59 protein-coding genes and 1 pseudogene are annotated in these 56,321 nt (G+C 57.8%); 11 read left to right on the forward strand and 49 right to left on the reverse strand.

The window, feature by feature from the left end; all coding sequences use genetic code 11:
* The 20 genes and pseudogenes from E4U03_RS05595 to hisS form a co-directional block, all read right to left on the reverse strand.
* Positions 1–381 (reverse strand): annotated as a pseudogene (locus E4U03_RS05595) (aspartate carbamoyltransferase); the annotation flags it as partial.
* Positions 382–383: 2 nt separating this feature from the next.
* Positions 384–1,004: a bifunctional pyr operon transcriptional regulator/uracil phosphoribosyltransferase PyrR gene (gene pyrR, locus E4U03_RS05600; protein ID WP_135012286.1), complete on the reverse strand. Its 621-nt coding sequence runs from the start codon at positions 1,002–1,004 to the stop codon at positions 384–386.
* Between the two features lie 176 nt (positions 1,005–1,180).
* The gene (gene nusB, locus E4U03_RS05605; RefSeq protein WP_135012288.1) at positions 1,181–1,591 is read right to left on the reverse strand and encodes a transcription antitermination factor NusB; all 411 of its coding nucleotides are present in this window, start codon (positions 1,589–1,591) and stop codon (positions 1,181–1,183) included.
* Between the two features lie 5 nt (positions 1,592–1,596).
* Complete coding sequence (gene efp / locus E4U03_RS05610) at positions 1,597–2,160, reverse strand: elongation factor P (RefSeq protein ID WP_135012290.1); 564 nt, start codon at positions 2,158–2,160, stop codon at positions 1,597–1,599.
* A 107-nt stretch (positions 2,161–2,267) separates the two neighbouring features.
* Complete coding sequence (gene aroB / locus E4U03_RS05615; RefSeq protein WP_135012292.1) at positions 2,268–3,362, reverse strand: 3-dehydroquinate synthase; 1,095 nt, start codon at positions 3,360–3,362, stop codon at positions 2,268–2,270.
* Positions 3,359–3,979 (reverse strand): shikimate kinase, encoded by a 621-nt coding sequence (locus tag E4U03_RS05620; protein WP_135012294.1) that lies wholly within the window; start codon positions 3,977–3,979, stop codon positions 3,359–3,361. Before E4U03_RS05620 ends, aroB begins: the two co-directional genes overlap by 4 nt.
* A gap of 2 nt (positions 3,980–3,981) precedes the next feature.
* Entirely contained in the window at positions 3,982–5,196 is a 1,215-nt protein-coding gene (gene aroC, locus E4U03_RS05625; protein WP_135012296.1) for a chorismate synthase, read from the reverse strand.
* Positions 5,197–5,297: 101 nt separating this feature from the next.
* On the reverse strand, positions 5,298–6,227 hold the full coding sequence (locus tag E4U03_RS05630) for a shikimate dehydrogenase family protein (RefSeq protein ID WP_135012298.1): 930 nt from the start codon (positions 6,225–6,227) through the stop codon (positions 5,298–5,300).
* A complete protein-coding gene (gene mltG, locus E4U03_RS05635; RefSeq protein ID WP_135012300.1) occupies positions 6,227–7,444 on the reverse strand; it encodes an endolytic transglycosylase MltG in 1,218 nt (405 codons plus the stop codon). The genes E4U03_RS05630 and mltG overlap by 1 nt, the downstream gene beginning before the upstream one ends.
* Positions 7,437–7,955, reverse strand: coding sequence for a Holliday junction resolvase RuvX (gene ruvX / locus E4U03_RS05640; RefSeq protein ID WP_135012387.1), 519 nt, complete (start codon positions 7,953–7,955; stop codon positions 7,437–7,439). The genes mltG and ruvX overlap by 8 nt, the downstream gene beginning before the upstream one ends.
* A gap of 28 nt (positions 7,956–7,983) precedes the next feature.
* Entirely contained in the window at positions 7,984–10,671 is a 2,688-nt protein-coding gene (gene alaS / locus E4U03_RS05645) for an alanine--tRNA ligase (RefSeq protein WP_135012302.1), read from the reverse strand.
* A gap of 46 nt (positions 10,672–10,717) precedes the next feature.
* A complete protein-coding gene (locus E4U03_RS05650; RefSeq protein ID WP_135012304.1) occupies positions 10,718–11,188 on the reverse strand; it encodes a peptide chain release factor 4 in 471 nt (156 codons plus the stop codon).
* Positions 11,189–11,614, reverse strand: a complete 426-nt coding sequence (locus E4U03_RS05655) for a DUF948 domain-containing protein (protein WP_135012306.1) — start codon at positions 11,612–11,614, stop codon at positions 11,189–11,191.
* A 143-nt stretch (positions 11,615–11,757) separates the two neighbouring features.
* Positions 11,758–12,390, reverse strand: a complete 633-nt coding sequence (gene rpsD / locus E4U03_RS05660; RefSeq protein WP_083091092.1) for a 30S ribosomal protein S4 — start codon at positions 12,388–12,390, stop codon at positions 11,758–11,760.
* A 379-nt stretch (positions 12,391–12,769) separates the two neighbouring features.
* Positions 12,770–13,282, reverse strand: coding sequence for a hypothetical protein (locus tag E4U03_RS05665; RefSeq protein WP_135012308.1), 513 nt, complete (start codon positions 13,280–13,282; stop codon positions 12,770–12,772).
* A gap of 423 nt (positions 13,283–13,705) precedes the next feature.
* Positions 13,706–14,830 carry a hypothetical protein gene (locus E4U03_RS13345; protein WP_228065899.1) on the reverse strand — a complete coding sequence of 375 codons (1,125 nt, stop codon included), beginning with the start codon at positions 14,828–14,830 and terminating at the stop codon, positions 13,706–13,708.
* 210 nt (positions 14,831–15,040) lie between these two features.
* The gene (locus tag E4U03_RS05675) at positions 15,041–16,438 is read right to left on the reverse strand and encodes a replication-associated recombination protein A (RefSeq protein ID WP_245207672.1); all 1,398 of its coding nucleotides are present in this window, start codon (positions 16,436–16,438) and stop codon (positions 15,041–15,043) included.
* Between the two features lie 12 nt (positions 16,439–16,450).
* Positions 16,451–16,885: a D-aminoacyl-tRNA deacylase gene (gene dtd / locus E4U03_RS05680; RefSeq protein ID WP_135012309.1), complete on the reverse strand. Its 435-nt coding sequence runs from the start codon at positions 16,883–16,885 to the stop codon at positions 16,451–16,453.
* A gap of 134 nt (positions 16,886–17,019) precedes the next feature.
* A complete protein-coding gene (aspS, locus tag E4U03_RS05685; protein ID WP_135012310.1) occupies positions 17,020–18,792 on the reverse strand; it encodes an aspartate--tRNA ligase in 1,773 nt (590 codons plus the stop codon).
* A 108-nt stretch (positions 18,793–18,900) separates the two neighbouring features.
* Positions 18,901–20,253, reverse strand: a complete 1,353-nt coding sequence (gene hisS / locus E4U03_RS05690) for a histidine--tRNA ligase (protein ID WP_135012312.1) — start codon at positions 20,251–20,253, stop codon at positions 18,901–18,903.
* A gap of 300 nt (positions 20,254–20,553) precedes the next feature.
* Between hisS and E4U03_RS05695 the strand changes: the two genes are divergently transcribed.
* Together E4U03_RS05695 and E4U03_RS05700 are read left to right on the forward strand one after the other, a co-directional pair.
* Positions 20,554–21,843: a DUF349 domain-containing protein gene (locus tag E4U03_RS05695; protein WP_135012314.1), complete on the forward strand. Its 1,290-nt coding sequence runs from the start codon at positions 20,554–20,556 to the stop codon at positions 21,841–21,843.
* A 159-nt stretch (positions 21,844–22,002) separates the two neighbouring features.
* Entirely contained in the window at positions 22,003–22,758 is a 756-nt protein-coding gene (locus E4U03_RS05700) for a type IV toxin-antitoxin system AbiEi family antitoxin (RefSeq protein ID WP_135012316.1), read from the forward strand.
* Here the strand turns inward: E4U03_RS05700 and E4U03_RS05705 are convergent.
* The 10 genes from E4U03_RS05705 to E4U03_RS05750 all read right to left on the reverse strand — a co-directional run bounded on the left by E4U03_RS05705 (position 22,755) and on the right by E4U03_RS05750 (position 34,074).
* On the reverse strand, positions 22,755–25,133 hold the full coding sequence (locus E4U03_RS05705; RefSeq protein WP_135012318.1) for a RelA/SpoT family protein: 2,379 nt from the start codon (positions 25,131–25,133) through the stop codon (positions 22,755–22,757). The two genes, E4U03_RS05700 and E4U03_RS05705, sit on opposite strands and share 4 nt — an antisense overlap.
* A 130-nt stretch (positions 25,134–25,263) precedes the next feature.
* Positions 25,264–26,340 carry a protein translocase subunit SecF gene (gene secF / locus E4U03_RS05710; protein WP_245207673.1) on the reverse strand — a complete coding sequence of 359 codons (1,077 nt, stop codon included), beginning with the start codon at positions 26,338–26,340 and terminating at the stop codon, positions 25,264–25,266.
* A complete protein-coding gene (gene secD, locus E4U03_RS05715) occupies positions 26,333–28,078 on the reverse strand; it encodes a protein translocase subunit SecD (RefSeq protein ID WP_135012322.1) in 1,746 nt (581 codons plus the stop codon). The genes secF and secD overlap by 8 nt, the downstream gene beginning before the upstream one ends.
* 86 nt (positions 28,079–28,164) lie before the next feature.
* The gene (gene yajC / locus E4U03_RS05720; RefSeq protein WP_167752319.1) at positions 28,165–28,512 is read right to left on the reverse strand and encodes a preprotein translocase subunit YajC; all 348 of its coding nucleotides are present in this window, start codon (positions 28,510–28,512) and stop codon (positions 28,165–28,167) included.
* Positions 28,513–28,624: 112 nt separating this feature from the next.
* Entirely contained in the window at positions 28,625–29,662 is a 1,038-nt protein-coding gene (ruvB, locus tag E4U03_RS05725) for a Holliday junction branch migration DNA helicase RuvB (RefSeq protein ID WP_135012326.1), read from the reverse strand.
* A 7-nt stretch (positions 29,663–29,669) separates the two neighbouring features.
* Positions 29,670–30,287, reverse strand: coding sequence for a Holliday junction branch migration protein RuvA (gene ruvA, locus E4U03_RS05730; protein WP_135012328.1), 618 nt, complete (start codon positions 30,285–30,287; stop codon positions 29,670–29,672).
* 186 nt (positions 30,288–30,473) lie between these two features.
* Positions 30,474–31,145, reverse strand: a complete 672-nt coding sequence (gene ruvC / locus E4U03_RS05735; protein WP_245207674.1) for a crossover junction endodeoxyribonuclease RuvC — start codon at positions 31,143–31,145, stop codon at positions 30,474–30,476.
* Positions 31,146–31,167: 22 nt separating this feature from the next.
* Positions 31,168–31,926 carry a YebC/PmpR family DNA-binding transcriptional regulator gene (locus tag E4U03_RS05740; RefSeq protein WP_135012332.1) on the reverse strand — a complete coding sequence of 253 codons (759 nt, stop codon included), beginning with the start codon at positions 31,924–31,926 and terminating at the stop codon, positions 31,168–31,170.
* A 61-nt stretch (positions 31,927–31,987) separates the two neighbouring features.
* Positions 31,988–32,767 carry a type 1 glutamine amidotransferase gene (locus E4U03_RS05745; protein WP_135012334.1) on the reverse strand — a complete coding sequence of 260 codons (780 nt, stop codon included), beginning with the start codon at positions 32,765–32,767 and terminating at the stop codon, positions 31,988–31,990.
* Positions 32,767–34,074, reverse strand: coding sequence for a Mur ligase family protein (locus tag E4U03_RS05750; RefSeq protein WP_135012336.1), 1,308 nt, complete (start codon positions 34,072–34,074; stop codon positions 32,767–32,769). Before E4U03_RS05750 ends, E4U03_RS05745 begins: the two co-directional genes overlap by 1 nt.
* Positions 34,075–34,118: 44 nt before the next feature.
* Between E4U03_RS05750 and E4U03_RS05755 the strand changes: the two genes are divergently transcribed.
* The gene (locus E4U03_RS05755; RefSeq protein ID WP_209304128.1) at positions 34,119–35,096 is read left to right on the forward strand and encodes a hypothetical protein; all 978 of its coding nucleotides are present in this window, start codon (positions 34,119–34,121) and stop codon (positions 35,094–35,096) included.
* Between the two features lie 136 nt (positions 35,097–35,232).
* Here the strand turns inward: E4U03_RS05755 and E4U03_RS05760 are convergent, their stop codons facing one another.
* The 4 genes from E4U03_RS05760 to E4U03_RS05775 all read right to left on the reverse strand — a co-directional run bounded on the left by E4U03_RS05760 (position 35,233) and on the right by E4U03_RS05775 (position 37,525).
* Positions 35,233–35,775, reverse strand: coding sequence for an HIT family protein (locus tag E4U03_RS05760; RefSeq protein WP_135012340.1), 543 nt, complete (start codon positions 35,773–35,775; stop codon positions 35,233–35,235).
* A gap of 2 nt (positions 35,776–35,777) precedes the next feature.
* The gene (locus E4U03_RS05765; RefSeq protein ID WP_167752321.1) at positions 35,778–36,374 is read right to left on the reverse strand and encodes an RES family NAD+ phosphorylase; all 597 of its coding nucleotides are present in this window, start codon (positions 36,372–36,374) and stop codon (positions 35,778–35,780) included.
* A 29-nt stretch (positions 36,375–36,403) separates the two neighbouring features.
* Positions 36,404–36,928, reverse strand: coding sequence for a hypothetical protein (locus E4U03_RS05770; RefSeq protein ID WP_135012344.1), 525 nt, complete (start codon positions 36,926–36,928; stop codon positions 36,404–36,406).
* A gap of 153 nt (positions 36,929–37,081) precedes the next feature.
* Positions 37,082–37,525, reverse strand: a complete 444-nt coding sequence (locus E4U03_RS05775) for a hypothetical protein (protein ID WP_135012346.1) — start codon at positions 37,523–37,525, stop codon at positions 37,082–37,084.
* 101 nt (positions 37,526–37,626) lie between these two features.
* Between E4U03_RS05775 and E4U03_RS05780 the strand changes: the two genes are divergently transcribed.
* The gene (locus E4U03_RS05780; RefSeq protein ID WP_135012348.1) at positions 37,627–38,121 is read left to right on the forward strand and encodes an FBP domain-containing protein; all 495 of its coding nucleotides are present in this window, start codon (positions 37,627–37,629) and stop codon (positions 38,119–38,121) included.
* The gene (locus E4U03_RS05785) at positions 38,118–38,621 is read left to right on the forward strand and encodes a GNAT family N-acetyltransferase (protein WP_135012350.1); all 504 of its coding nucleotides are present in this window, start codon (positions 38,118–38,120) and stop codon (positions 38,619–38,621) included. The genes E4U03_RS05780 and E4U03_RS05785 overlap by 4 nt, the downstream gene beginning before the upstream one ends.
* 69 nt (positions 38,622–38,690) lie before the next feature.
* Here E4U03_RS05785 and E4U03_RS05790 read toward each other — a convergent pair whose 3' ends face one another.
* The 3 genes from E4U03_RS05790 to E4U03_RS05800 all read right to left on the reverse strand — a co-directional run bounded on the left by E4U03_RS05790 (position 38,691) and on the right by E4U03_RS05800 (position 39,911).
* Positions 38,691–39,008: a nucleotidyltransferase family protein gene (locus E4U03_RS05790; protein ID WP_209304129.1), complete on the reverse strand. Its 318-nt coding sequence runs from the start codon at positions 39,006–39,008 to the stop codon at positions 38,691–38,693.
* A gap of 10 nt (positions 39,009–39,018) precedes the next feature.
* Positions 39,019–39,435, reverse strand: coding sequence for a hypothetical protein (locus tag E4U03_RS05795; RefSeq protein ID WP_167752323.1), 417 nt, complete (start codon positions 39,433–39,435; stop codon positions 39,019–39,021).
* A 155-nt stretch (positions 39,436–39,590) separates the two neighbouring features.
* On the reverse strand, positions 39,591–39,911 hold the full coding sequence (locus tag E4U03_RS05800; protein WP_135012356.1) for a type II toxin-antitoxin system HicB family antitoxin: 321 nt from the start codon (positions 39,909–39,911) through the stop codon (positions 39,591–39,593).
* A 387-nt stretch (positions 39,912–40,298) separates the two neighbouring features.
* Here E4U03_RS05800 and E4U03_RS05810 point away from each other — a divergent pair, with 387 nt between their 5' ends.
* Both E4U03_RS05810 and E4U03_RS05815 read left to right on the forward strand, forming a co-directional pair.
* Positions 40,299–42,911 carry an AAA domain-containing protein gene (locus E4U03_RS05810; protein ID WP_135012360.1) on the forward strand — a complete coding sequence of 871 codons (2,613 nt, stop codon included), beginning with the start codon at positions 40,299–40,301 and terminating at the stop codon, positions 42,909–42,911.
* Positions 42,908–43,672 (forward strand): AAA domain-containing protein, encoded by a 765-nt coding sequence (locus tag E4U03_RS05815; RefSeq protein WP_135012362.1) that lies wholly within the window; start codon positions 42,908–42,910, stop codon positions 43,670–43,672. The genes E4U03_RS05810 and E4U03_RS05815 overlap by 4 nt, the downstream gene beginning before the upstream one ends.
* Before the next feature lie 519 nt (positions 43,673–44,191).
* On the opposite strand, the gene E4U03_RS05820 is transcribed toward E4U03_RS05815, so the two are convergent.
* The 7 genes from E4U03_RS05820 to E4U03_RS05845 all read right to left on the reverse strand — a co-directional run bounded on the left by E4U03_RS05820 (position 44,192) and on the right by E4U03_RS05845 (position 50,203).
* The gene (locus E4U03_RS05820; RefSeq protein WP_135012364.1) at positions 44,192–44,704 is read right to left on the reverse strand and encodes a hypothetical protein; all 513 of its coding nucleotides are present in this window, start codon (positions 44,702–44,704) and stop codon (positions 44,192–44,194) included.
* 83 nt (positions 44,705–44,787) lie between these two features.
* Entirely contained in the window at positions 44,788–45,846 is a 1,059-nt protein-coding gene (locus E4U03_RS05825) for an AAA family ATPase (protein WP_135012366.1), read from the reverse strand.
* Between the two features lie 9 nt (positions 45,847–45,855).
* Entirely contained in the window at positions 45,856–46,179 is a 324-nt protein-coding gene (locus tag E4U03_RS05830; protein ID WP_135012368.1) for a hypothetical protein, read from the reverse strand.
* A gap of 100 nt (positions 46,180–46,279) precedes the next feature.
* Positions 46,280–48,280 carry a threonine--tRNA ligase gene (thrS, locus tag E4U03_RS05835; RefSeq protein ID WP_135012370.1) on the reverse strand — a complete coding sequence of 667 codons (2,001 nt, stop codon included), beginning with the start codon at positions 48,278–48,280 and terminating at the stop codon, positions 46,280–46,282.
* A 186-nt stretch (positions 48,281–48,466) separates the two neighbouring features.
* Positions 48,467–48,643 (reverse strand): hypothetical protein, encoded by a 177-nt coding sequence (locus tag E4U03_RS12795; protein WP_167752327.1) that lies wholly within the window; start codon positions 48,641–48,643, stop codon positions 48,467–48,469.
* Between the two features lie 70 nt (positions 48,644–48,713).
* Positions 48,714–49,619 (reverse strand): DNA-methyltransferase, encoded by a 906-nt coding sequence (locus E4U03_RS05840; RefSeq protein ID WP_135012391.1) that lies wholly within the window; start codon positions 49,617–49,619, stop codon positions 48,714–48,716.
* Positions 49,620–49,711: 92 nt separating this feature from the next.
* Complete coding sequence (locus E4U03_RS05845) at positions 49,712–50,203, reverse strand: fumarylacetoacetate hydrolase family protein (RefSeq protein ID WP_245207675.1); 492 nt, start codon at positions 50,201–50,203, stop codon at positions 49,712–49,714.
* Positions 50,204–50,387: 184 nt separating this feature from the next.
* Between E4U03_RS05845 and E4U03_RS05850 the strand changes: the two genes are divergently transcribed.
* Positions 50,388–50,894: a GNAT family N-acetyltransferase gene (locus E4U03_RS05850; protein WP_135012374.1), complete on the forward strand. Its 507-nt coding sequence runs from the start codon at positions 50,388–50,390 to the stop codon at positions 50,892–50,894.
* 128 nt (positions 50,895–51,022) lie between these two features.
* Here the strand turns inward: E4U03_RS05850 and E4U03_RS05855 are convergent, their stop codons facing one another.
* The 3 genes from E4U03_RS05855 to E4U03_RS05865 are packed head-to-tail and all read right to left on the reverse strand — an operon-like array spanning position 51,023 to position 53,525.
* Complete coding sequence (locus tag E4U03_RS05855) at positions 51,023–52,006, reverse strand: SOS response-associated peptidase (protein ID WP_245207676.1); 984 nt, start codon at positions 52,004–52,006, stop codon at positions 51,023–51,025.
* Positions 52,006–52,695: a lipoate--protein ligase family protein gene (locus tag E4U03_RS05860; RefSeq protein ID WP_135012376.1), complete on the reverse strand. Its 690-nt coding sequence runs from the start codon at positions 52,693–52,695 to the stop codon at positions 52,006–52,008. The genes E4U03_RS05855 and E4U03_RS05860 overlap by 1 nt, the downstream gene beginning before the upstream one ends.
* On the reverse strand, positions 52,695–53,525 hold the full coding sequence (locus E4U03_RS05865; RefSeq protein ID WP_228065904.1) for a GNAT family N-acetyltransferase: 831 nt from the start codon (positions 53,523–53,525) through the stop codon (positions 52,695–52,697). The genes E4U03_RS05860 and E4U03_RS05865 overlap by 1 nt, the downstream gene beginning before the upstream one ends.
* 195 nt (positions 53,526–53,720) lie before the next feature.
* Here E4U03_RS05865 and E4U03_RS05870 point away from each other — a divergent pair, with 195 nt between their 5' ends.
* The 3 genes from E4U03_RS05870 (at position 53,721) to E4U03_RS05880 (ending at position 55,285) form a co-directional block, all read left to right on the forward strand.
* Entirely contained in the window at positions 53,721–54,101 is a 381-nt protein-coding gene (locus E4U03_RS05870; protein ID WP_135012378.1) for a Topology modulation protein, read from the forward strand.
* Positions 54,102–54,482: 381 nt separating this feature from the next.
* On the forward strand, positions 54,483–54,797 hold the full coding sequence (locus E4U03_RS05875; RefSeq protein ID WP_135012379.1) for a hypothetical protein: 315 nt from the start codon (positions 54,483–54,485) through the stop codon (positions 54,795–54,797).
* Positions 54,798–54,811: 14 nt separating this feature from the next.
* A complete protein-coding gene (locus E4U03_RS05880; RefSeq protein ID WP_135012381.1) occupies positions 54,812–55,285 on the forward strand; it encodes a hypothetical protein in 474 nt (157 codons plus the stop codon).
* Between the two features lie 60 nt (positions 55,286–55,345).
* Here E4U03_RS05880 and E4U03_RS05885 read toward each other — a convergent pair whose 3' ends face one another.
* A complete protein-coding gene (locus tag E4U03_RS05885; RefSeq protein ID WP_228065906.1) occupies positions 55,346–55,672 on the reverse strand; it encodes a tyrosine-type recombinase/integrase in 327 nt (108 codons plus the stop codon).
* 28 nt (positions 55,673–55,700) lie between these two features.
* The gene (locus tag E4U03_RS05890) at positions 55,701–56,222 is read right to left on the reverse strand and encodes a tyrosine-type recombinase/integrase (RefSeq protein ID WP_135012385.1); all 522 of its coding nucleotides are present in this window, start codon (positions 56,220–56,222) and stop codon (positions 55,701–55,703) included.
* Between the last annotated feature and the right edge of the window lie 99 nt (positions 56,223–56,321).

A 56,321-nucleotide genomic window follows, 5' to 3' on the forward strand; every position in this document is an offset into this window, starting at 1 on the left:
GGCGTTAAGCACGGGCACGTCAATCCAGCCAGCTTCAGCCAGACGCTGGGGGGCACCCGATGCGCTGTGACGAATCACCACGGCGTCGGCGTTGATAGCTGCCAGGGTCTGGGCGGTATCTTTGAGGGACTCCCCCTTAGAGACAGATGAGCCCTTGGCCGAGAAGTTGATGATGTCGGCAGACAGGCGCTTTTCGGCAGCTTCGAAGGACAGACGGGTGCGGGTCGAGTCTTCAAAGAAGAGGTTGACCACGGTGCGCCCCTGGAGCACGGGGAGTTTCTTGACTTCGCGCTGGCCGACCTCGCCCATGTAGTCGGCGGTATCGAGAATGTTGAGGGCGTCGTCAAGGGAGAGATTCTTGGTATCGAGCAGGTGACGCACGGCTACTCCCCTCCTTCCTGGGCTGAGGTGGTGGAGTGGGCGGGCTGGGAAATTATCACCTTGTCGTCCTCACCGTCGATGGATGAGAGCAGCACTTTCACCGATTCATGGGTGCTGGTGGGCAGGTTCTTTCCCACGTGATCTGCGCGGATGGGGAGCTGGCGGTGGCCGCGGTCAACCAGCACAGCGAGGCGGACGGCTTCGGGGCGGCCGTAGCCCTTGAGGGCATCGAGGGCGGCGCGGATGGTGCGCCCTGAAAAAAGTACATCGTCAACGAGGACGACGGTGCGGCCGTCTATCCCTGCTGCGGGCAGGCGGGTGGGCTCAGGCGTCCGCCCCGGTTTTGAAAGCAGGTCATCACGGTACATGGTGATGTCGAGCTGCCCCAGAGAAAAAGCAGGATTAAAGCCGGAATCGGTCTGGGCAATTTTATCGGCCAGACGCTGGGCTAGGGGGAAGCCTCGCCGCGGAATACCCAGGAGAACCAGGTTCTCGCTGCCCTTGTTGGCTTCAAGAATTTCGTGGGCGATGCGAGTAAGAGCTCGCTCGATGTCGGCAGACTCCAGGATGACCCGGTGGGCTCCTGCAGATACGTCGGTGGGTACACCTGTGGTATCGGTCATGTACCGGTCTCCTTCCCCGCCTCACAGGACGGACTTAAAGGTTGCTGTCACACCTCAATGTATCACGTCCACCCCTCACCGCGGCTGAATTTGAGACAGTTTTCAGTAGGTACCATTTAAATCAGAAAAACCCACCTCGTTGGTGGGTTTTTCTGATTTAAATGGTACCTATGGGCCTAGGCCAGCAGGGTGGGCTTCACCTGGCGCAGGCGGTCGAGCAGGCCATTCACAAACTTGGGTGAATCGTCGGTCGACAGCAGGCGAACCAGGCCGGTAGCCTCTGAGATAGCTACGGCATCGGGAATCTCGTCATTGAAGAGGAGCTCCCAAGCACCGAGTCGCAGGGCCACGCGGTCCACGCTGGGCATGCGGTCCATGGTCCAGTCCTGGGCGTAGGTTTCGATGTACTCGCGAATCTCTTCGTCGTGGTCGCGTACGCCACGAACAATCTGCTCGGAGTAGAGCGAAATCTGCGCTGAGGTGTAGGTGCGGCGGCGAATCAGGACGTCAATGACATCATCGCCGCGCTGATCGGCCTCAAACAGGACTTCGAGGGCGCGAAGTCTAGCTTTGGTTCTTGAATTCACGGTACTTAGTCGTTGACGCGGCCGAGGTAGTCGCCGGTGCGGGTGTCGACCTTGACCTTGGTGCCGGTTTCGAGGAAGAGGGGCACCTGAATCTCGGCGCCGGTCTCAACGGTTGCGGGCTTAGTGCCGCCGGTGGAGCGGTCGCCCTGCAGACCGGGCTCGGTGTAGGTGATTTCAAGGACGACGGAGGCGGGGAGCTCGATGTAGAGGGGTGAACCTTCGTGCATGGCGATGGTTGCGGTCTGGTTTTCGAGCATGTACTTGGCGGCGTCGCCAACGGTGACCTCAGAGACGTTGATCTGGTCGTAGGTCTTCAGGTCCATGAAGACGTAGTCGGTGCCGTCCTGGTAGAGGTACTGGTAGTCGGAGCGGTCGACGGTTGCGGTCTCAATCTTGGCGCCGGCGTTGAAGGTCTTATCAACTACCTTGCCTGAGGTGACGTTGCGCAGCTTGGTGCGGACGAAAGCGCCGCCCTTGCCGGGCTTGACGTGCTGGAATTCGATGACGGACCAGAGGTTGCCGTCAATCTTGAGAACGACACCGTTCTTGATATCTGCGGTAGTAGCCAACAGACTCTCCTCTAAACTGAAATTTTCAATAAGCGTTGCGGGGTAAACCGTAGACCAGTCTACCGGCTCACCCGCCGCTTTGCGTTATTAGTTAGCGAGTTTCACACCTAGCTGGCAATTTCCTGGTAGGTCATAAACAGAATCGAGTCGTCGGGTACCTCGTAAATACGGGGCTTGCCCAGGCTCTCCAGCACGACGAATCGCAGCATGTTGCCGCGAGCCTTTTTGTCGCGGCGCATGGTTTCAAGCAGCTTGGGCCAGCGATCTGCCGGGTAGGTGGTGGGCAGGTCGAGGGCGGTACAGATAGCGCGAGTTCGCTCGACGGTTGCCTCATCAAGGTAGCCAGCGGCGAGGGACAGTTCTGCGGCGAAGACCATGCCTACCGCTACAGCAGCCCCGTGGCGCCACTGGTAGCGTTCTGCGTGTTCGATGGCGTGGCCCAGGGTGTGCCCGTAGTTTAGGAATTCGCGGCGGCCCGACTCCTTCAGGTCTTCAGACACCACCTCAGCCTTAACCCGAATAGAGCGCTCGATGAGTTCCCTCACTACCTCAGACTGGGAGTCCCGAATCTTGCTGGGGTTCGCTTCAATCAGGTCGAGAATCACCGGGTCTGCGATGAAGCCGCACTTAATCACTTCGGCCATACCGGTGAGCAGCTCGTGCTGCGGCAGGGTGCGCAGCACCCCCAGTTCGCAGAGAACGGCTGCGGGCGGGTGGAAGACCCCTACCAGGTTCTTGCCCTCTGCGGTGTTGATGCCGGTCTTGCCGCCGACTGCGGCGTCCACCATGCCCAGCAGGGTGGTGGGGATGTGGATGACGCGGACGCCGCGCAGCCAGGTGGCTGCCACAAAGCCGGCAAGGTCGGTGACGGCGCCGCCACCTACGGAAATAATCGCGTCGGTGCGGGTGAAGTCGTTTTGGCCCAGTACCTGCCAGCAGAAAGTAGCAACCTGAATGTGCTTGCCCTCTTCGGCGTCCGGAATTTCTGCCGAGTAGGCCTCAAAACCCGCTGTGCGCATCTGCTCCATCACCAGTTCACCGGTAGAGCGCAGGGCGCGGGGATGGATGACGAGAATGCGCTGGGTTCGGTTGCCCAGGATCTCGGGGATGGTACCGAGCAGGTTGTGGCCTACGTAAACGTCGTAGTTTTCTGAAGGCTGGGTGCCGGTGACGGGTATGACGGTGGTGGCCTGGTCGCTCACGCTTGACCCTTTCGGTTCTTGATGATGAAGTTCTGAATTTCGGCTGCCATGTCGGCTATTCCCCTGCCGCCGCGGGCGTCAAGGGTGTAGCTGGCGAGCTCTTCATAGCGGTCCTGCCGTGCCTCGAATATCTCGATCCATTTTTGCACCGGGTTGGGCTGGAGCAGGGGCCGAGTTTTGCTGTTCTGGATGCGCGGGGCTACGGTTTCGGCGTCAACCTTGATATAGATAACGGTCTCGTCTTTGAGTACGTCGGCTACCTCCGGCGTCATGGGCGCTCCCCCGCCCAGGGAGAAGATGGTGTTGCGCCGGGCAGGTGAGGTGAGTACCTCGCGGATAAGATCGGCCTCGATACGGCGGAACTCAGCTTCGCCGTAGTCGGCAAAGATTTGTGACACCTCACCGTATTTTTCGACGATGAGGTGGTCAGAGTCGAGGAACTTGTAGCCATAGAAGCGCGCGAGGTGCGTTCCTATGTACGATTTGCCCGCCGCCATGGGGCCGATGATCACGACCGGGCGGGATTTTTCGATATAGGTTTCTTGCACCTCGCGCACCTGGTTGGGTGCGAGCACCTCGGTCATGTCGATCGCGTGGTCACGTGATCGGGGGGTCATGGTTAGGCGTCCCACCCTGCTACGTTGGACTCCCAAGCCAGGGATTCGGGGATGGCTGCCAGGTAGGAGTCCATGTTGCGACGGGTTTCGCTGATGGAGTCGCCGCCAAACTTTTCGAGGGCTGCTTCTGCCAGCACCAGGGCGACCATGGCTTCTGCGACAACGCCGGCTGCGGGCACAGCACAGACGTCTGAGCGCTGGTGGTGGGCGCGGGCAACTTCACCGGTGGAGGTGTCGATGGTAGCTAGGGCCTTGGGTACGGTGGCGATGGGCTTCATGGCGGCGCGTACACGCAGCAAGTCACCGATGGTCATGCCACCTTCGATACCACCTGCGCGGTTTGAGACGCGCTGGACGCCGTGCTCACCGGGTACGATTTCGTCGTGGGCACGGGTGCCGGGGCGCTTGGCGGTTTCAAAGCCGTCGCCTACTTCTACACCCTTGATGGCCTGAATACCCATGAGGGCTGCGGCCAGGCGGGCATCGAGACGGCGGTCCCAGTGCACGTAGGATCCGAGTCCCGGGGGAAGGCCGTAGGCCAGAACTTCTACCACGCCGCCCAGAGTCTCGCCGTCCTTGTGAGCCCTATCGACAGTAGCGACCATGGCTTCTGAGGCTGCGGCGTCGAAGCAGCGCAGGGGATCGGCGTCGAGGGCAGCAACATCGCGAGGGGTAGGACGCGGGGCGTCAGCGGGGGCTGCCACCTCGGCGATAGCGGTGGTGTGGCTGACCAGCTCTACGCCGAGAGCCTTGAGAATCTGAGCTGCAACAACGCCCAGGGCTACGCGGGTTGCGGTTTCGCGGGCGCTGGCACGTTCAAGGACGGGGCGGGACTCGTCGAAGCCGTATTTCTGCATACCGGCGAAGTCTGCGTGGCCGGGGCGGGGGCGGGTCAGGGCTACGTTGCGGGCGCGCCCCTCAATTAGGGCAGGGTCAACGGGGTCTGATGACATCACATCAACCCACTTGGGCCATTCGGTGTTGGCGATTTCGATAGCTACGGGGCCGCCCTGGGTTTTACCGTGGCGGACACCGCCGAGGATACGTACGCGGTCCTCTTCGAACTTCATGCGGGCACCACGCCCGTAGCCGAGGCGGCGGCGGGCTAGAGCATCGCGCACCATCTCGCTGGTGAGTTCGACACCTGCCGGTACGCCTTCAATAATTCCTACCAGGGCTTCGCCGTGGGATTCACCGGCTGTGAGCCAACGTAGCATCTCTAACCTTCTTTACGTTTGCCTGTGGGTCTTGTGTTCTAAGATTTCCAAAAATAGCGGTCGATAGCAAACCGCTACTTCACGATTCGGTACGAGTAGTCTCAGCGTGTGAGCCAGACTGATTCGTTCACCGATTCGGGTTCAAAGCCTGTAACAGGTAGCCCTACCGCCTGACGCATGGCAGTGAGCACTTCTTCCTGCCGGGGTAAGGGGTGGCTCCTATCGTGGCCGGTAAAAAGCTTGACCTGGTCTACCGCCTGGTACATCAGCATCTCAAGGCCGCTGGTCACGGTACCGCCGCGAGCTTCCCACTCCCCCGCTAGAACCGAGGGCCAGGGGTCATAGGAGACATCGAGCAGGTAGCCCGCAGATTCACCCTGTTCTGCGGTAGCCAGTAGCCCGTCGGCTGCTCCCGCGGGCAGGGTACAAACGGTTACATCAAACTCCGCATAGCTTTTTGCGAAGCTGCCAATCGGCAGAAAGTCAAGGTGCAGACCCAGGCGGGTGGAGGCGTCCGCAACCCCCTGAGCCCGGCTAGCGTCGCGCACAAAGACACGGACGCCGTCCGCCCCCATGGCGCGCAAGGCAGCAAGGGCTGCGGTGGCGGTGGCACCGCCACCAATAATCGCAGCACGTGCGGGCTTGCAGACGAAGCCGGCCTGGCGCAGGGCATTGACGATACCCGACACGTCGGTGTTGTCGCCCCAGGAGGCCAGCTGACCATCAGCATCGTGCCGCCAGTAGACGGTGTTGACAACGCCCACTGCTTGGGCAAAGAGGGTCAGGTAATCCAGGTGCTCTTTGACCGCTGATTTGAGGGGCATGGTGACTGAGAAGCCGCGGGTGCCCTGCTCGGGGGTGTAGCGGGCAAAGACGTCGGCTAGCTGGTCCTCGCGGGTGCCTAGCCGCTCATAGGCCATCTCGATGCCAAGAGCCCGGTAGGCGGCCCGGTGGAGCAGGGGCGACTTGCTGTGCTTAATGGGGTGCCCCAAGACAAAAGCCTTGGGGCACCCGGTAACCTGCTGACTCATTAGGAGCAAACACCCTCGTGAGTTTCACAGAAGTCGTTGTAGACTTCCACATTCTTTAGGTGCTCTTCGTAGGTCTTAGCGAAGAGGGTTTCACCGGTGAAGAGGTTAACGGTGACCCAGAAGTAGTAGTCGTTCTTCTCGGGGTTCGCCGCAGCCTTAATGGCAGCCAGGCCTGGTGAACCGATGGGGCCTACGGGCAGGCCCTGGTAGTAGAAGGTGTTGTACTTGTTGCTGGCGTCCTGCTTCTGCTCGGTAGAGATGTGGTAGCTCTGAATACCCAGGCCGTAGGCAACGGTTGCATCGGACTGCAAGAAGCCGCTGGTTTCACCATCGGGGTTGTTCAGACGGTTCTCAATAGCACCGGCAATCGGGTAGTAGTCAGCCTCGCGGCCCTCAAACTCAAGAATTGAGCCGACGGTGATGACGTGGAAGATCTGGTCATCGCCAGATACTCCGGCCTCTTCCAGGGCCTTGAAGGTGTTATCTACCATCATCTGCAGAATCTCTTCAGCACCGGCGTCCTTGGGGAAGCGGTATTCGCCGGGGAAGAGGAAGCCCTCGATGGTGGGGAACTTAGACGGAATTCCAAAGCGGGTGGGGTCGGTGGACAGGGCCTTGAATTCCTGGGCGCTGATACCGGTACCGGTGGCCAGAGCTTCAAAGGTCTTGTCCATACGCCAGGTGCGGGCAACAGCCACATAGTTGGTGTTGGCCTCGTCAAAACGCAGGAGCTCGCTGAGGGCAGACGAGCTGCTCATTTCTTCCTGCATCTTGTACTCACCGGGCTGGAAGAACTGGCCCTGGCCGTTATTGGAGTATTCCTCCAAGAAACGGTCGGCTTTTGCAATGATGCCCTGCTCTTCCAAAGAGTTAGCGATGCTAATAGCTGATGCGCCCTCGGGAATAGTGAAGGTGACTTCGGTGCCGTTGCCCTCGCCCGCGTAATCCTTACGTTCGAACCAGCCGTACTGGGGGGCCAGAATCGATACGACCAGCACCAGGGCTACCGCAAATACAAGGCCTGCGGAAATCACAAAGTTGCGGGAGCGACGGCGGGTGCGGTCACGGTCTGCTGCGGTGTATTCCTCTTCGTCGACGGCGGTGAAGAACCCACCGTTAGCTCCGTCTTCGGTTGAGCCCAGCAGGCCGTCAAGATCGGTCTGCTGGTTCTTGGTGCGGCGGCGCGGCGGGCGGCTAGAACTCGAGTTCTCAGACATTCGGGTTCTCCGTTTCGTCGTTGGAGGTGCTGGAATCAAGCTCATCGTGAGGGATCGTGAGCTCAACGCGGTAACCGGCCAGATGCTGGCCAGCTTTAAGGGTGTCGACGGCATGCTGCAAGATATTGACGGCAGCAACCTGGTCGACCATAGTTTTGAATTCTCTGCTCGATACTCCGGCCTCGTGGAGCGAGCGGTGGGCGCTCACCGTGGTGAGTCGCTCATCGACCAGCCACACGGGCACGGAGGCATCGTCAGCAGCAAGTTCCTGCACCAGGGCCTCGGCATACTCGCGGGCCATGAGGGTCGAGGGGCTCTCTCCCCCGCGCATGGTCTTGGGCAGCCCCACGAAGACTTCGGTGACTTCGTTAACCTCAATGAGCTTGCGAAGTACCCGCCGGTCTGAGTTCTTTTTCAAATCGCGGCGGAGGGTCTTGAGGGGCGTAGCGAGTATGCCGTCGGGGTCGCACAGGGCCAGGCCGACGCGAGCATTGCCCACGTCGACTCCCATGCGGCGGCCTCTGGTGAAGGTCACTGGGTTAGGCTCTCAGCTCTGAAATGGTGGATCGGATAGCGGTGAAGGCTTCGTCAATCTTGGTGGCGTCCTTACCGCCGCCCCGGGCGACGTCGTCCTTACCGCCACCGCCGCCGCCGAGCACGCCAGCTGCAATGCGGACGAGGGCGCCCGCCTTAACACCGGCATTACGGGCGGCCTGGTTGGTGGCAACCAGAATAACCGGACGTCCGTTGTTCACACCGGCAACAGCTACGGTAGCAGCGTCCTCACCCAGGCGTGAGCGCAGGTCAAGGGCGAGCTCGCGTACGGCATTGGCGTCCAGTTCCCCTGCGTTGTGGAGCAGGGTGCGGACGGAACCCACCATCTGGGCGGTTTCGGTCAGCTTACCGGCCTCAGCCTGCAGCTTTTCCTTGCGCAGCTTAGCCAGTTCCTTCTCGGCTTCCTTGAGCTTGGCCAGGGTCTGGTTGATCTTTTCGGGCAGTTCAGTGGAGGACTGCACCTTCATCAAACCGGTCAGCTGGTTGACCAGGGTACGCTCGGCAGCCAGGTGGTTGAAGGAATCCAGGCCGACCAGGGCTTCAACGCGGCGGTTGCCCGAGCCGACGGACTGCTCAGTGAGCAGGGTCAGAGAACCAATCTGAGCGGTTGAACCGACGTGGGTACCACCGCAAAGTTCGCGGGAGAAGTTGCCGCCCATTTCGACCACGCGCACGGTGTCGCCGTACTTTTCGCCGAAGAGGCTCATGGCACCAAGCTTCTTGGCCTCGTCCAGCGGCATTTCGCGGGTAATGGTCTGGAAGTTGTCGCGGATAGCGGTGTTAGCTACCTCTTCGACTTCCTGCTTGGCAGCATCGGAGAGACCCTCGCCCCAAGCGAAGTCGAAGCGCAGGTAGCCTTCCTTGTTGAAGGAGCCTCGCTGGGTTGCTTCGTTACCGAGTACCTGGTGTAGGGCTGCGTGGATGATATGGGTGCCGGAGTGGGCCTTTTCGCCGTCCTGGCGGCGCTGTACGTCCACCTGGGCAATAACGGGAGTGCCGGCTACAACCTCGCCCTCGCGCACAACTGCGCGGTGCACTGAGAGACCCTTGACCGGCTGCTGGACGTCTGACACGTCAATGGTGAAGCCGTTACCGGTGATAACGCCGGTGTCAGCGGCCTGGCCGCCAGCCTCAGCGTAGAAGGGGGTTTCGTCGAGTACGATTTCAACCTTCTGACCTGCGGACGCGGCGGGTACAGAAACACCGTCGACCAGGATGGCGTGCAGGGTGGTTTCAGTCCGCAGTTCGTCGTAGCCGGTGAAGATGGAGCCGCGTTCGTCGGCCAGTTCGCGGAAGACGGAGAGATCGGCCATGCTGCCCTTCTTAGCCTTAGCGTCGGCCTGGGCGCGGTGGCGCTGTTCTTCCATGAGGGCACGGAACTGGGCTTCGTCGACCTTCACGCCAGCTTCTTCAGCCATTTCGAGAGTCAGGTCGATGGGGAAACCGTAGGTATCGTGCAGGGCGAAGGCGTCTGCACCTGAGACTTCACCCTTACCGGCTGCCTTTGCTGAAGCAACAGCTTCTTCCAGGCGGGTGGTGCCTGACTCGATGGTCTTGAGGAAGGCCTTCTCTTCGGCGTAGGCGATGCGGGAGATACGCTCGAAGTCTTCGACAACGTAGGGGTAGGCGCCGGCCATGGCGTCCTTGGAGGCGGGGAAGAGGACGGGCAGGCAGTGCTCGGTGACGCCCAGCAGGCGCATGGCGCGGATAGCGCGGCGCATGAGACGGCGCAGGATGTAGCCGCGGCCCTCGTTGGAGGGGGTTACACCGTCTGCAATAAGCATGAGGGAGGAGCGGATGTGGTCAGCCACCACGCGCATGCGCACGTCGTCTTCGTAGCCTTCGTCGTTTGCGTTTTCAGAGCCGTGGTACTTCTTACCGGAGAGCTTGGCTGCGGCATCGAGGACGGGGCGTACCTGGTCGGTTTCGTAGAAATTCTCTACGTCCTGTAGCAGCATGGCCAGGCGCTCTACGCCCAGGCCGGTGTCGATGTTCTTCTTGGGCAGGTTACCCAGAATCTCGAAGCTGTCCTTGCCGGTACCTTCGCCACGCTGGTACTGCATGAAGACCAGGTTCCAGATTTCGATGTAGCGGTCGTCGTCGGCTGCGGGGCCGCCTTCCTTACCGTATTCGGGGCCGCGGTCATAGAAGATTTCTGAGTCGGGGCCTGCGGGCCCGGGCTGGCCGGTGGACCAGTAGTTCTCGGCCATGCCCATCTTCTGGATGCGTTCGGCGGGGAACTTCACGTCGTTGACCCAGATATTGTAGGCTTCGTCGTCGCCCTCGTAGACGGTAACCCAGAGACGTTCGGGGTCGAGGCCGTAGCCGCCGTCTTCGATTGAAGAGGTCAGCAGCTCGTAGGCCCAGGGAATGACTTCCTTCTTGAAGTAGTCGCCGAAGGAGAAGTTACCGGCCATCTGGAAGAAGGTGCCGTGGCGGGCGCTCTTGCCAACCTCGTCGATGTCAAGGGTGCGGATGCACTTCTGCACGCTCACCGCGCGGGAGAACTTGGGGGTTTCGCGGCCCAGGAAGTAGGGGATGAAGGGGACCATGCCCGCGATGGTGAACATGGCGCCGGGTTCGTGTGAAACCAGTGACGCTGAGGGTACTACGGTGTGCCCGCGCTTTTCGAAGAATTCGATCCAGCGCTTTGAGATTTCCTGTGAGAGCATTGAGGCTTTCTTCCTTCGGTTGGTGGTAAATCTTGGAGTGGTTCGCTTATGCGAAGAAGTCTTTGCCGAGTTCGGCATCGCGCTCTAGGCGGCGTCTGATGTCGGCTTCTCGTTCTGCCAGGCTTCCGGCCGGGGGCAGGGCAACAGATTCGATGAGCTGGTTGCCCGCTAGGTGCTGAGGCTCGCTCCCCTGCTGCCAGGTGTTGAGGGAGCCGGGGCGAGCGTCCTTGATCTGGGCGTCGAAGCGGTCTTTGAGTTCTGCTTCTTTTTCGTCCATGCCCGCTTTGACGGTTGCGGCGAAGCTGATGGCCTTGAGGGCTGCACCCTTGAAGGGGGCGCCGTATTTTGAGTCAAAGAATTGAGCCATGGTGCTACCTTCTGCTGTGAACCGCTGCAGGGGGTGGTTCGCTGAGACTTCAAGGTCGGTGGATGCCGGTGCTGAGGTACGGGTGCGCGTGGCTAGGTAGCCTGCGGCGGCTCCGCCCGCTATGAGGAGTACGTTTTTGAGCAGTCCCATTTAGTGACCTTCGGGTGAGGTTCCGGGGCGCTCCTGCCCTGCGGTGGTTGAGGTTGCCGGGCGTGAACCGGTCGCAGTGGTGCCGTCCCCCTTGACTGCTTTGCGGATGCCATGGGAGAAGGCTGCGACCTTGATGAGGGGCTGACCTACGGTTGAGGTGACCAGTGATGAGAGGGCGGAAACGTTTGCTGAGGCGTCAGAAACGTTGCTGGTGATGTTATCGACCTTTTCGATCTGGGCGTTGGTGCTGGCAACGGTTTTGGTGACTTCACCGATGAGGGGGGTGGTTTCATTATTGAGGGACCGGATGGTTGTGGTGAGTTCGTCGAAGACCTTGCCGAGTTTGATGATGGGCAGGGCTAGCAGGGCTACGAGGATCGCGAATACGCCTGCGGCTATGAGGCCCGCGATATCTGCTCCACTCATGGCTTTCCTGCTTTCTGCCGAGTCACCCGGCTGTTGAAGGACACGATTTGATAACAATCTTACTTTACACGGCATTAAGGAGCCAGCCCGCTCCCCTGTTCCCGTGTGGGTGCAGGTGAGCGGGCTGGTTAAGCTTGGCGTGATTAGGCCAGGCGTGAGTAGTATTCAACCACGAGCTGCTCTTCGCAGGTCACGGGGATTTCTTCACGCTTGGGTGCTCGCTCGAGCTTTGCGTGGAGCTTCTCGATCTCTACGTTCAGGTAGGCAGGGGTGTCGGGCAGGACATCCTGGTGTGCGCCGGTGGCTGCAACCTGGAAGGGTGCCATCTTCTCTGACTTGGGGTGAACGTGGATGAGCTGGCCGGGCTTGACGCGGAAGGAAGGGCGGTCAACGCGAATACCGTCTACCATGATGTGGCGGTGTACGACGAGCTGACGTGCCTGTGCGATGGTGCGAGCGAAACCTGAGCGCAGGACGAGGGCGTCGAGACGGGTTTCGAGGATCTCGACCAGGTTCTTACCGGTCTGGCCTTCGATGCGCTTTGCTTCGAGGTAGGCGCGGCGCATCTGTGCTTCACGGATGTTGTACTGTGCGCGCAGACGCTGCTTCTCGCGCAGCTGTACGGCGTAGTTTGAGTCAGCCTTCTTGCGGCTGCGGCCGTGCTGGCCGGGGCCGTAAGGACGACGCTCGAGGTACTTTTCTGCCTTGGGGGTCAGTGCGATGCCGAGGGCACGTGACTGACGCACGGTACGGCGGGTACGGTTGTGGTTTGCCACAGTTCGTATTCCTTTTCTTTAGCGGTTGGCACGGCTCGTAACGCATATACGGTGGTGCGCTGAGCGTTTCCCACGGGTGTGGGTGTGCCATTGTTCTGGTGGTCTGGCCTCCGGTAGACCGCCCACGGTTTGGGCGGTGGAGAGTAGAGAGCAGCCGCACTCTCGTTACTACGAGCTACCCGGCGATCAGTTTCTGCCCCGTTATCGGGGCAGACGCTGCGTTTTGAGTAGTCTGCCAGTCGCAATTAAGTATATAGACCCGTTAGGTGCCCTGGCTAACCCCGCAGAAGTCAAGAAGTTGTGACTTTAGACAAAAGTGGGCTCCGGGTGCTTCCAGCACTCGGAGCCCAGTGAGCCCACTAGGGGGAGATTATCGGCGTTAGATACCGAAGCCGTAGTTGTCGTAGACGCTGCTGTTGTTGGCCGGGTTGGTGTCCTGAGCGCTGTTGGGGATGTAGTCGGTGGTGACAACAATCTTGTTGCGCTTGGAGTGGTTAAGATAGTGTCCGTGGGCCCAGTCAAGGCGAACCTGCTCACCGGGGCCAAGCTCACCGCGCAGGGTCACCATGAAGGTATGGGAGTTAACGCGAGCAATCTTCATCTTGGTTGAAGTGGGGGTGGTCAGAGTCAGGGAGGTGTGCTTGACGGGGGCACCGCTCATGTCTTCAACGGTAACGTAGAAGCGGGTTCCACCAGGCAGGTTGCCAGAGGCGGATCCGGAGTTGCCGATATAGAGCTGGCCGATAGTTGCCAGACCGGGCACCGGGGCGAAGGAGGTGGCGTTCGTGTAGACGTCAACGGAAGTGGGAGCGGGAGCTGCCTGTGCGGGAGCTGTGGCCAAACCGGTAGCTACAAGGGCGCCGAGAGCTGCGGCGGATAGGGTTTTCTTCATAAGAAATCCAATCTAAAGGTGTGTGATTCAGAAATGAATTACCTGGATGATTTTTTCTTGCATTTCAAAATCTAGCAGGGATCCTTCGCTATTGCTGTTGAAATATTATCCATAAATATGAGGACAAGACCAACCACCCTGGGGACAAGCGGGAAGTTTCACCTAGTCAAAGCCAAATATGATAACAGCCGTACTAGCACAAAAATCCTGCAAGTCCCCAGAGGGGCATCAAGGTTACATTTATCTCATTCTTAAGTTTACCGACTAGTAAATTTAAAACGGAAACTAAAAATTTTGGGTAAAAGAAAAGATCAGGTGTGCCATAACCTGATCTCAAGAATATAGAGAAGGGGTAGGTCCCTAAGAACCCTACCCCCTTGAGCTAGTTACCTAGCAGTAGCTCCTGAAAGCTAGCGGTAATCTTTACCAGATACCGTCATGGTAAGTGAATTCCTTACCCACTCCAGTATTGTAACCCTGAGTCAGACCACCCAGAGCACTGCCGAAGAATTCGCGGGCATTGCTGTAACGAGCGTTAAAACGGTCACCGTTCAGACCTGCGGTCGGCAGAGCCATAAAGTTACCAATCTCGTGGGACCAGACGTAGTCTTTACCGGAGTAGGTAACGGCCTTAACGTCACCACTGGCATCATGAGCCCAGCCAGAGAACTTGATGGTAGCACCGGCAAAGCGCTCGTTGCTGTTGTTCCAGATATCAACGCGCTTGGTGTAGGCGGTCAGCAGGCAGGCCTCGTCAACAGAGGAGCCAACGGAGGCGCGGACCTCGTCGAAGCTGGGGGGCAGGAAGCCAATGGGGCGAACACCTAGAGAGGTGTAGATGCGGCCACCAGCATACCCGCCATTACGCCAGTGGGAGTTAATGAGAGAGGTCTGCGCTGCGGAGCTGGTAGCATCAGTCTTGGGCTTGATGACGAAAATCCACTTGAGGTGGTTACCCTCGGCAACACCGGTCTCTTCACCGAACTCGCCGGCGCCCAGGTTGTTGTAACGACCATCAGCGGAGTAGATAGTGACGTAAGAGGAACCATGGGAGACGTCACGCTGATTGATAGCATTGGGGTCATCCACGTTCATCGGAGTGGGGGTAGCACTCGGCTCGCCAGTACGAGTATTCCAACGACCGTTTGCGGAGGTCCTGGTAGGAATCTGGAGGCCGCGAACAACAGTTCCGCCCAAGGTCCGGTTAATAGCTTCAGAGGTGTCAACATTACGCTGAGCAAACTCGAAGCCGAAGGGTAGATCGGAAACATCTAGAGCGCCACCGTTAGTGGTCTGAATCTTAAGGTTAGAAAGGCTTAGCGCACCATTGACGTGCACTTCGGCGGTGTACCAAAGGCGGATGGTGGTATTGGTCAGGCTGGGCAGGTAGGCCAGGCGAATCTGGAATACCGTATCGACCTGAGCATCAATGTCGTCAGGGCAGGTCGGTGAAGCTGCATACGCAGGAATGGCAGCAGCTGCCACAACAGCAGGTGCTGCCCAAGCGGCACCCTTTGCTAGGGTGCGTCGGGAAAAATCGTGAGTCATGTGTAACTTTTCCTTAAAGTATTTAGGGAGAAATAAGATGTGTAAATACTACAAAGGTTTAGAATCTGAGGAAACAAAAATTCTCTCACGGCTACATCTAAACGAACTCTATTTTATACCCGTAAGCTAGGAAAAGCAGAATTAGTTGCCCAAGTTTCATGTGATGTTAACGATAGGGTACATGATTTCCTCCCTCTCTGCAGATTTTCACTAGGCGAGTTTTCGTAGACGGGCTATCTTTTTCAGGCGCTCCCCTAGTTGTCCCTCAGCCCCAAAGGTCGTAGGAGTGTAATAGGCTTTACCTACAAGAGCATCGGGGGCGTACTGCTGGCGAGCCACCCCATTCTTTTGGTCGTGCGGGTAGATATATCCCTTACCGTGCTCTAGCACAGCAGCCCCCGGGTAGTGGCCATCGCGCAGGTGTAGCGGAACCGGGCCAGCCAAGCCAGCGCGGACGTCCGCCAATGCTCCGTCGATAGCCCGGTACACAGCGTTGGACTTAGGGGCAGAAGCCAAATGAATTGTCGCCTGCGCCAAATTCAAACGAGCCTCGGGTAGCCCCACCAGCTGAACAGCCTGGGCAGCATTCACCGCAGCAGTCAGGGCCGTGGGGTCAGCCATGCCGATATCCTCACTGGCATGAACAATCAGACGGCGAGCAATAAACCGAGGGTCCTCCCCCGCCTCAATCATGCGCGCCAGATAGTGCAGGGCGGCATCCACGTCTGAGCCGCGAATCGACTTAATAAAGGCACTGGTGACGTCGTAGTGCTGATCCCCCTGCTTGTCATAACGAACCACTGACCGGTTGACCGCCAAACTCGCGTGCTCAGCCGTCACCGGCAGGGGCTGGTTGACCGAATACTCGACCCCGGCGTCCGCCGCCTCACCAAAGGCCACCGCGGCAGCCGCCTCTAAAGAAGTCAGGGCCTTACGGGCGTCCCCGTTGGCCATCTTGACCAGGTGCTCGGCGGCCTCATCATCGAGGTCAACCACACCGGCAAAACCACGGGGGTCTATGACCGCGCGCTGGAGCAGCTCAGCTATATCAGTGTCGGTCAGCCCCTGCAGAGTCAACAGAATAGAGCGCGACAGCAGGGGCGAAATAACCGAAAACGAGGGATTCTCGGTAGTTGCTGCCACCAGAACCACCCAACGGTTTTCTACCCCCGGCAGCAGGGCATCCTGCTGGGCCTTCGTAAAACGATGAATCTCGTCCAGAAAAAGCACAGTGGTGAGCCCGCGAAAATCACGGTCCTCAAGGGCCTGGTCCATAACGGCGCGCACGTCCTTCACCCCAGCCGTAATAGCAGAGAGCTCCACAAACTTACGCCCTGCTCCCCCGGCAATCACATTCGCCAGAGTGGTCTTGCCCGTCCCGGGAGGGCCCCACAGAATCACCGAACTAGGACCTGCCGGCCCACCGCCCTCACCCGCCAGCACCCGTAAGGGCGAGCCCGGACCCAGCAAATGCTTCTGGCCCACCATCTCATCGAGATTTCGGGGACGCATACGCACCGCCAGCGGAGCCCGCTCCCGCCTGCGCGCTACCTGCTCACTATCAGTGTCGGGCTGAGAATCGTCAAAATAGAAGAGGGAGGGTTCCACGGTGAACTTACCTTAGAGAGAATCGGTATCGAGAATCAGGGTAACGGGGCCGTCGTTGGTCAGGCTCACCTGCATATCGGCGCCGAATCTGCCGGTCTCAACGGTTACCCCCAGGGCGCGCAGGGCCTGAACATAGTCATCAAAGAGGGGCTCGCTCACGGGGCCGGGCGCTGCCGCAGACCAGGACGGACGCCGCCCCTTCTTCGCGTCCCCGTAGAGGGTAAACTGGCTCACTGCCAGCACCGGGGCACCCTCATCAAGCACAGACCGCTCCCCCGCCAAAAGCCGCAGGTTGGCGGTCTTTTCTGCGAGCTTGGCAACCTGGGCGGGGCCGTCCGTATGCGTAATACCCACCAGAACCAGCAGGCCGGGTCGGTCGATTGCGCCCACCGTTTCGGCGTCGACGGTGACGGCTGCTGAGGTAACCCGTTGAAGAACTGCGCGCATGGGTGCTCCTATGTGTGGAGGGTGGCTGACGGTTCTAGCCTATCAACTGCCCTAGAAAAGACCAGAAAAACCAGAAATACCCACCTAGTTCGTGGGTATTTCTGGTTTAGATGGTACCTACTAGGAAGGGGCGGTTACTTCTCGCCGTCCTTCTTAGGCTTGAAGTCAACGCCGGCTTCCTTACGCTGCTGGGCAGTGATAGGTGCAGGTGCTGCGGTCAGCGGGTCGTAGCCGCCACCGGTCTTGGGGAAGGCAATGACGTCGCGGATAGAGTCGGTGCCACCAATCAGCTGCAGCACGCGGTCCCAGCCGAAAGCGATACCGCCCATGGGGGGAGCACCGAAGCTGAAAGCCTCCAGCAGGAAGCCGAACTTCTCTTGAGCCTCTTCCTCGGTAATACCCATGACCTTGAAGACACGCTCCTGCACGTCACGCTGGTGGATACGGATTGAACCGCCACCGATTTCGTTACCGTTGCAGACAATATCGTAGGCGTAGGACAGGGCCTCGCCGGGGTTCTCGTCGAAGGAGTCCAGGTATTCGGGCTTGGGTGAGGTGAAGGCGTGGTGCACAGCGGTCCAGGCTGAGTGGCCCAGGGCGACGTCGCCGGACGTGGTTGCGTCAGCTGCTGACTCGAACATGGGGGCATCCACGACCCAGACGAAGGACCAGTCACCGTCCTTAATCAGGCCGGTTCGGTGGCCAATCTCAACGCGGGCTGCACCCAGCAGGGCGCGGGAGGCCTTGGCCTCACCGGCTGCGAAGAAGATGCAGTCGCCGGGCTTGGCGCCGGTAGCCTCAGCCAGGCCCTCGCGCTCAGCATCGGTGATGTTCTTGGCTACGGGGCCGGTCAGCTCGCCGTCCTCCTGAATCAGCACGTAGGCAAGACCCTTAGCACCGCGCTGCTTGGCCCATTCCTGCCAGGCATCCAGGGTGCGGCGGGCCTGGGAGGCGCCACCGGGCATCACAACGGCACCCACGTAGGGGGCCTTGAAGACGCGGAAGGTGGTGTCCTTGAAGTAGTCGGTCAGCTCGGTGAGCTCCAGGCCGAAGCGCAAGTCGGGCTTGTCCGACCCGTACTTCTCCATGGCGTCCTTGTAGGTAATACGCTCGATGGGGCGGGGTACCTTAACGTCAATCAGGTTCCAGACGGCCTCAACGATGCGCTCGCCCAGGTCGATGATGTCTTCCTGGTCAACGAAGGAAGCTTCGATATCCAGCTGGGTGAATTCGGGCTGACGGTCGGCGCGGAAGTCCTCGTCGCGGTAGCAGCGGGCAATCTGGTAGTACTTCTCGATACCGCCCACCTGCAGCAGCTGCTTGAAGAGCTGGGGTGACTGCGGCAGGGCGTACCAGGAGCCGGGTGCCAGGCGTGCAGGCACTAGGAAGTCGCGGGCGCCTTCGGGGGTGGAGCGGGTCAGAGTGGGGGTCTCGACCTCGGTGAAGTTCTGGCCGTGCAGAACCTCGCGGGCGGCACGGTTCGCTTCTGAGCGCAGACGCATCAGGCGGGCAGGCTCGGGGCGGCGCAGGTCGAGGTAGCGGTACTTGAGGCGGGCTTCTTCGCCCACTTCGACGTGCTCATCAATCTGGAAGGGCAGGGGGGCTGAGGTGTTGAGAACCTCGGTCTCCTTGACCATAACCTCAATTTCACCGGTGGTGAGGTTGGGGTTTTCGTTGCCCTCGGGGCGGCGGGTTACTTCACCCACGACCTTGAGGACGTACTCGTTGCGCAGGTGCTCGAAGTCGGCTTCGTTGTGGAAGACAACCTGGGTGACGCCTTCGCGGTCACGCAGGTCAACGAAGGCCACGCCACCGTGGTCGCGGCGGCGGGCTACCCAGCCAGAGAGGGTAACGGTTTCTCCGATGTTCTCGGCGGTTAGCTCGCCGAGGGTGTGAGTGCGTAGCACTGAGTTCCTTTCGATGGGGCACGGTACCGGGTGGCACTGTCTAAAGTTCAGTTTGCTCCCGATTTTACCGTGTTGTGGTGCGCCTGGCACCGGTTGGACGGGTGTGAATTAGGCGGTAGGGAGCACGCGCACGTGCAGGTCGTCGGCGGGCGGGGTCCAGGTGCCGGGGTCTGCAGCTACCTGCTCACCACTGCGGATGTCTTTCACCTCGTGGGTGTGTTCGCCATTCTCCCCCGCTGAGGTGAACCAGACGAAGGGGATGCCACGCTTCTCGGCGTACTTAATCTGCTTACCGAACTTGGCGGCGGTGGCTGAGACCTCGCAGGCGATACCGCGGGCGCGCAGGGCGTCGGCGACGTCCTGCGCACCTGACCACATATCGTCGTTGGTGAGGGCAATCAGGACGGCTGTGGGCACCTTGCGGGTTGCTTCGGCAAAGCCCTGGGACAGGATGCGGGCCACCAGGCGGGTCACGCCGATGGACAGGCCCACACCGGGGTAGGTCTTCTTGCCGTTTGAGGCCAGGGACTCGTAGCGGCCGCCGGAGCAGATAGAGCCCAGCTGTTCGTGGCCTACCAGCACGGTTTCGTAGACGGTGCCGGTGTAGTAGTCCAGACCGCGGGCGATGGAAAGGTCAGATACTACTTTGCCGGGGGCGCGCTTAGCTGCCTCACCGATAACCTCGGTCAGTTCAGCTAGGCCCTCTTCAAGTAGGTCGTGGGTGACGCCCAGCGCGCGCACCTGATCAGCAAAGGAGGTATCTTCAGCGCGGATGCTGGCAAGCTTGAGGGCGGCAGCGGCCTGCTCGTCGGTGGCCCCTACTTCGTCCTTAAGAAGCTGGGCGACGGCGTCCGCACCGATCTTTTCAAGCTTATCGATATTGCGCAGTACACCCGCGGTATCGGTCAGGCCCAGCCCCAGGTAGAAGCCCTCGGAGAGCTTGCGGTTGTTGACGCGCAGCTTGAAGTCGGGAATCGGTAGCTTGGAGAGCGCATCGACGATAACCAGGGCCAGTTCCACGTCGTAGCGGAAGGGCAGGGCATCGTCACCAACGACGTCCACGTCGGCCTGGGTGAACTCGCGGGCACGCCCCTCCTGGGGGCGCTCACCGCGCCAGACCTTCTGAATCTGGTAGCGCATGAAGGGGAAGGAAAGGTAGCCGGCGTTCTCTACCACGTAGCGGGCAAAGGGCACGGTCAGGTCAAAGTGCAGGGCCAGCTTTTCCTTCTTACCGCCCCGGGCTTCGTCCGCATCATCAAGCAAACGGGAGACCGCGTAGACCTCTTTATCGATATCACCCTTGCGCAGCAGCTGCTCGATGGTCTCTACCGAACGGGTCTCAATCGACGAAAAACCGTGAAGTTCAAAGGTCTCTCGCAAAGTATCGAGAACAAAATTCTCTACCAGGCGTTCCTCGGGCAGGTGCTCCGGAAAACCAGAAAGCGATTGTTTGCGAGCCATGTGCTCCCCTTTTATCGGTTGAAAACGGTCGAAGTAGGTAACGTGCCCTCGGGAAACAAGCAGTCTCGCAGCAGAGCACAGTCCCTTTAATACTAGACCGAAGGCGCACCTGCCGGGTAATTGCACCTGCTTTTGCCCTAAACACGCTATGCTGGTAACTGCGCCACCTGCGCCCGATAGATTATTGCCGCCTCTTCGCGAAGCAGCAACCAGCCCTATCGATACGGCCCGGTCTGGTGCACTTTTCATTACTTAAACGGGGGTTACTCCCCAACTACTGATGCGAAAAGAGTTATAGCGGTGACTACCCAATCCGACGACACCACCCTCAACGTAGACCTCGACAAGGCCCGTAAGTTCGGCCGCGTGGACGAGGACGGCCACGTTTTCGTTATCGTTGACGGTGAAGAATACGCAGTAGGCCAGGTACCCGGCGCATCTACCGACGAAGCCCTCGGCTACTTCGCCCGCAAGTTTGAGAACTTTGAAGCCCAGGTTGCCCTGCTCGAAGAGCGTGTAGAGCGCAAGGCCAAGGCCGCTGACCTGCAGAAGGCAGCTGCCCACCTGGGCCAGCAGGTTGCTGTGCGCAACATGGTGGGCGACTACGCCGCCCTGCAGGAACGCCTAGTTGCCCTGGTTGGCAAGATCAATGAGCGTGAGGAAGCAGAGAAGACCGAGAGTGCCGAAGCTCGCCAGGCAGCCCTCGAAGCCCGCGAAGCTATCGTTTCTGAGGCTGAGGCTATCGTGGCTAAGGACGACTCCGCTATTCACTGGAAGAACTCCCACGCCCGCATGAATGAGCTCTTCGAAGAGTGGAAGAAGACCCAGAAGGAACACCATCTAGCCAAGAGCATCGAGGACGAGCTGTGGAAGCGTTTCCGCGCTGCCCGCACCAGCTTTGACCGCCGCCGCCGTGCCCACTTCTCCCAGCTCGATGAGGCTAACGCCAAGGCTAAGCGCGTGAAGGAAGCGCTCATCGCTGAGGCCGAGGCTCTGCAGACCTCCACCGACTGGGCAGCAACCGCCGCTAAGTACCGCGATCTGATGGACCAGTGGAAGGCAGCCCCCCGTGGCACCCGCAAGGAAGATGACGCCCTGTGGGCCCGCTTCCGTGCAGCCCAGGACGTCTTCTTCGACGCCCGCACCGCTGTGAACGCTGAGCTGGATAAGGAATTTGAGGCTAACCTACAGGCTAAGGAAGCCCTGCTGGAAGAGGCCCGCGGCATTCTGCCCGTCACCGATATCGCTGTGGCTAAGAAGGCCCTTGAGGGCATTCTGGACCGCTGGGAAGCTATCGGACGCGTGCCCCGCAACTCGGTGCGCCGCGTTGAGCAAGAGCTGCGTAAGGTTCAGGACGAAATCCACCGCGCCGAGAACGCCAAGTGGCAGAGGACCGACCCCGCTAAGCAGGCTCGCGCTAACTCCATGCTGACCCAGCTGGAGGACGCTATCGCCGGTCTTGAAGCCGACCTGGCCAAGGCTGAGGCCAGCGGCAACGACCAGAAGATCAAGAAGGCCCAGGAAGCTCTGGACGCCCGCAAGCAGTGGCTTGAGACCCTCAAGGCTTCTTCTGCTGAGTTTGGCGCCTAAACCCCAGCTTAAACTGTGACGTCTTTGTGACGCAGAATCCCCCGTCTACCGGCCGGTAGGCGGGGGATTTTTGTGGATAAGATATCTCGGGTAGGAAAGTTATCCACAGCCTGACAACTTTTTATCGTGCACCCTGCGTTGATGTGCTAAAACTTAGGCATGGAACATCTCAATTCACTCGGCGCTCTCTCTGAGCTCCCCTTCCCTCTAGCCCCGGTAAGGCCCAGCCCCCACAACTCTCTGCAGGTGATCGCCCACGACAACAGTTCTTTCCAGCCCGCCCGGGCAGAGCACAAACAGCCCGAACCGCGGGAGCTACCGGCGCTCGTCCGCCTGTATAGCCAGCAAACCACAGGACTCCCCGCAGCTCAGTGGCGGGCCTTCCTCAAGGAACGCGAGCTGGCGCACTTTCATCACGGCATCTACCGGGAGCCAGAGGACGAGCCCACCCCGCTTATGCGGGCAGCCAGCCTGGGCTTACTTACCCCGGCAGGCTACCACCACCGGATTCGCTACTCTAGAACCACCGCAGCCTGGGTGTTGGGCTACTTGCCCGAGCTACCCGAGGGGCGACTGCATGTAGACTACGACCGCGATAACCGGTGTAACCTCCCCCGCTCCTACCGGGCAGACTTTGCCACCCATCAGGCCCAGCTTCGCCCCTACGACACCATGACCATCGGGCCGGTCCGTCTCACCACGCCGCTGAAAACCGCCCTGGATATCATTACCCACTCGGTTGATGAGGGCGACCTGGCTATCGTCAAAGACATCCTGCGCGATAGCCAGAACAGTGTTACTCCTGAGCTTCTACTCCAGAGCGCCCGGGAGCAGATGAGCCTTAAAGCTACAGCCCTGCTCAGAGCCCAGCACCTGGCCCACCAGCTTGAGGCGGCAGAGATAGCCGGGGTCTAGCCCTGCTGGTTCATGAGCGGACGCGAGCCGGTCAGGCGGTAAGCGTTATAGATACCGGGGACGTTGCGAATTTGGTTGAGCAGGTGCTCCATCATGAAGCGGTCAGAGAGCTCTACAGTGTAGCGGTTGACCACAAAACGTTCGTCGCTGGTGTGCACCTTGGCGTCCACGATGTTGCAGCCGGCCTCGGAAATGACTCGGATAGTGTCGGAGAGCAAGGACTTACGGTCGATGCCCTCCACCTGGATCGAAACCCGGTAGACGGAGTTACCGTGGGAAGCCCACTCCACCGCGGTCTGGCGGGGGTCGTCAGGCTGGCTCAGCACGTTGGGGCAGTCGGTACGGTGCACCGAGATACCCTGCAAGCGGGTGACGATGCCGACAATGTCGTCGGGCGGTACGGGAGTGCAGCAGCGGGCAATCTTGGTCAGAATACCCTCGGCCCCTGGTACCACCACACCGTTGTCATCGCCCACCGAGCGGCGGTGAGATACCAGGGAGGCGTCGAAGCTATCGAGTTCAACGGTCTGGTCGACCTCGTCCTCGCCGTAGTAGAGGTTGACCAGGGAGGTAATGACGGCCTGGGTCTCCACCTCGTTCTCGCCCACAGCGTGGTAAAGGGTGGCCACATCGTGCTTGTGGAGATCCTGGGCCACCTGCAGCATGAGCTCGGGCGTCATCATCTTGGTCAGGGGCAGCTCGTGCTGGCGCATAGCCTTGACCACGCGCTCCTTGCCCCGGTTCATGGCCTCGATGCGGCGGCCCTTGGCGTAGTGCTGGCGAATCTTGGTGCGGGCCTTGCTGGTGCGCACGAACTTGAGCCAGTCCTCGCTCGGGGCGTGGTTCTCGTCCTTGGTTGTCTGAATCTCAACCGTTGAGGCGGTTTCGAGCTCGGTATGCAGGGGAACCAGCTTGCCGTTGACTTTAGCCCCAATGGTGCGGTCCCCCACCTCGGTGTGGATAGCGTAGGCAAAGTCAACGGGGGTGGAACCTACCGGTAGGCTAATGGGCTTACCCTGCGGGGTCAGCACCACAATCTCATCAGTCTCAAGCCGCTCAGACAGCTGCTGGTAAAACTGCTCAGACTCCGGGTTGGAGTTCGAAATCTCAGAAATCGACTGCAAGATGCCGATGTTGAAGGCAGCGGTGTGGGTGCTAGGTTCCTTGGGTGAAAGGTCTACCTTTTCACCGCGGGAGGCAGCCTTATACCGCCAGTGGGCAGCCACACCGTACTCAGCCTCTTCGTGCATCTTGTAGGTGCGGATCTGGATTTCCAGGGGCAGGCCGCCGGGCCCGTGCACCGTCATGTGCAGCGACTGGTAGTGGTTGTGCTTGGGCTGCTTGATGTAGTCCTTGAAGCGCCCAGGAACCGCCATCCACAGAGACATCACATGCCCCAGGGCGGTATAGCAATCGTTCTCATCCTCGACCATGATGCGCACGGCCAGAATATCGTTGATGTCGTCAAAGCTCTTACCCTTGGTCTTCATCTTCTGATGAATCGAGTAGTAGTGCTTGGGGCGGCCCGTTACAGTGGCCTCAATACCTACCTGGGCCAGGCGATTCTCAATTGTTACGCGGGCCTCAGCCAGATACTTTTCGAGCTTAGGGGTACGCTCGCCCACCATCCGCACAATCTCGGCGTAGATATCGGGGCTCATAGCGGCAAAGGAGAGGTCTTCCAGCTCCCACTTGATGGTATTCAGGCCCAGGCGGTGGGCCAGCGGGGTATAAATCTGCAGGGTCTCTTCGGCCTTACGCGCTGCAGACGCACCGGAGACGAACCGCCAGGTACGGGCATTATGCAGGCGGTCAGCCAGCTTGATGAGCAGCACGCGCACATCCTGCGACATCGAGATAACCAGCTTGCGAATTGTCTCGATGGGGGCGTTATCGCCGTAGCTTACCTTATCGAGCTTGGTCACACCATCTACCAGGTAGGCGACCTCGGTACCGAAATCAGCGGTGAGCTGCTCCTGGGTGTACTCGGTGTCTTCGACCGTATCGTGCAGCAGACCCGCAACCAGCACGGGGCCGGTAGCACCTATCTCAGCCAGAATGGTCGTCACGGCTACCGGATGGGTGATGTAGGGGTCCCCGCTCTTGCGCTTCTGCCCCCGATGGTAGTGGTTCGCGATCTGGAAGGCCCGCTGTAGCACCTCAAGGTCTTCATCGGGGTGGTACTTCTTGACGGTGCGAATCACCGGCGCCAGCACCGGAGAAAAACGGGGGGCAGGGCCCTGCTGCTGTTCCCGCCCAAACACCAGGCGGGTAGGCACGCGCCCCGAAGCAGACATGACCCGGTGCGACCCGCGAACCGGCCGCTTACCCTCTGCGCGAGAATCCTTGTGGCTGCTCTCTTCTGACCGGCTCATGCCCAATTCCCCCTCAAACTGAAATACTCGTGTGGGACTATCTTAGATTAATTCCGCACTGTGCGTAACAAAAACGGGAGCGGACTGTACTCCGCTCCCGTTTCTAGGGTAAAAGGCCTAGCTCTTGGCCCTACTTACTGTCGAGGTTAACCGAATGCACGGTGACCATCACCGGGGCAGCCGGCTGCGCGACGGCGTCCTCGCGCTCCTCACCCTCTTCCGCCTGCCCCTGGCGGGCACGGCGGACGAGCTCGGTATGCTCACGCACGCCCTTCTCACCCAAACGCAGGGCAGCGTAGGCAGGCGCCGCCACAAAGAGAGTGCCCAGGGTGCCGATGATGATACCGACAAAGAGGGCCAGGGAGAGGTCCTTGAGGGTACCCGCCCCCAGGAGCAGGGCACCGATGAAGAGAATCGAGCCCACCGGCAAAATACCCACAATCGAGGTGTTGATAGAGCGCACCAGGGTCTGGTTGACCGCCAGGTTTACTTGCTCAGCGAAAGTGGTGTCGCGGCGCTTCTCTAGCCCCTCGGTGTTCTCACGAATCTTATCGAAAACCACCACGGTGTCGTAGAGAGAGTAGCTCAACACGGTCAGGAAGCCGATAATCGCGCTGGGGGTAATCTCAAAACCAATGAGAGCGTACAGGCCCACGGTGGTCACGATGGTAAAGATCAGGCCAGCAATTGCCGAGACCGACATCTTCCAGGTGCGGAAGTACAGGGCCATACCAATCATCACCAGCAGAATAAACCAGACCAGACCCACCAGAGCCTGCTGGGTCACCCCTGCTCCCCAGGTGGGGCCCACGAAGGACGAGGTCACCTGGTCAGCGCTCACACCGTAGGCCGACTGCAGGGCCTGGCCCACAGCCAGAGTCTCATCGTCCGTCAGCTCACTCATCTGAGCGCGCACGGTACCCGCAGCAATATTAGTGACGCGCACGTCGGTCGCCTCGGGGGCGGCGTCCGCAATCGCCTGCTGGCCGATAGAAATATCGGTATCGGCCACCTGCGACACGGTGAACTCAGAACCACCGCGGAACTCAATACCCAGATTGAAGCCACCGCGCATCACCGGCGCCAAAGCCGCCAGCACAACCAGAGCCAGGGCAATCGTCAGCCACAAACGACGCTTAGGCACAAACCCAAACGACCTCTGACCAGAATGCAGTTCATTACCGAACTGAGCGAGTTTATTAGCCACGGTGGGCCTCCTCGGTAGTGGTGGAATCTGCGGCAGGCAGGGGCTCCACATCAGCACTCCCCTGCGCCGCTTCAGCTTCAGCGGCCTCAGCGGCAAGGCGCTCGCGGCGCTTACGCTCAGCCAGAGAGAGGGAACCGTCGGCTTCTTCAGGAGTGCGGACGCGCCCCGCACCCCGGTAGAGCGGAGTGGAGCCGAGTGCTACCGGGTCCATGCCCGAGAAGCGTCCGCCGTTACGGAAGTAGTCCTTGCGGCCCAGCAGAACCATGAGCGGGTGGATGAAGAGGAAGGTGATAATCAGGTCTGAAACGGCGGTGAGACCCAGGGTGAAGGCAAAGCCTCGCACGTTACCAACCGAGGCAAAGTAGAGCACTACAGCGGCCAGCAGGTTCACGGCCTTGGAGGCCATGATGGTGCGCTTGGCGCGCAGCCAGCCGTGGTCGATAGCGGCAGGGATGGTGCGGCCGGCACGAATCTCATCGCGAATACGTTCAAAGTAGACAATGAAAGAGTCTGCCATCAGGCCGATTGACACAATCAGACCGGCCACGCCCGCCAGAGACAGGCGGTAGTTCATCAGGTGCCCCAGCAGCACAATCACCCCGTAGGAGAGCAGGCCAGCCACGATAATCGAGGTGATATTGACCAGGCCCACCAGACGGTACTGGAAGAGGGAGTAGATAAACACCAGTAGCAGGCCGATTAGACCGGCAATCAGACCCATCTTCAGCTGGTCAGCACCCAGGGTTGCAGAAATCTGCTGCTCTGACTGAATAGTGAAGCTAATGGGCAGGGCACCGTACTTGAGCTGCTCAGCCAGGTTAGCTGCCTCTTCTTCGGTAAAGTTACCGGTGATCTGGGGCTGGCCGTTGGTAATCACTGCCTGGGTGACGGGGGAAGAAAGCACCTGGCCGTCCAGCATGATGGCGAAACGGGCGCGGGGGTCGGACGCGTTAGTGCCGCGAATAGTGTTCAGGCGGGTGGTGACGTCCTTAAAGGTCTGGGTAGCAGCCTCGTTGAAGACGATGTTCACGCCCCACTGGCCGGTCGCGTAACCGGTTGAGCTAGCCACCTGGGAGTAGGAGGCTGTGTCGATATCGGTACCCTCAATTTCGATGGGGCCCAGGATGTACTTTTCACTTCCGTCTGAGGCACAGGCGACAATGGCGGAGTTAGGGTCCTGGTTAGAGGTATCGACGTTGGCGGGTACGGTGCAGTCCAGCTGCTCGTACTGGCGCCAGAGGTCGCCGGTAACCCAGTTGTAGTCCGACCCGTCAGTGGGTTCAGCGGTCGGTGAGGGCAGGGCGTCCTCGGCTGCTACCGCGTCCGCTGCAACCGCCTCGGGGGCAGCGGTGTTAATGACGGCGCGGAAGCTCATCTGGGCCGAGGTCTGAATCAGGTTACGGGTTTCGGAGCTCAAAGTGCCGGGTACAGAAACCACGACGTTCTGGCCCGACTGGGTGGTCACTTCTGCTTCCGCCACACCCGCGCCGTCGACGCGCTGGCGAATAATTTCAACAGCCTGGTCGAGCTGTTCAGCGGTAATGGCCTCGCCCGAGGAGTTGTTGACCTCGGGTGACAGAATGAGCTGGGTACCGCCAGAGAGATCTAGGGCCAGCTTGGGCAGCCAGCTGCCCCCGGAAAAGGTGGTGCCGAAGATTCCTCCGGCAAGTAAGAGCAGCACCAGGGCCATCGAGGCAAGTGCCCCTCTGGCTTTGGTGACGTTGGATGGTTGAGCCATCGGTGCCCCTTCAGGTGAGTGGGTTCGTGAAACGTGAAAAAGCGCGCCACCTCTGAATCTAGAGGTAGCGCACCCTAAGTTGTGGTTTAGTTTTTGGGATCGTCTGCGACTTCACCCTGGATGACAGGACGCTCGACGTCAGCTACCGGCGCGGCAGCGGTGTCTTCCTCGATGCTAGTGACGGTCATGAGGTGAACCTTAACTACGGTGCCCGGAGCGATTTCCAGGTGGGAGGTGTTGGCTTCCTTGTCGATGGAGACAACAGAGCCGTAGAGACCAAAGTTAGTCATGACCTGGGTGCCGGGCACCATGGAGTCCTGACGTTCCTTAATCTGCTGCTGGGCCTTCTTGGCGCGGCGTGCCGGTAGCACGATGAGCACCAGCATCATAATGCCCAGAAGTAGGAGCATAAACAGGGGTGAGCCTGACTGCACGAGAATCCCTCTTAACGTAGTTGATGGGGGTGAACAAACTAAAGTCCCCATTATATGCCAAGTTCCTTGCAGTTGGCTGGTTACCCCCTGATATTACAGGGGCGGACGGCCGCTAGGGCAGCTCGGGTGCCTGTAGCCCCAGGTGCTCCCAGGCAGCGGGCAGAGCTACTCGCCCGCGGGGGGTTCGCCCGATCAGGCCCTCGCGTACCAGGTAGGGCTCGGCAACGGTCTCGACAGTTTCGGTCTCTTCGCCCACTGCAATAGCCAGGGTTGAGAGGCCCACCGGTCCCCCGCCGAACTTGGTAATCAGAGCTTCGAGCACCGCTCGGTCTAGGCGGTCCAGGCCGCGCTCATCGACCTCGTACATGTTGAGGGCTGTTGCTGCCGCTGAGGCCTCGATACGGTCAATGCCATTGACCAGGGCCCAGTCGCGCACGCGACGCAGCAGGCGGTTGGCAATACGGGGCGTGCCCCGAGACCGGCCCGCAATTTCTGCAAAACCCTCGGGGCTAATGTTGAGTTCCATCAGGCCAGCAGACCGGCGGATTACACTCTCTAGCTCGGTAACAGAGTAGAACTCTAGGTGGCCGGTAAAGCCGAAGCGGTCACGCAGGGGCCCGGGTAGCAGACCCGCGCGGGTGGTTGCCCCCACCAGGGTAAAGGGCGGCAGCTCCAGGGGAATAGAGGTTGCCCCCGCTCCCTTGCCTACCACGATATCCACACGGAAGTCTTCCATGGCCATGTAGAGCATCTCTTCAGCCGGGCGGCTCATACGGTGAATTTCATCGAGAAAGAGCACTTCGCCGGGGGTGAGAGAGGAAAGAATCGCAGCCAGGTCCCCCGAGTGCTGAATGGCCGGGCCGGAGGTAATACGCAGGGGGGCGTCCATCTCGGCAGCAATGATCATCGCCAGGGTGGTCTTACCCAGGCCGGGAGGGCCCGACAGGAGCACGTGGTCGGCTGAGCGTCCGCGCATCTTCGATGCCTCAAGCACCAGCGACAGCTGCTGACGCACGCGCTGCTGCCCCACAAAGTCATCAAGAGACTTGGGGCGCAGGGCCGCCTCAATCATTTTTTCTTCAGGTTCTTCGTCCATGGAAACCAGGCGCTGGCCGGGAATCTGGCCATCGGCGTGAGGGAACTGGCTCATACTCTACCTATCGCCCCACCGTATTCTGGTTACCCAGCGAAGCCAGTACGGCCCGTAGTGCTTCGGCAACGCCCATGGTTTCAGCCTTCGGGTGGTGCTCAATGAAGGACTCAATAGCGCTCACGGCGTCCCGCTCGTTCCAGCCCAGGCTGGTCAGGGCATCCTGCACCTGGGGCTTCCAGCTCACGCCCTGGTCAATGGGCAGCTGGTCAGTGGCTCCGTCCGCCAAAATCAGCTTGCCAGCAAGCTCCAGGACGATGCGGCGCGCCCCCTTGGGGCCAATGCCGGGAACCTTGGTGAAAGCCTTGTCATCACCGGTTGCTACAGCACGCTCAACCTCAGCCGGGGTATGCACACCCAACACGGCCAGGGCAATGCGCGGGCCGATACCCGACACCGACAGCATCATGTCAAAGACCTCACGCTCGGCAGGCTCAGCAAAGCCGTAGAGGGTCATGGAGTCCTCACGCACAATCATGGTGGTCAGAACCGTAGCCTTCTCCCCCATGCGCAGCTGCGAAGCTGTACGGGCATTGAGATGCACCAGCATGCCAAAACCGTTAACGTCGATAACAGCGGTCTCCAACCCCAGGTGGGTCACGGTACCGGTCAGTGAGCTAATCATGAAACCAATTCTATTCGAATATATGTACTAATACAAGAAGCGCGTGTCTTGTATATTACGGGCAAGCGGCGGACTCACAGCGAAGCTGCGGGCCCGGGCTGGCGTGAATCGCGTAACGAGCGCAGCGAGTCGCGCGAGAGGGCCCGCAGCGAGCGTGAGTCCGCCGCTTACCCCAATAGCCCTGCCCTATCTTCTTGCCCTTGCCTCTGCCTCCATCCAGGCCCGCTGTGCGGGGGTGAGCTGGGCGCTGCGGCGCGTTGCCGCCGGGTTGGAACCCTGGTGGGTCTGGGTGGTGGCTACCATGTTGATGCCGGAGCCGATGCCACCGCCGCGCCAGCCGTGGCAGATAGCCAGGGCGAGGGCGTCCGCTGCGTCCGCCGGTTTGGGCATGGCGTCAAGCCCCAAAATGCGGGTAACCATACGCCCCACCGATGCCTTGTCGGCGCGTCCTGAACCTGTCACCGCCGCCTTCACCTCTGAGGGCGTGTGGAAGTGTACAGGCACTCCGCGCGCAGCGGCAGCCGCAATCACCACGCCGGAGGCATGGGCAGTACCAATCACGGTATTGACCTGCTCCTGGGCAAAAACTCGCTCAATCGCCAGGGCGTCGGGCTGGTAAGTGTCGAGCCAGGCCTCGGCAGCGCGCAGAATCTTGAGGATGCGGGCGTCCAGGCTCTCCGATGCGGCAGTACCTGCCACTCCCACGTTGACGAAGTGGGCCTTGCGGTTGGCCGTCATATCGACCAAACCGAAACCGCACCTGGTGAGACCCGGGTCGACCCCCAGAATGCGGGCAGCGCCCGGAACTCGCGGGGCGGGTTCCGGGCGCTGGTGTGAGGTGCCGTGAGCCGGGGCCACGCGCTCCTCCTTTCCCTGCTGGTTACTCAGCTTCGAGCTCGGCCATAACGGCTTCGCTAATGTCTGCATTGGAGTAGACGTTCTGTACGTCATCCAGTTCTTCGATGGCGTCAGCGAGCTTCAGGAACTTCTTAGCACCTTCGGCGTCGAGGTCTACCTGCATGGTGGGGCGGAAGACCGGGTCGTCGTTGTTGTACTCGAGCTCAGCCTCTTCCAGAGCTTTACGGATGGCGGGTAGATCGGTTGCCTCGGAGACAACGGTGAAGATCTCGCCTTCGTCGATGACTTCCTCAGCGCCGGCGTCGAGCACTGCCATGAGGACGTCGTCCTCGGTCAGGCCCTCGGTCTTAGCAACTTCGGCAACGCCCTTGCGCTCGAAGAGGAAGGCTACGGAGCCGGAGTCCGCCATGGTGCCGCCGTTGCGGGTGACGGCGGTGCGAACCTCGGCAGCTGCGCGGTTACGGTTGTCGGTCAGACACTCGATGTAGAGGGCGGTACCCTGGGGGCCGCGGGCCTCGTACATGATTTCGGTGTAGTCAATGGCTTCACCGGTTAGGCCGGCGCCGCGCTTGATTGCGCGCTCAACATTGTCGTTGGGAACCGAGTTCTTCTTGGCCTTTGAGACTGCGAGGTCGAGGGCGGGGTTACCTGCCGGGTCGGGGCCACCCATGCGAGCTGCAACTTCAATTGCCTTGATGTACTTAGCGAAGGCCTTGGCGCGCTTGGCGTCGATGGCAGCCTTCTTGTGCTTGGTTGTGGCCCATTTGGAGTGACCTGACATGATTCTCCTTGTTCGTCTGGTGCGCCCGCCCGCGTGCGGGCGCGATATACCTCGTACTATTCTAGCGTGGACGGGCGGACGCTGAGGCGCGCGCCTTTTCCACGAGAGTGTCGTCAATACCGACGGGGGTGAACTCACCGTACTTCTTGATCGCTGCCTGCTTGATGAGGAAGTCCGAGATGGCGGGGTTCTTAGGCAGCAGGGAGCCGTGCAGGTATGTTCCAATGACGTTGTGGACGCGGGCGCCCTCGCCGGAATCTTCCTTATTGTTGCCCTCGCCCTTGGTGACGGTGGCCAGGGGCTTGGTGTCTCCGGAGAGGTAGGTGAGCCCCGAGTGGTTTTCGAACCCGATGATGGTGCCGAACTCTTCAGATTCCTCAACGATGTTGCCGATCAGGCGTTCTTCACCACCTACGGTTTTAGCGTCAAAGACGCGAATACCGTTGAGGGTGACGCCACCTACGGTTTTGAACTCTCTACCGAAGAGCTGGTAAAGACCGCAGATGACCAGCATGGGGGTGCCGTCTTCTGCCAGCATACGCAGGGTTTCAGCGTTGGCGAGTAGGTCGTCCTGAATTACAGACTGGCCTGAATCCTGGCCACCACCGCCCACAAAGATATCGCCATCGAGCGGGAATTCATCGCCGGGGTTGTAGTCAACGATTTCGGTGGTGAAACCGTGGGCCTGGGCCCGGCGGGAGAGCGACAGGGTGTTGCCCCAGTCCCCGTAGATGTTCATGTCTTTGGGGTAGAGCTGCACAATTTTGAGGCTCTTGTTGTTGCCGGTCTGGGTGATAATCTGCTCGCCCGCTTCAACCGGTGCGTTCTCAAAATCGCTCATTAGATTTCCTCCACATCGGTGATTTTGGCTAGTTCCTTACGGATGGCCAGCATGGCGGTGTAGGTGCAGAAGATGCGCATGGGGCGCCCCTCTGACTTGGCAATAAAGGTGGCGAGGGCTTCTTCGAGGTCCTCGTTGATGCTCTCTACATAAACATCGTCGTGCTGCAGGCGCAGGGCCATGTCGTAGGCGCGCACACCCGACGCCATGGTGACGCCACCCTGGGTTAGGGAGTGGAAGTCGACATCCCACAACCAGGAAATGTCGCGGCCGTCGGCGTAGGCGTCGTTGATGGTGATCATGGTGACGTAGTCCTTGGCATCGGCGGATGCCAGCGACAGGCGGAACCCGCTGGGGTTCTTCACCAAAAGCAACTGCAGGGTCTGGCCGTTAACGTTGAGGGTTTCACCGCGGCCAAAAGCCGGGGCAATATGCTCAAGTTCAGCCAGAAGTTTAGTCTCGTTGAGGGCATCCCCCATGACTTCGCGCGTCAGGGCCATTGCCGCAGCGGCGTTAAAGATGTTGTAGACCCCGTAGAGGTTGATGGTGCCCGCCAGCTCCTTACCGGCAACATCGAAGGTGGCAGCGGTTCCCTTGAAGTCCTTGAGCAGGACGGACGCCGCCGACAGCTCCGGTGCCAGAACACCGGCGTCTGCGCACTCAGCCCCCTCGGGGCTGGTGCGCAAGTCATCATCGGACGGGAACAGGGCACGCAGCTTCTCAGACAGGCCGAAGTAGCTCACCCGAGTGCCGGGCCGAATGTTCTCAGCCAGAGAACGAATACGCGGGTCTTCTCGGTTGAGTACCACGGTGCCCGTCGTGGCACCGGCAACCGTAGCCAGCATACGGCGGGTCGTATCGATTTCACCGAAACGGTCTAGCTGATCACGCAGGACGTTGAGCAGCAGCGCATAGTTGGGCTTGACCTTGCGTACAAAGTGCACCGCGTGAGCCTCGTCTAGCTCAAGTACAGCGATGTCAGCGTCCAGCTTACCCGCCAGGTTCATCTCACCCAGCAGAGCAGCAGCTACGCCCCGCACAAAGTTCGACCCGGTGCGGTTGGTAAAGACCTTCAAGCCCTGGGCTTCCAGCAGCTGCACCACCATCTTGGTGGTGGTCGTCTTACCGTTCGTACCCGAAACAACGACGACACCGCGCGGCAGCTTAGCCAGCTCCTCCGCCACAAAATTAGGGTGCAACTTCTCCATGACCAAGCCCGGGAAGGCAGAGCCGCCCCCGCGCAACTTGGTCGCATAACGAATGCCTTGGCCAACAAGGCGAACAACAGGTCGTGACATGGTGACTATCTTACCGGGTTTGTGTATGCTTCGAACCTGTAATGACTACTTCCATGAACCAGCTTGTACCCTTCCCCGAATTTATCTGGCGTGACATCACCTGGCGCGATCGGGCCCCCTACCTTAAAGTTGAGCCTCTTCTTGACGGCCAACCCAGCGGTGAGATTGAAACAATTGCCATAACCCCGGGTAGCTTCCTCGGCCTTAGTGCCCTCCCGGCGGACGTCCACGGCGCCAGCACCTACTGCAGCGGCTACTCACGAGCCAACCTCGATAGTGTTGGCTTTCATCTGGAGCCTTGCCCCACCCACACCATCATCACCAAGGGTAAGCAGTGTGATTCCTGTTTCGCCCGCGACGAATTCGCGCCTATTCACCGTATCCACCTGGGTTCGCGAATGAACGAGGCAGCCCTAGCCTACGTTAATCTCGAACACTACCTCTACATCGCGACCTTCCCCGACGGCACTTCCAAGGTCGGCACCGCTTCACTGCACTCCAACCCCCGCCGTCTCGACGACCAGGCCGTCGCAGCAGCTACTTTCGTGGCCCGGGCAGACACCGGCATCATCGTGCGCCAGCTTGAAGACCTGGTCTCTCAAGAAGCCAACCTCACCCAGTTCAAACGGGCCTCCACCAAATACAAGGCCTGGGTCGATCCCGCCAGTACCGAGTGCCTCAAATCTGAACACTACATGGCCGTAGAAAACGCCACCTGGGCGCTCGAAGACGCCCTAGACTCCATCGACGGTTTCGATATCACCGCAGACCGCTGGGTGCCGTCCGTCGCGATGAGCCGAGCCTACGCGTCCTTACGGTCAGAAAACCCCGAGCCGCTCACCGCCTACCCCACCCTCGCCGAAGGCACCCACGGCTTCTACATCACCGGTGGAACCGGCAAATTCCTCACCGCCCACTTCGGCGACCCCGGCCAAACCTTCCTAATCAACACCGCAGAACTCTCAAACAGGGCCTGCCGCCAGCACGGGGAACTCACTCCTCCGGCGTCCGTGCAGGAATCGCTATTCTAGGAAGATAGTCGACATAAGGCAGCAGGCAAGCCAAACGCCCGCAGACCCTCTGATATCTCGCGCTGGGGCGCTCGATATCATTCACGCCAGCCCCGAGCCAGCGAGCCTACTTGGCTTGCCTGCTGCCTCCGCCTAGCTATACCCAGGCGGTACTGAGCAGGTCCCGGATCTCGTCCAGGGTCTGCGTGACTGTCTTGGTGCCGGCGACGATGGGCAGGAAGTTGGTGTCGCCGCTCCAACGGGGCACGATGTGCTGGTGCAGGTGGGCGGCAACCCCTGCCCCGCCGACCTTGCCCTGGTTCATGCCGATGTTGAAGCCGGCTGCGCGGCTGACCTCCCGCAGAATTCCCATGGCTTTCTGGGTGAGGGCAGCAATTTCGGCGGTTTCTTCGAGTGTTGCGTCGTCGTAGTTGGGGATGTGCCGGTAGGGGCAAACCAGCAGGTGCCCGGGATTGTAGGGGTAGAGATTGAGAATGACGTAGGCGTGCTCGCCACGGTGCACAATGAGCGACTCGGCATCATCGTGGGTGGGAGCTTCGCAGAAGGGGCAGGTGTTTTCGGTGTAGTCCTTTTGCCCGCCCTTTACGTAGGCGCGGCGGTGGGGCGTCCAGAGCCGCTGGAAGGAGTCTGGAACCCCTGGTAGCTCAAAATCGTCGGTGGTGTAGTCGGGAATCAGCATCGCTAATCGCTCTCGGTGAAGGTAGCAAAAGTATAAAGGTTTCGGGACTGTGTCGCGTAAAGCTCCAGGCCAAGACTGGTTGCGGCGTCAGCCAGGGTACTCTCAAATCTACTTGGCAATTGGGCCGCACCGGCATCACCAAAGAGAGCTAAAGCTAAAGAGTCTCCCGGCGAAAATCGGGGGCGGTAGGTAATTACGCCGAACCCTGCCTTATTAAAAGCCTGTGCCCAGGCCTGCGGAACATCATAGCTAGGCATCGTCGTAAGTTCTCCGGTAATGCCCAGGATGAACGCATCATCATGGGAAATATGCGCAGAACGAACAGAACACGGCAGGGGCAACCGCGAAATCACTTTTCCCTCGGCGAGGCTTTGAGGCAGGCGCCCGGATTGACTGAGCCTGTCACCTATAACCTCGCGGACGGCAGCACCCGGGTTGGTTGCGAGATAGCAGGTTCCCTGGGGCTCAGGCAGGTCGAAACGACCCTGCATCGATGAAGAGAAATACCAGGGGCCAAACTGCTGACTGTGGGCGCGGAAAAATTCGCTGCCTTCTTCGTACTCTACAGAGGGAACCAGTGAGAGACTCGACCCCTGCATAGGCCCGTGCTGGGCTATTTTTTGCCGGGTCATACTGTTTGCCACCCTGTTGCAAGAGCACGGGCTTCGGTCAAAACTGTATCGAGGCGGCCTTGGTCAAGTAAATCTAAGGGGGTTACCCCATCGAGCGGTGTATTGAACCACTGGGCAACAGCGAATGAGTCTGCATCGCCAAAGGCTCGTAGCACCTGTTGTATATCTCCCCGCACAGCTCTGCCCTCAAACTGAAACACAGGGAAAATTGACTCACTGTTTTCGATGGTCAGTCTCAGTAACTTGTGGTGCTTGACCTGCTTGCTGATGGCTGCCCGGCTGGTAACTTTGAGCAGTTTCATGGTGTTATCAAGATCGTAGACTGGCCCGATAAGGTCGCCGTATCCCTTAACGCTGGCGCGGGCTACTAACGACCTCATGCGGCTTTTAACATCTTCTATATCGTCAATGGACGCCAAAAAATCAGCGGGTAGACTTTCTAAATCGCGGGTGAACTCAGCAACGAGCTGGTCGATAACAGCTTGAGCATGAGCGTCTTTGCAGTCGATGGTGTGGCACATGAGAACCTCCCTGGTTGGCTCTATAACTGTTAATCCTAAAAGTCACCGTCAACCGCGTCAACCATTCAGATGCCGCCTAGCGCCGGGTGCGCCAGGCCCGGTGATACTGGGCAGGCATATAGTCGATATCGACATTGAGTTCATCAGCCCAGTTCAGGGCGAAAGCGGGGTTACGCAGAGCCTTACGGCACAGGCAACCCTGCGCGCGAAACGGGCCCGGTTTTCCAGGGAACCACCATCGTGCGGCACCAGCTCGCCGGGGGTCGAGGCCTTTCGTCCTGCGTGAGCAATCTGGATACCTGCCTTGGTTCCCCCAGCGTGAATTGCTTCAACGACCGGCTTGAAAGCCTCGGTGTGTCCGTCGCTCCAAATGCCCAGGCAGTAGGGGCTGATGCGGGCGGCGGGTTCAACGCCGGTCATTTCGACAATGACGGCACCGGCTCCACCTCGGGCTAGAGCCCCGTAGTGGGAAACGTGGTAGGTGGTAGGCTTGCCGTCCTGCTGTTCGACCGAGTACTGGCACATGGGCGGAACCCAGAGACGGTTACGGGTAGTCATAGAACGCAGGGTAAAGAGTTCAAAGAGGGGCGATGCCATGTTAATTCTGCCTTTCATATGGGGTTGTGCACCCGATTCAACCAGGTATGAGGCCGGGATATTCCCGCGATGCCGAAGCGGTGAGGGGTAAACTTGCAGGTATGCAAAAACTGACCGAAGCTGCCGTCCGCTCGTCTTTTATTAACTGTTCTAAGGGTGAAGTTAAACGTCTCAACCTACCCAGTCTCAAGGAGCAGAACTGGGACGACCTGATTTTCCTCTCCTGGCTCGACCCGAAAAGCCCGCTCAAGGGTTGCCTGGTCGTGGAACATGAGGGGCAGGTACAGGGCGTGTTGCTGCAGAAGTCTAAGGCTCAGAGTAAGGCTGCGCAGATGTGCCAGTTCTGCCTGACTCTGCACCCGGGGTCAGGGATTTCACTGTATACGGCGGCCCGGCCGGGCGAGTCGGGGCGACGCGGCAACACCATCGGCACCTACCTATGCTCCAACCTGGCCTGCACCGACTACGTGCGGGGCAAGAAAAAACCGGCGGGTATTCGCCAGATGGACGAGACCCTGTCCCTCGAAGAGCGCATAGCTCGCACCCGCGATAACGCAATCAGGTTTATTGAGCGACTGGTGGAGGGAACCGCATGATTCAGATTGAGAAGCTCGCACCCACCCAGGCTGATTTGGTTCAGGAGCTCTATGATCAGAACCCCGATTACTTCATGCGGATTTCTGGCAGCTCTGCCGAGCCCGGCCCTGCGCTGGAAAACCTGACGGTCTTCCCACCCGGTTTATCTCACTCCCCTGTTTTGCTGGGAGCCTTTGAGGGCGGACGCCTGGTTGGGGTTTTGATTGCTGTGTTGGGTTTCCCCAGTGAGGAGTTTGCCCATGTAGCTCTTGCCCTGGTTGATGGGCAGGCGCGAGGACGCGGGGTGGGCCGGGCTTTGCACGACGCCTACTTGGGTGTGGTTCGGCAGCACCCACATATCAGCACCTTACGTTTGGGAATTGTGGCAACTAACGCCGAGGCTGCCGAACCTTTCTGGCGGGCCCTAGGCTACACCCCCAGTGGTGAGGTTAAGGACTTTTCCCAGGGTGATGTGGTTTCAACGGTGGAGGTTTTTACTCGGCCTGTAAATGTGGCGTAGAAAATCGAATCTAATTTTGTTCTTCGACTGTCTTCACGTTAATAGGTTGTCAAAGTTCTATCAGACGACTCATAGCGCAACCGCCTCTTTGAGAGCGAAGTCAGATACCTTGTTCTTGAGAATACCGGGTGTTACTACATCAACAGAAACGTTAAGAATTTCACGGAGCGTCTGCGACATTCCCGCTAATCGCATGAGTCTTCTACGGTCTGGTTCATGCAGGTCCACCATGATATCGATATCGCTCGTTTCGTCTGCATCCCCACGTGCCACAGACCCAAAAAGTCGTGGGTTACTTGCACCGTACTGCTCAAATACTTGATCTATTTCAGCTCGGTGCTCTTCAATGAGGCTCCGCAGTTTGAGGGTTTCGGGTGTGGCTTTCACAAGTACCAGTTTAGTTGGTCAGGGCTTTGTCGCGGTAGTCTCTCATCACTGCTGCCAGATCTTCTATGCTCATACCCTCTGGTAGTTTCATGGCCATAGTTGAGATAACGATGGTTGAGTTCGCGGCGCCTTCATGCGTGACCCGGGTGAATGCGCGGATTCCGGTGAGGGTCCAGTTATAGGCGTGGGTGTCGGCGATGACTGCCCTGATTTCCTTGCCCTGCTGATCGGCGGTGATGTCGCCGATGACGCTCCACAGAATCAGGTGGTTGCCATGGTCGAGGACTGTTGAATGGTTATAAAACCCAACGGGTGTGAGAATCAGGGCGTACCTGCGCCGGTAGTAGTTGATAAAGGTGAAGATTCCAGCAGCTATACACCCCACACCAATCAGGAAGCTCATGCCGAGCTTCTTGGGTATTCTCATCGTTGAGTTTTCTGGGGTGTCCACCGTTTTATTGTACGGAAAACCAGTCGCAGCTCTCACGCAGATTCTGCCTAAAATAACGGTGAAGGAAGGAAAGAGCGCCCTATATGTGTAGGACGCTCTTTCCTTTTCTATTGTTGAAAGTAAGCTGGGTTTTAAGCAGCGATTTTCGCACTGAGTAGACGATTGAGGCTTATCCCCTGCTCTTGGGCTTCCATGGCTACGCGTCGGTGGAGTTCAGGCGGAATGCGCAGGCTGAGATTACCTGAATAAGTCCTGTCAGCAAAGGCCTGGGGAATTTCTTCACCATTGGCATGCATATCTTGAGCTACTTGAGCGACGAGTTTTTTGATTCCACTCAAGGCGGCTAGCTCGTCGGGTTCCAGCCAGGAGAGGGAAGGCATTTCGAGGACGGTTGCGATGTATTCTTGGTCTTCTGGCGACCAGGTAACACGGTAGGTGTAGTGTTCAATCATTGGTCTGTCCTTTGAGTCTGTTGATAGCTTGGAGGGCTTGCTTGACCTGGTATGGCTTTGCGTAACCATTTTTGTTTTGAATATTGACGCGGGGGTCGCCTTGCCATGGTGTTTTGAACACAGCATGGGAAGTGCCAGATTGTCGTGCGGGGCCAAAGAACCTTTCGCAGATGGAGACTAGCTCTGCATAGCGGACGTTTTGGGGTGCACTTTGCATTTGAGCTAGTATCTTTTCTTCCTTACCCATAAAATTATGGTATCGCTATTGATACCGCCATTCAAGGGACAAGAACTCTCTTCAGACAAAATTCTTCAGGCGCACCTCATCGAGGATGCTTCTCAACTAAACTTAGCAGTAATCACCATCACAGCTAAGAGGGAGTTCCCATGAATCAGGTAGCTCAGCAACTGACTGGGTATTTTAGGGACGTTCAAAAGCGTTCGAACCTTGTAGATCAGGCATTCGGCCAGCAGAATAAATACAAGGTCATTCCTTTCCTCGATGTCAGATTAGGCAAGCTTTCTGAAGAGGATACCCAAGAGCTCTTTGACTGGGATGCCGAAGCTCAGGGGCGTTTCAGAAAAGCACATACTCAGTCTGGCTCACAGAAGGCTAAACCCATCGACGTCATTATCTCGGTGGTAACCCTTACTGATTCCGAAAGCGACACTAAAAACGGCCTAGCTCTAATCGCCGCTAAGCTGACCGACAAGGGTAAGCTCCAGGGTGATATCACCTCAATCACGCCGTGGATTCCAAGCTCCCGTTTACAGTCTCCCAGCGTCATCGACCACGAGTTCATGGTGGGAACTCTCGCTAACTATTGGCGATGGAGCAACACAAAGGGCAGTGAACTAGCTTCTAAGGTTGAGACCTGGGCAGACGTTGTCGATTACAGTACCAGCATGTACGAGGGCGTGTTTGAACCCGCTTTACACGTGGGTGTTGACCCTCGTTGGGTAGTCGACATTGACAACTGCTATATCACCCCTGGCGCGGTGATTAATGCTAACGCCAATGTCCTTAGTCTGTACCAGTTCCTTCACGCTACGGACCAGAACGTCCCCTTGTACGAACGTCTATTATCGACCGATAAACCGCAAAGCTTCCAGTCCGATGTTATTGACACGAATTCTGATACGTTGCTGGAATCTGCCCTGCGTGCTTGTGGAAGTATGAGCGATCAGTTCCCGCTGACGGCATCCCAGCGTCGAGCGGTACACGCTTTCTTGCATGATGGTTGCGGGGATATCACGGCTGTCAGCGGCCCTCCGGGCACCGGCAAAACCACAATGCTTCAATCTGTAGTTGCGAGTATGTTGGTTTCTCATGCTTTAGAGGCTAAACCGGCACCGCTGATTGTGGGTATGTCGACTAATAACCAGGCTGTTACTAACATTATTGACTCCTTTGGTTCGGTCACGAAGGATGATTCTGGTGTGCTTGAACATCGCTGGCTATTGAAAGCTGAGGACGGGGCAGCGTCTTCAGATTTCCTAGGCGGCCTGGCAACCTGCTGTCCCTCCCAGGCTAAAGCCAAGAAGGCACGTTCTAAGGGTTACCTGCTGGAAGATACAGCCAAGAAAGGTGTCTATAGCGAGTATTCATCAGAGGCTTACCTACAGGAAAGTACACAGTATTTCCTAGAGCAGATTAGCGACTACTACGCTGCCTTCTCGCTCCCAGCAGTCAATAGTCTTGAGCAAGCAAAGCGAGGGCTAGCAGCCTTCCTCGCATCTTGTGAAGAGCAAAAACGCGCCCTGTTGCATGCCCGTCGAGAGGCAGACCGACGTGTTCATTCAACGAGTGCCCAGCTCACAGAAGAACTGGCTAGACTTTCGCACGAGCAAAGTATCGTTCAAAGCAGACTTGACGTATGGAGCGCTCAATCAGCATCTCCCCTCCCAGCAGAAGTACTCATCAGTGCCACCTATGACCCTCAAGAGCCAGCGGCGGAGTTCTCTACTGTTGAAGATTTCGTTGATTTTTACCGGGGTCGCCTAGATGAAATCGGTCTTGCACTTTCGAATATCGACAACCGAATCGCTTCAGCCACAACTGAGGAAGAACTAGCTTTATACCAATATAGGCAGCAGGCTGAACCAATTATCAGCAAGGTTCGTTACCTTGCGCTTCTGAACGACACTCAAGTAGATCAGCTGATGAATGCGAGGAATCTACTAGAGCTAGACCAGACGCTTGATATCACCCTACGCTATGTAGAGTTCTGGCTAGCTGTGCACTACTACGAAGCTGAGTGGCTGATTGCCGCTACAGACGAAGAGCAGATTATTGCTGAGAAGGAACGTTTCAAGAACACTCCCGAGTATATGGATAGGTACTGGGAGCAGGTTGCCTCGTTAACACCTTGTTTTGTGATGACCGCTTACCAGGTTCCGAGATACTTTAAGCTGTATGCACCGCAGGGCGAACCTGACAACTTCGATGTAGAACGTATTGACCTGTTGATTGTAGATGAAGCTGGCCAGGTAGATACATCTGTGGGTGCTGGCGCTTTTGCTCTTGCCAAACGCGCTCTCGTTGTTGGAGATGTGCAGCAGCTAGCTCCGGTGTGGAGCGTTGACCCAGAAACCGACCAAGGTATCGCCGAGGCACATGAGCTGGGGTGGCGTTGGGATTTCATGAAGGAATACGGCCTGACGTCTTCTCACTCATCTTCCCTTATGCTGGCAGCGGCTCAGTCTTCTAATTGGGTGTATAGCGCGAAGAACTATCCGGGCTTGTTCCTGTCTGAGCATTTTAGGTGCCATACAGACATTATCGAGTACTGTAATGATTTGCTCTATGACGGCTTGCTTGTTCCTTCTCGTCCCCTCAACGGGTACAAGCTTGAGGGTAAAACGCCTGGAGCTTTCCTTTTCCAAGTAGTCGAGAATTCACAGGATCGTCGAAACGGTTCTAGCCGGGTAAATAGCCGGGAAGCTGAGGCAATTGCTGAGCGGCTCAGGCACGTGAAGTCAGGAAGACCTTGCGGATGAAGAGTGAGGAAATAGCCGGCAAGGTAACTGTCGGCACCGCCCATACTTTGCAGGGTGCTGAGCGTCAGGTTGTGCTGTTCTCGCCTGTATACGGTGATAACTCTGATAAGGCGTCTTTCGTGGATGGCACTCTTGAGCTGATGAATGTTGCTGTTTCCCGTGCCAAGGATTTGTTTATTGTCTTCGGTGGACAGCGGCGCTGGGAGGATACTGGCCCTGTCTTTGGGCTCGTGCGCCAGCGTGCGGTTATTGGCCCGCACTGGTTTGGCTACGGTGGTTCACAGGGTTTGGAGTTTGAAGCACCTGTCAGCTTTGTGGAGGAGAGGACGCCTCAGCCTACTCCCCCTGCACCTGCGCCCACACCGGTGCAGCAAGCACCTTGGGCCAAGCAGTCAGAACCCCCCCCCATGAGAGTTCCGCAGCCAGCACCTTCGCATCCGGTAGAACCAGAGCCGAAGATGGTTGACCGGCATGAGCCTGGTTATCTGATTGCTACTGAGCTTATTGACTTGTGGAAGGAAAGCGGTGTTTTGCCAGAGGACTCTAAAGTGAAAGCCCAGCAGTTCAACGCTGCTATGGATGCAGCTGGTTTGCTCACCAAAGTGGACGGTACCTGGCACCCAACTGCTGAGGGTATTGCTATTGGTGTTGCCCAATATCAGGGCGGTTCAGGAGAGCGTACTTATGTCAGCCCGATTTACTCGCCGCAAGCCAAGAAGACATTGACACGAATGGTGAAATTTGGCTATTTAATTCCATAAAAGAATAGTATCAGAATATAACTATTCAAAATTGATATCACAGCAAAAACCATCATTGATACCATTTTCATTGCCCTAAGCTCCCAAAGCACTCAGAGATTTCGTATAAAGTATTTACAATTTGCGAATTATTTTATATTTCAAACCACAACTAAAGTATATCGGCATAAAATAAATATTGCTAATCACACACCCATTTTATTGGCAAGCATTTCAATACAGGAGGAAACCTTCCAGCCAGTCCATCAGGGCACCATCATCGCCTTATACCAATTTCATGCATGTTATTAAACCTCAGACTGCCGATTGCAGCATACAGTCTTTGATGACTGCATGCACCAGCTCGGACAAATCACAAAGAATTAAAAACCATATCAAAAAGACTATAATCGGAAGATATATTATATGTGAGCATAATAAGTGGGGTAAAACATCGATCATATCTCACCCCACTGCGCGAATATCAGTAAAAAATTTTATTATAAATTAAACAGGGCCTAGAAAAATATTAAAATTAAGCTAATTTTCGTTAATGTAATTTTTCAGGGTATTATTTTCCAAAGAGGGGCTCCATTTAAGCAGTTCACTTTTGCGTATCCCATGCTCAGACTCTAAGGCTTTAGAGATAGCGCTCAGTAAAGTTTTTCCTTTTACGTACTGCAACTCGTTTTCATTATAAAGCTCCTCACATTTTCTGTAGGCAGAAGCTGGATCTCCAGCTAACTTCATAAACTCATGATCGTTACTCTTTTGATTAAATAACTTATCAAAAGAATCTTCCCTCGCAGAGTCCAGAGATCGTCTAATTATATCCTTAATCTTCGCATTTGTAATCGACTTCCCTGTCAGGACATGCTTTAGATGATCGAAAGTTGTAAAGTAATTTTCAAGCTCATAAAAATCAGTCACGAATAAAGTGTAACCAAGCTTTTCAGCCTTACTATTCATCTTATCAATATCACGGGACAAGGAATTATCCCTGTCAATATGAATCAATACACGAAGATCAGGGTTTTCTTTAGTCGCAGCCATCGCCATACCTAGACCTCGGTCAAAATTTGCCTTTGACTCAAAAGGTATTATTTCGTAGTCATCGTTATTCAGACCATTGCCATTCAAAATCGTTTGTAAATTATCATATTTTTATCTTCAGTTAAAATCAGATAGCGAAGATTGTTATTCTGTACATTCTCAATTGAGGCCAAAGCACCTAAATCATTAAATATATCCGTAAACTCCTCTCCCCTTTCATATTTTCTAATCTCTCCGTTGATAACCCAGCTTACCTGTGCTCCATTTAAAGCGAAATTATCTACGAGAGTGGGAGAATGAGTAGCAACTATCATTTGGAGCTCAGGCCTTATCGAAGATATTTCAATAAGCAAATCGGCTAATTTTCGTTGGCGATACTCATTCAAATGTGCATCGGGTTCATCTAGTATAAATATTTTAGGTTCAAACCAGTTCAAATAAGAAAGTATATGTATACACTGCAATAAACCGGTACCGGCCAATTCAACTGGAAATTTTCGATAGCCGTTTTCTATTTTTTCTTTAAGGAAAACTCCAATGGAAGTATCGGTTTTTTCATCAAAATCAACTATTAATTCAATATCAGGATAAAGTGTATTTAAATCATTTGTAAATTTTGAAAACTTTAAATTATCCCGGCTTAGCAAGTATAAAACATTTCTGAACACTGAATTTGCATCACCAGCGAGTGTTGCTTTCTTCAAGATTCCTTCATTCTTATATTGCTCACTGTGTGAGATGCCAGAGACACCAGCAGAAAGAATAGTGAAATGAGAGGACCATTCCTCAATTGACGTTAGGAGCTTTTTACCGCTGAGGGTTGCTTTCAAGTTCCTTTCACGCGTTGTGGAAAAGTTAACCTCAGCTTTACTCCCAGAATCAGTTTCCATTCGCAAAACAATGCTGTCCTCAGCAGCTCTGCTTAGTTTCCCATTATGGGCGATAGAGTAGATATCCTCAGATGGCGAGTAAATCATTTTTTCAACCGGAATAGATGTTACATAGCTATCCTCATTATTGCTAAGCCAAGTCTGATGATTTCGATGCACTGATGCAGCACTTTGAACTATACCATTCATAAACTGAATAGCCTGCATTATGCTAGATTTCCCAGAGCTATTGGAACCAACTAAAACTGTTATCTTAGCTAACTACACTTCAAGTTCTTTAATTTTTTTAAAATTCTTAATATAAATATTTTTAATCAACCTAGTATCAGACGAATCCACTTGTTGAAGGTGATTACTAAGAGAATCAATTCCCTTATTCCCAGCTCTAATCCAATCTTGTATCTGTCGAACCAATGCACTTTCATCAACGCCTGAAAGTATCGACTTAAATTTTCCTTTTCCTCGCCCTCCTTTTCCAGGGCTTAAATCATAGCTCGACAATACTCTAGAGGCGTTTCTAACTTCACGCTCGTCCTGTATTTCAACAATTTTTTTTACCTGATACATAGTAATCAAATAATACATTTGCATCTAAATTTAAACTCATACTTTCCCCAAAAAATGAATTGTGAATTTTAATCTTGCCCCTAGTTGGCAAAATTATTTTATTGTTTATAAGGTAAATTTACCCCTTCGGATCCTCATTCACCCGCTCTTCAATATGCTTCACAATCCGCTCCACGGCCTCATCAACGGGCACGCCGTTTTCCTGGGAGCCGTCGCGGAAGCGGAAGGAGACAGCGCCGTTCTCGGCGTCCTCGCCACCAGCAATCAGGATGAAGGGCACCTTCTCCTTAGACGCAGTACGAATCTTCTTGGGGAAGCGATCGGTACCGTAATCCACCTCAACGCGCACGCCGCGGGCCTTGAGCTTGGCAGCAACCTCACCCATGTAATCATTGAAAGCCTCAGCAACAGGCACACCAATCACCTGAACGGGAGCCAGCCAGGCAGGGAAGGCACCTGCATAGTGCTCAATCAGCACACCCATGAAACGCTCAAAGGAACCAAACTTGGCCGAGTGAATCATGACCGGCTCCTGGCGGGTACCGTCAGATGCCTGGTACTCCAGGCCGAAGCGGGCAGGCTGGTTGAAGTCATACTGCACGGTCGACATCTGCCAGGTACGGCCAATCGCGTCCTTAGCCTGAACAGAAATCTTGGGGCCGTAGAAGGCAGCGCCACCCGGGTCAGCCACCAGTTCCAGACCGGTCTCAGCGGCAACCTTTTCCAGCACAGCGGTTGCTTCTTCCCACTGCTCGTCTGTACCGATGAACTTATCCTTCTTATCGCCCTCGGTATCGCGGGTTGAAAGCTCCAGGTAGAAATCGGTCATGCCGAAGTCCTCTAGCAGGGACAGCATGAACTTGAGCAGGTGGGCAACCTCAGCAGGTGCCTGCTCCTTGGTGACGTAGGAGTGAGAGTCGTCCTGGGTAATCATACGAACACGGGTCAGGCCAGAAAGCACACCGGACTTCTCATCGCGGTAGACCGAACCGAACTCAAACAGACGCAGGGGCAGCTCACGGTAGGAGCGGCCACGAGAACGGAAAATCTCGTTGTGCATGGGGCAGTTCATGGCCTTGAGACGGTAGGCCTGGCCCTCGTCCTCCATAGCAGGGAACATACCGTCCGCGTAATAGGGCAGGTGACCCGAGGTGTAGAAGAGATCTTCTTTAGAGATATGGGGGGTCTTAACGTACTCGAAGCCCTCTTCAATGTGGCGGGCACGCACATAGTCTTCCATGGCGCGCAGAATGACGCCGCCCTTGGGGTGAATCACGGGCAGGCCGGGGCCAACGGTCTTGGGGAAGGAGAAGAGGTCGAGCTCTTCACCCAGGCGGCGGTGGTCGCGGCGCTCAGCCTCAGCAATGCGGTCCTTGTAGGCGACCAGCTCTTCCTTGGAAGGCCAGGCGGTGCCGTAAATACGCTGCAGCATGGGGTTCTTCTCAGAACCGCGCCAGTAGGCGCCACCGGAACGCATCAGCGCGTAGCCGTTAGCAATCAGCTTGGTGTCGGGCAGGTGAGGGCCGCGGCAGAGGTCCTTCCAGACGGTCTCACCCTTCTTGTTCACGTTGTCATAGATGGTGATTTCGCCTTCGCCCACCTCAACAGAGGCGCCGTCGGCAGCGTCCGCACCGGAACCGGGGCCCTGGGAGAGCGCCAGCAGTTCCAGTTTGTAAGGCTCGTTGGCCATCTCGGCTTCGGCCTCAACCTGGGTGACGACGCGGCGGCGGAAGGTCTGCCCGCTCTTGATAATCTTCACCATGTTCTTCTCAATCTTCTTGAGATCCTCAGGGGTGAAGGGTTCCTCGACGTCGAAGTCGAAGTAGAAACCGTCGGTGATATAGGGGCCGATGCCGAGCTTGGCGTCCTTGCGGTATTCCTGCACAGCCTGGGCCATCACGTGGGCAGCTGAGTGGCGCAGCACGTTCAGGCCGTCTTCCTCGTGGATAGAAACGGGCTCAACGGTATCGCCCTCGGTCAGTTCGGTAGAGAGGTCAACCAGTTTGCCGTTGATACGGGCAACGACGATTTCACGGTCCTCAGCGAACAGGTCGGCTGCGGTGGTACCGGCCTCAATCTGCTGGGCGGCACCTGCGACGGTAATGGAAAGAGCGGACAAATTTGTCTCCCTAGGTTTGTACCCACCCCTACAACGGGTGAGCTATCGTTACATCTGCACGGTACGAGGGTGCAGAACAAACCTAATTTTACCGCTAGCTAGGCTACTTTGTGCCCTTTGCCAGGGCGCGGGAATCGAAGTTTTTACCAGCGAGGTAGGAGCGGGCGGTCAGGAAGAGGCAGTAGCTCACCACCAGCACGGGGCGAAAAGGACGGACGCTTCCCCCAGCACCCCGGCCACGGTCAGGTTAATGACTTTCACGGCTAGCACCAGGGCAAGGGCCAGCCCGGCGAAGGAGGGAACCACAGTCTGCGTCTGGGCGTAGAGACGGGTAGAGCAGGGCCAGGCAAATGAGCTCAGCAACTATCAGCCCCAGGGCCACAAGGAACCAGGTGCGGTTAGGTTTGATCGGAGGGTAGGCGGATGTCTTGGGCTACTTGCTCTTAGTCTTCTTGATAGCAGCCGCCTTGGGTGTGACATTGGCCCCCGCCAGTGACGCCTTAGCGCGGGACTTCTTGAAGGTCACGTCGAGCCCGTCCACGGCTTTGAGGCGCTTCCGCATGACCTTAATAGCCTCGGGATTCTGGTCAATCATGAGGAAGTTGCGGTCAAGCTGGGCACAGGCGTGGCCGGTGGTACCGGATCCGCCGAAGAAATCCAGCACCCAGTCGCCGGGCGCACTCGACGCCTGCACAATACGGCGCAAAATACCCAGGGGCTTCTGCGTGGCATAGCCGGTTTTCTCTTTGCCACTGGGCGAAACAATGGTGTGCCACCAGACGTCCGTCGGCAACTTACCAATCTCAGCCTTTTCGGGGGTAACCAGCCCGGGCGCCATATAGGGCTCGCGGTCAACCGCCTCAGAATTGAAGTAGTAGTTCTCGGGGTCTTTCACATAGACCAGGATGTTATCGTGCTTAGCAGGCCACTTCTTCTTAGACTTAGCGCCGTAATCGTAGGCCCAGATGATCTCGTTCAAGAAGGACTCACGGCCAAACAGGGCATCGAGCACTACCTTAGCGTAGTGGACCTCGCGGTAATCCAGGTGCAGGTAGAGGGTACCGGTGGGTTTGAGCAAGCGCCATGCCTGCATAAGACGGGGCTCAAGGAACTCCCAATAGTTTTCGAAAGAGTCCGAATACCCGTAGATATCGCCCTTAATAGTCTCGTAGGTGTGCCCCTTATAGCCGACCCGACTACCGCCCTCCGTACGCACGGTCTTGATGCTCTGGCGCTTCTGCACCTTACCCGTATTGAAAGGCGGGTCTATATAAATGAGCTGGAAGCTCTCTGCGGGCAGGTTTTTGAGCACGGCAAGATTATCGCCGTGAATCACCATGCTGGTGCTATCTGCTGACCACAAAGAACGTTTTGACACAAGGTACAGAATACCCCAAGGTCACCCCCACCTGCCCGCGCGACGGGTGAGGGTTAAGCCACGCAAGGACGTTGGGGCAGAGCGCAGGCATGCGTGGAGCAAACTGGCTGGGGCTGGCATGAATCGCCCGTGAGCGCTAGCGAACCGGCGAGAAGGTTAGTCGGCAAACGCATGCCTGCGCAGAGCCAAAAATACGGTCGGCACAAGGTAGAGATATAACTGACCACCTGGGCCGGGGTGAAGACCATGTTGGCGGTGGTACCCTGCTGGCGAACTTCGCCGTCGACGGTACAGGTCATGGCTAGGCCACCCGCGATGTCGAGTTCGTCGGGGCTGACGATGACCGGGCCGAAGGGCGTCATGCGGTCCCAGTTTTTGCCCTGGAACCATTCGGACGTGCGCCCCTGCCAGTCACACACCGACACGTCGTTGAGTACGGTGTAGCCCAGCAGGTGTTCGTCCACCCGATCTTCGGCAATGTGGCGGCCGCGGCGTCCTACCACCGCGCGGGCCTTACCAGCCCGCCTGACCTGCGCAAACTTCACCCCGGCCGTCCTTTCTGTTACAGCACCTAGTTTCGCCCCGCCGGGGCGGTCAACTAGACTTTCTATGACGCAATATTCCGTTGACAAGGTGAATAAAACGGTAAAACCGTAGGCAATCATCAGCCAACAGAGTATTCTATACATCACAGTGTAAATCAATACCCGACCCACAAGGAGGCCAACCATGAGCGGCTTAATTACTCTGATTTCGCACACTTCAAAGGCGCGTAAGCCCGTGACCGTCAGCACCCGCCACGCCCAGCTCGACGACGCCAAAGCGCTAGCACGGCTCTACTTCGCCTCCTACGACGACGAACGCTTCGCCTCCCAGGCCGACGCCACCACCGAGATGGAGCGCATTCTCAAGGGCGAGCACGGCGAGTTCTACACCGAGGCGTCCCCCGTGGTAGTTGATGAGCACGACCGTATTATTGCTGCGTCTCTTTGCCTCAAGCATCGCGTGGTCACCGATCCTAAGGACATCCCCACCATCTACGAGCTCTTCACCGCAGCCTCCCGCCGCCGCGAAGGCTTGGCAGAACAGCTGATTCGCCGCAGCATCGACCAGATGTTCGAGGACGGCTACGAGCAGGTTTCGGTGCGCATCAGCGAGAACAATGCTGCCGCGCTAGCCCTCTACCTGACCCTGGATTTCAACCGCTGGTTCCCCGAAGACGACGACATTCTCTAGACAAGCTGTAAACTAGGGTAATAGTTGAGCCTCGCCCCTCACCAGCAGCGGGGGTGGGGCTCCGTGAATCGCTTGTGAGCGAAGCGAACCAGCGAGAGGGCCGGCAGCGAGCGTGAGTCAGCAAAACCTCATAACCCGCTGAGCAAATCTTCGACCGGCTCCAGCAGGTAGGGGGCGTTGTTGCGTACGTTGCCGACATCCTTACTCACCTCGCGCAGGGCCCAGCCTGCGGTTTCGGTGAAGGCCTGCTCGCGGATGAGCCGCAAGGACGCCTGCGCCTGGGTACGGTAGGCCCTCTTCTGCTCGGTGCTGGGTTTAGGGGAACTAGTTGGCCGGCCTGACCGCAGCCAGGTGGTGAGACTATCGCTCTCGCTGATGTCAGCGTCGTCGGCTACGTGAAGGGGTATGGGCAGGCGGTTGTGTAGCTGGCTCAGTTCCCGTTCAATCTCATTTGTGTAGCCGGGGTCGCCGCCCAGGTCAGCTGTGATTCCGGGGTCGAACTCGCCGTTGCCGGGCGAATCCATGGTCACGATCGAGCAGGAGAGCAGCCACTCCCCCTGCTTGCCCGCGAAAGGCCCATCGGGCCCGGCGAATTCTGCTGGAATCTTCCACCACTCGTAGAGGCCGGCGAAGTAGATGGGGCGACCGTCGATGCGGTGCACAAAATAGGGGGTTTTGACCTGCTTACCCGCAGCGGTGGTTTCGGTTTTCCATTCGTAGTAGCCGCTCACAGGCACGGCGCAGTGCCCCGAAACAGCAGCTTCACGGAAGGTGGGCTTTTCAAAGATAGTCTCACTGCGGGCGTTGAAGGCCCGCGATGAGAAGGCGGGGTCCTTCGCCCAGCCCGGCAGCAGGCCCCAACGGGCCAAGTGCAATTCTCGGGTGAAAATCGGGGAGTTCCCCTGCACACCGTCAGAGTGGGCGGACGCACCCGCCCGCGCGGGCGCGTCCGCCCCGGTGACCTGCTCGGTGGGTGCCACTAGCCGATCAACCAGGATGGGGACCGTGCTGGTGGGCGCCACGTTGTAATTGGTGATGGGGTCGGTGAGTTCGACCCCAGCCATGTACTGGGGGTGTTCCTGGGCTAATTCAAGGGCGTAGCGTCCACACACTAGAACCCCTCGCTTTCGTAGGCTTCGATGACGGCGTCTTCAAGGTCGTCGACGGTGACGAGGGGCTCGATGTCGGCTGCCGCACCCACTGTTGCGGGGTCGAGGGGTAGGCCGAGGGCCTGGTAAACATCTGTTGTCACCTCGCGCAGGCTATCGGCCCCCGTCACCACAATGCCCGATGAGAGCCACCAGGCTCCGGTGACGACCCGCTGGGCGGTGCCTATAAGCTTGACCCGCTGGCCGCCCGGTAGCTGGCCCCAGACCGAATACTCACCGGGGCAGTACTCGCCGGGCAACTCCCCCACACCGGCGGGAATACCCAAGCTGGTGAGGGCTTCTGCGAACATGGCCCCGAAGATGCCGTAGCGCTCGTGGTTGCCGCTGACTGCGTCCAATGCTTTCTGAAAATGATCCACCACCAGGCAGCCCGAGTGATAGGCGGCGGCGTGCCCACCTACGGTACGCACCAGGGGTTCAAACCCGCGGCCTACCGCAGCCGCGCGGGCCTGGGCGAAGCGGGGGTTGAGCTCGTCCCTGCGTCCAAAAGCCACCGTTGGCTTGGGTCGATAAAGACGCAGGGTGCTGGGGGTCTCTCCCCTACCTACTGCGCGGACGGTCGCCATGGCTGAATCAACCATCTCGGCCATGGTTCCGCTGGTGGTGGGGTCAACGCGATCAAGGTGCAGCATTAGTCCACCGAAATTTCGTTCAAGCTGGTAGAGACGAACTCCCACCAGGCCGGGCGCAGGCCCGCATTCAGCGCAACCTGCTGGCTGATGATGTGCGATGGGCTGGTGCCGTAGAAGGGCACGAACCCCTCGGTGAGAATGGCCTGCGACAGCTCTTTGACCAGGTAAGACGCCAACCCCTTACCGCGATGGCCGGGCAGCACATCAATACCAATCTGGCGGCACCAGTCGGAGTCTTCACTAGCACCGGCCAGGGCTACCAGCTCCCCCTCGGCGTAGGCACCAAGCACCTGCACATCGGGGCGCAGCTCTTTGAAACCGAGCGCGTTCTCAAAATCGGGGTTGCCGCGATATTTCTCTAGCTCTGAAGGTTCCAGCCACCGCACCGTGTAGCCCTCGGCGGACAAGCCGGGGCGGGCGTCCGCACCCCGGGTAAAGAAATCCCTACCGGGGGTGAAAAAGAGGGAGGTGCCGCTCATCTGCAGGGCGTAGGGAGTGAGGTAATCGTTGAGTTTGCGCAGCTCGGAGTAGTCCCCCACCCAGTTCCCGTTATCGCCAGCCAGCAGGTTGTCGGCGGCCTCACGTACGCGCGGGTGCTGGGCACAAATGACGGTGAGCCCGCGGTAGTTAATCAGGCGTAGCTCCCAGCGGTCGCGGTAGCGGCGGCGGGCAGGGTGCATCTCGTCGAGGGGAATTCGCCGCGCCGAAAGGTGGGTTGAGCCGTGCTGCTGCGCTATATCAATGGCCTGCTCGGGCAGGCACAGGTCGATGGACAGCTGCGCAGCCAGAATCTTCTCGGCCTGCTGGTAGCTGGTGATAGGCGCGGGCATGGCTCTCTTTCTGCTTGGTGGGGTCTGTATCTAGGGTACTCGCTTTAGCGGGGGCGCGGACGCCGGTAGCCGCTTTGCCTTTCGGGGCAGGCTGGTGGGGTGCACGGGTTTCGCCCCGCATTTATTCTGTTTTACCCGCAACTAGTTGCGGCTTTTTCAGAATAAATGCGGAGTGCCGGTGTTTATGCTGGAGGTATGAAGATTCTTGTTCTGGCTTTGAGCGGCGCCGGTAAATCCACCTGGGCGCGACGGTTGGCTGCCGGGTACGGGGTGCCGCTGCTGCACCTTGATACCGTTCACTGGTTGCCGGGGTGGGTTGAGCGGGACCTAGCGGACGAACGCGCTCTTGTGGGCGAGTTTCTGGATGAGAATGAAGCCTGGGTGATTGAGGGCGGCTATTCCGATGTGCATTTTGAACGGCGACTGGCTGAGGCTGACCGCATCTATGTGCTGTTAGCGCCCCGCCTAGTGCGTCTATGGAGGGCAGGACGCCGCTGGCTCACCTACCGCGGGACCAACCGGTCTGATATGACCAAGGGCTGCCCCGAGAAACTCGACCTCGAATTTGTGAAATAGATTCTGTGGGACGGCCCCTCGCCGTTCCCGCAGAAAGGGGTTCAACAAGGGGCCATTTTCTGTCTCTGACTAGGGCATTTAGAAGTCCCAGTCTTCGAACACTTCACCTATAAATCATATTCTGAATAGGCAAAACAGTATTTTCCTAACGTTCTGTGACCGCCTTTGTGACCGCCATTGCAAAAACAGTTCTCGCAAGAGCGTGCGGTAACCTCAGTAACAAATGCCGCGCGCACCCCTCACAATGCTGTAACCTAAAGAGACCAGAGGCCACACTGGGCCACAACAGGCCACACTAGGCCACATAGAGACTATTAGCCTGCCATAGGCACCCGGGCGCCCAAGGAGGCGCCAGGATTCAGAAAGGAGCCGTGAATCGAGATGACTCACGACGCATTAGAATCCCAAGCACTCGCCACCAGCATCGGCGAACACAGCGTATTCCACTTCGGCAAGGAAAACCTCGAAAACCTCCTCGTCGAATACAACCCCGCAATGGAGCAAACCACCATCTACGTTGCCCTACGCGACCAGTCAGATGAAGCCATGAAGCATATTTTCCAGCAGTACACAGAGGAAATCGTCCCCCTGTACATCGGCGAAACCATGCTCGACCTACGTTTCTTCGCATCGGACTCCCCCATCTTCAACGAAGCCGGGAGCAACAGCAAGAGCAAAATCTACGCGATGGCATAACCCCTGCTAATTCAATGGCCCACCAGAGCGATTTAACAGAACACCGCACCAAGGCAAACATCTTCCTCCGCAAGGCGAATAAGTACAAGACTTCAGACGAGGTCGTATCCAAAATCTGTGCGTTCTACGCTGCCTATCATGCTATGCGAGTAGCCATCCTCACCGACCCCATCCTGGATAAGCCAGATGAAGAGATTCAACAGCTTGTTCATATGCCTGGTCTCAGGCAGGATTCCCGCTACGCAACCCACCACAGCGGACGTCACAACAGCGGCCGCGGTATCGGGCAGAACGAAGTTGTCCAAGCTCTTTACAGGTTTGAAGCATACGCCTACGGTAGGTTGCACCGAGCCTCAGTTGACGCGAGGTATCTGCCTTTAACAGGAGAGATTATTCTGGACGCCACGGATGCCTATATTGAAGCAGAGCGTATTGTGCAAGCTGCACTGTCAGGTCAGCTCAAGTGGGCACCAAAGTCTACGCACTAAATACAAACTAAAACGAGGGGCTGATTCACGGCACATGTGAATCAGCCCCTCACTTTTCTTTTACCCAAAGAGTGCCCCAGCCACCTTTTCCGCCGCCTCAGCACGCATCTCATCAAGCACATGCTGGTACCGGCCAAGCATGGACGGCGAGGACCAGCCCATAATTGACATAGTCACCTGCGGGCTCACCCCCATCGACAACAACACGGTCGCAGCAGTATGCCTGGCGTCATGCACGCGCATGCCCTCGATACCGTGCCTGCTAGTGAACTCACTCCAAGCCTTCCAATCATAGTTAGGGCGGATCAGCTTGCCGTACTGGTCAGTGAAGATAAGATCCCAGGACCGCCCCTCAGCATCAACGGCCCCCACCCAGTCCTTACCCAAGGCTAGGCGTAGGCGTCGCTGGTTCGCCTTATGGGTTTTGAGCCGGGCGAGAATAGGGGCAGGCAGGGGGGGCGCAGCCGTGTTTCCAGGTTTGCATGATGATGGTGCGCTCCACTCGTAGCACGCCGGCTTCGACGTCCAGGTCGTCCCAGCACAGTCCCAGTCGCTCCCCTTGCCGGAGTCCTAGGGCTAGGTTGATGGTGTGGGTGAGTCCCCATTCTTCGTCGTTTTCGAGGGCTGCTATGAGTTCGCGGGCTTTGGTGGGTGAGAGGACGACGGGGTCGAAGGTTTCGGGCTGGGGTTTGGGGACGCGGTCGAGGGGGTTGCGGGCGAGGATGTCGTTGGTGACGGCTGCTTTGAAGCAGATGGCGAGGACGCGGTGGAGGTGGTGGACGGTGGATTCTTTCATGCCGGCCTCGCGCATGCGTTGGTAGAGGTATTCGATGTCTTTGGGTTTGATGGTGGTGAGGGGTTTGTTGGCGATGGGGGTGGTGTAGACCCAGCGTTGGAGGTAGCCCTGGTTGATATGTACTGGCTTTAGTTCCGACAATTATAAGACCACTAAAGCACCATCAACCACCTCCTGCGGAGTCCGATAACCAAGACCCTGATGCAACCGACCAGCATTCCACCAAGCAACCCAAGACGC

This window comes from Rothia nasimurium (assembly GCF_004569295.1).
In the GTDB taxonomy this organism is placed as follows: domain Bacteria; phylum Actinomycetota; class Actinomycetes; order Actinomycetales; family Micrococcaceae; genus Rothia; species Rothia nasimurium_B.

Bases quoted from the DNA above. Each gene is read 5' to 3' on its own strand.
- mltG (WP_135012300.1), bottom strand. From the start codon at position 7,444: ATGTCTGAGAACTCGAGTTCTAGCCGCCCGCCGCGCCGCCGCACCAAG.
- E4U03_RS05700 (WP_135012316.1), top strand. From the start codon at position 22,003: ATGGAACATCTCAATTCACTCGGCGCTCTCTCTGAGCTCCCCTTCCCT.
- ruvX (WP_135012387.1), bottom strand. From the start codon at position 7,955: ATGGGAGTCGACGTGGGCAATGCTCGCGTCGGCCTGGCCCTGTGCGAC.
- pyrR (WP_135012286.1), bottom strand. From the start codon at position 1,004: ATGACCGATACCACAGGTGTACCCACCGACGTATCTGCAGGAGCCCAC.
- ruvA (WP_135012328.1), bottom strand. From the start codon at position 30,287: ATGATTAGCTCACTGACCGGTACCGTGACCCACCTGGGGTTGGAGACC.
- ruvB (WP_135012326.1), bottom strand. From the start codon at position 29,662: ATGAGCCAGTTCCCTCACGCCGATGGCCAGATTCCCGGCCAGCGCCTG.
- E4U03_RS05780 (WP_135012348.1), top strand. From the start codon at position 37,627: ATGCAAAAACTGACCGAAGCTGCCGTCCGCTCGTCTTTTATTAACTGT.
- E4U03_RS05820 (WP_135012364.1), bottom strand. From the start codon at position 44,704: ATGGCTGCGACTAAAGAAAACCCTGATCTTCGTGTATTGATTCATATT.
- E4U03_RS05880 (WP_135012381.1), top strand. From the start codon at position 54,812: ATGGCCCACCAGAGCGATTTAACAGAACACCGCACCAAGGCAAACATC.
- E4U03_RS05740 (WP_135012332.1), bottom strand. From the start codon at position 31,926: ATGTCAGGTCACTCCAAATGGGCCACAACCAAGCACAAGAAGGCTGCC.
- aroC (WP_135012296.1), bottom strand. From the start codon at position 5,196: ATGCTACGTTGGCTCACAGCCGGTGAATCCCACGGCGAAGCCCTGGTA.
- E4U03_RS05795 (WP_167752323.1), bottom strand. From the start codon at position 39,435: ATGAGAATACCCAAGAAGCTCGGCATGAGCTTCCTGATTGGTGTGGGG.
- E4U03_RS05755 (WP_209304128.1), top strand. From the start codon at position 34,119: ATGAACCAGCTTGTACCCTTCCCCGAATTTATCTGGCGTGACATCACC.
- E4U03_RS05810 (WP_135012360.1), top strand. From the start codon at position 40,299: ATGAATCAGGTAGCTCAGCAACTGACTGGGTATTTTAGGGACGTTCAA.
- E4U03_RS05765 (WP_167752321.1), bottom strand. From the start codon at position 36,374: ATGCAGGGGTCGAGTCTCTCACTGGTTCCCTCTGTAGAGTACGAAGAA.
- E4U03_RS05875 (WP_135012379.1), top strand. From the start codon at position 54,483: ATGACTCACGACGCATTAGAATCCCAAGCACTCGCCACCAGCATCGGC.
- alaS (WP_135012302.1), bottom strand. From the start codon at position 10,671: ATGCTCTCACAGGAAATCTCAAAGCGCTGGATCGAATTCTTCGAAAAG.
- E4U03_RS05770 (WP_135012344.1), bottom strand. From the start codon at position 36,928: ATGTGCCACACCATCGACTGCAAAGACGCTCATGCTCAAGCTGTTATC.
- E4U03_RS05620 (WP_135012294.1), bottom strand. From the start codon at position 3,979: ATGACCCCCCGATCACGTGACCACGCGATCGACATGACCGAGGTGCTC.
- E4U03_RS05785 (WP_135012350.1), top strand. From the start codon at position 38,118: ATGATTCAGATTGAGAAGCTCGCACCCACCCAGGCTGATTTGGTTCAG.
- E4U03_RS05705 (WP_135012318.1), bottom strand. From the start codon at position 25,133: ATGAGCCGGTCAGAAGAGAGCAGCCACAAGGATTCTCGCGCAGAGGGT.
- E4U03_RS05650 (WP_135012304.1), bottom strand. From the start codon at position 11,188: ATGGGACTGCTCAAAAACGTACTCCTCATAGCGGGCGGAGCCGCCGCA.
- E4U03_RS05840 (WP_135012391.1), bottom strand. From the start codon at position 49,619: ATGGTGATTCACGGCGATAATCTTGCCGTGCTCAAAAACCTGCCCGCA.
- E4U03_RS05815 (WP_135012362.1), top strand. From the start codon at position 42,908: ATGAAGAGTGAGGAAATAGCCGGCAAGGTAACTGTCGGCACCGCCCAT.
- E4U03_RS05760 (WP_135012340.1), bottom strand. From the start codon at position 35,775: ATGCTGATTCCCGACTACACCACCGACGATTTTGAGCTACCAGGGGTT.
- E4U03_RS05775 (WP_135012346.1), bottom strand. From the start codon at position 37,525: ATGGCATCGCCCCTCTTTGAACTCTTTACCCTGCGTTCTATGACTACC.
- E4U03_RS05860 (WP_135012376.1), bottom strand. From the start codon at position 52,695: ATGCTGCACCTTGATCGCGTTGACCCCACCACCAGCGGAACCATGGCC.
- E4U03_RS05830 (WP_135012368.1), bottom strand. From the start codon at position 46,179: ATGTATTATTTGATTACTATGTATCAGGTAAAAAAAATTGTTGAAATA.
- E4U03_RS05655 (WP_135012306.1), bottom strand. From the start codon at position 11,614: ATGAGTGGAGCAGATATCGCGGGCCTCATAGCCGCAGGCGTATTCGCG.
- dtd (WP_135012309.1), bottom strand. From the start codon at position 16,885: ATGCGCGCAGTTCTTCAACGGGTTACCTCAGCAGCCGTCACCGTCGAC.
- E4U03_RS05850 (WP_135012374.1), top strand. From the start codon at position 50,388: ATGAGCGGCTTAATTACTCTGATTTCGCACACTTCAAAGGCGCGTAAG.
- E4U03_RS05800 (WP_135012356.1), bottom strand. From the start codon at position 39,911: ATGATTGAACACTACACCTACCGTGTTACCTGGTCGCCAGAAGACCAA.
- E4U03_RS13345 (WP_228065899.1), bottom strand. From the start codon at position 14,830: ATGACTCACGATTTTTCCCGACGCACCCTAGCAAAGGGTGCCGCTTGG.
- E4U03_RS05745 (WP_135012334.1), bottom strand. From the start codon at position 32,767: ATGAGCGATTTTGAGAACGCACCGGTTGAAGCGGGCGAGCAGATTATC.
- E4U03_RS05870 (WP_135012378.1), top strand. From the start codon at position 53,721: ATGAAGATTCTTGTTCTGGCTTTGAGCGGCGCCGGTAAATCCACCTGG.
- E4U03_RS05865 (WP_228065904.1), bottom strand. From the start codon at position 53,525: ATGCCCGCGCCTATCACCAGCTACCAGCAGGCCGAGAAGATTCTGGCT.
- hisS (WP_135012312.1), bottom strand. From the start codon at position 20,253: ATGGCTCGCAAACAATCGCTTTCTGGTTTTCCGGAGCACCTGCCCGAG.
- E4U03_RS05630 (WP_135012298.1), bottom strand. From the start codon at position 6,227: ATGAGTCAGCAGGTTACCGGGTGCCCCAAGGCTTTTGTCTTGGGGCAC.
- secD (WP_135012322.1), bottom strand. From the start codon at position 28,078: ATGGCTCAACCATCCAACGTCACCAAAGCCAGAGGGGCACTTGCCTCG.
- E4U03_RS05665 (WP_135012308.1), bottom strand. From the start codon at position 13,282: ATGAAGAAAACCCTATCCGCCGCAGCTCTCGGCGCCCTTGTAGCTACC.